Source organism: Shewanella sp. 8A, assembly GCF_023475945.1.
GTDB lineage: Bacteria > Pseudomonadota > Gammaproteobacteria > Enterobacterales > Shewanellaceae > Shewanella > Shewanella xiamenensis.
Genome location: NZ_JAMDJP010000035.1, coordinates 1 through 45,537 on the forward strand (window position 1 = coordinate 1; position 45,537 = coordinate 45,537).

Below are 45,537 nucleotides of genomic sequence, written 5' to 3' on the forward strand. Positions count from 1 at the left end.
TAGAACCTAGAACCTAGAACCTAGAACCTAGAACCTAGAACCTAGAACCTAGAACCTAGAACCTAGAACCTAGAACCTAGAACCTAGAACCTAGAACCTAGAACCTAGAACTTCAGTAGCTTGTTGCAACCGTTTTTATGTTTAAAGGGATATCGTCGATATCCCTTTTTTATTACCCTTCCCTAACGCTACATAACCAAATTAAACAATCGATTAGCCGCTAAGACACGCCAGTGCTGAAAAATCGATTAATCCATCATATCAAACCCAATAAATTCGATAAAATCGATTAGGATGATAGTTTTTATCCGTTATATTTATCGTCGTTAGGTCAGTAATATACTTCTCATCGACGGGGGAACAAGCTAATGCCCGTCACTAAATTCACCATAATCAACTAAATGGAAGCATAAAATGACTCAATCAATTATCAACAGCACCATCAAACCATTCAAAGCCACTGCTTACCACAATGGTGAGTTCGTGCCTGTAACAGAACAAGATCTGTTAGGTAAATGGTCAGTTGTATTCTTCTATCCAGCAGACTTCACTTTCGTTTGCCCAACTGAATTAGGCGACATGGCGGATCACTACGCTAAGTTACAATCAATGGGCGTTGAAGTTTACTCAGTTTCTACTGACACTCACTTCACTCACAAAGCATGGCACGATACTTCTGACACTATTAAGAAGATCAACTTCCCAATGCTGGCAGACCCTACTGGTGTGATCAGCCGTAACTTCGGTGTGATGATCGAAGAAGAAGGTTTAGCACTCCGTGGTACTTTCGTGATCAACCCAGAAGGCCAAGTGAAAGTTGCTGAAATCCATGACTTAGGTATCGGCCGTAGCGCTCAAGAACTGGTTCGTAAGATCCAAGCGGCTCAATACGTTGCGACTCACGATGGTGAAGTTTGCCCAGCTAAATGGCAACCTGGTGACGAAACCCTAGCACCATCTTTAGACCTCGTTGGCAAAATCTAATCTCGCCTAAAGGTCAACCCCGCCAATCTGACTCCCCCCTGCATGAGTCAGATTGGCACCCCTCGCGTTTTTCAATATTTTTCAATTTTTACGCTGATTTGGAGTCATCATGTTAGATGCGAATTTAAAAAATCAACTGCAAACCTATCTGCAAAACCTCAAGAGACCAGTTGAACTTGTCGTGTCAGCAGATGAAAGCAAGAAGTCTCAAGAATTAAAAAGCTTAGCCAATGACATCGTTAGCCTTTCAACGTTCGTGAGCCTTAAAGAAGCTCAAGGCCAACGCACGCCAGCGATGACAGTGGTAAACCCAGAACTCAATACTCAGATTAGCTTTGCTGGTCTGCCTATGGGTCACGAATTTACTTCACTCGTGTTAGCCCTGCTGCACACGGGTGGACACCCAATCAAACTCAGCGACGACATCATTGAGCAGATCCGTAATCTACCCGGCAAATATGAGTTTGAAACCTATGTGTCACTCACCTGCCAGAACTGCCCTGATGTGATTCAGGCGCTGAATATGATGGCCGCGATCAACCCGAACATTACCAACGTGATGATCGACGGCGCCCTGTTCCAGGATGAAGTCGCCAGCCGCAACATCATGGCCGTACCGTCTGTGTACTTAAACGGCGAAGTGTTTGCCGCAGGTCGTATCAGCATCGGTGAGATCTTAAATAAACTCGATACTGGCGCAGCCAGCCGTAAAGCCGAAGAACTCAGCCAAAAAGCCCCATACGAAGTCTTAGTCGTCGGTGGTGGCCCCGCTGGTGCTGCGGCAGCGATTTACGCCGCCCGTAAAGGTCTACGTACTGGAGTGGTGGCCGATAAATTCGGTGGCCAAGTCGCAGAAACTGTTGGTATCGAAAACTTTATATCGGTTAAAGCGACTGAAGGTCCAAAACTAGTGGCAAACCTTGAAGCCCATGTGCGTGACTACGAAGTCGATATCATGGATAACCAAAAAGCCGTTAAACTGGCGAGCGATGGCTTATTCGAACTCGAATTGGCAAGCGGCGCGAAACTGCGTAGCCGTACCATACTACTGGCAACCGGTGCCCGCTGGCGCGAAATGAACGTCCCCGGCGAGAAAGAATACCGCGGTAAAGGCGTAGCCTACTGCCCACACTGTGACGGCCCATTATTTAAAGGCAAACGTGTAGCGGTTATCGGTGGCGGTAACTCAGGTATCGAAGCGGCCATCGACTTAGCCAACATCGTTGAGCATGTCACAGTACTCGAGTTTGATAGCAAACTGCGCGCTGACGATGTATTGCAACGTAAAGCGGCCTCTATGGGTAACATCAAAATCATTACTCAGGCGATGACCACAGAAGTGACAGGCGATGGTACTCGGGTGAATGGCCTGAACTACACCGACCGTGCAACGGGTGAAAGCCACCATATCGCACTGGCAGGGATCTTCGTACAGATAGGTTTGGTGCCTAATGCCGAATGGTTAAAAGGCACTGTGGATTTGACTCCTCGCGGCGAAATCATCGTCGATGAGCGCGGCCAAACCTCAGTACCAGGCGTATTTGCCGCAGGTGACGTAACTAACTCACCTTACAAGCAAATCATCATCGCTATGGGTAGCGGTGCCAATGCCTCACTGGGTGCATTTGATTACTTAATTCGCCATAGCGATGACAGTACCGAAACCACAGACACCAAAGCGGCTTAATCTTTAATAATTAACCGCCCAATAAAATAGCCAGCTTACGCTGGCTATTTTATTGATAAGGACTCTCAAACCGAATTTGCATTAGGGTTTCTGGTGCATCGACCGCTTTAAAACCAAATTGCGCATAGAGTCCGTGGGCATCGCGAGTGGCGAGCATTATGCGTCTTAATCCTTGCAGATCAGGATGTTCCATAATTGCTGCCATAATCATCTTACTTAAACCTAAGCCGCGGTGGGATTCGAGGACAAACACATCGGCAAGGTAGGCAAAGGTGGCTTTATCGGTAATCAGTCGCGCAAAAGCAAGTTGTTGATTATCCTTATCAAATACTCCAAAACATAAACTGTTGCTAAGCGCCTTTTGCAGCAGCGCAGCAGGCATGCCCTGCGCCCAATAACTGTTGGAAATAAAACCATGGATAACATCAAAATCCATTTCCGATAGCTCACTGCTGACTCGATATTCCATTTATCGCTCCAATATAGCGTTAAATACCGCTTAATCTAGGTATGTTTTGTACTCATAAATATCATCAACACCATGCCCAGCAACACCACTTTTGCCAATGAATACATGGCTCCAGCAAAGGAGCCACCACCGTGATAGCTAAAAGCAAGATGGCGATTGATCTCAAATCGAAAAGAGTTAGCCAAGTGGCGATAAGCAAGAAAATAAAATAATGAGGCAGCTGGCCAAATGCCGATAATCAAGGTTTGCCCCTGTGCCTTTGTAGTCAAGACCGCCGAAATCCAGGGAATACAAAGGCAAACCGCATATATCCAAGCAAAACGCTTAAGTAACTGGCGAATCTTTTTGTCTGATAATGACTTCAATCTAAAATTCCTTTTCACCTCTATTTGCCCGCTATCAGCGCGGATCACATCTGCTCGATTTGCTCGACCATCAACTGTAAGGTGAAATTACCTCGATATTCGTTCACATCCAACTTATAGACGATACGCGCATGTTGAATCGTCGCATCGGGCCAAGTGTGTAAATCCACATTAAAGGCAATCGCATCTAACATCAGGGTACTACATGGGGTTTCAAGCACTAATTTAAGGTGGCGTTCTCCCACTATTCGCTGCTGGATAATCTTAAAATAACCATCGAATAATGGCTCCTCGAAGGACTGCCCCCAAGGTCCGGCATTACGCAGTAACTGGGCGATTTCGAGGGTAAGTTCCGTCGGAGTTAACTCGCCATCGGACCAAAGCTCGCCCGTCAGCTGCTCAGGCTTTAATAGTTCGCGCACTGCATCATCGTAGGCTTTGGCAAAGGTTGCAAAGCCACCGGACTTTAAGGTTAAACCTGCCGCCATTGCATGGCCGCCAAATTTACAAATCAGCCCCGGATGGCGGGAGTTAACTAACTCAAGCAGATCGCGCATATGCAAACCTTTGATGGAGCGCGCCGAGCCTTTAATTTCGCCATTACCCGCGTCGGCAAAGGCGATAACAGGTCTGTGGTATTTATCTTTAATTCGCGAGGCAAGAATACCGATAACCCCTTGGTGCCAATCCTCTTGAAAGAGGGCAATGCCCCATGGGAGCTGTTCTTCATTAAGCTTTAGATATTCAAGACTTTTCAGCGCCTCTTGCTGCATCCCCACCTCAAGCTCACGTCGCTCTTGGTTGAGGCTATCGAGTTCTGCCGCCATCCGCCTTGCATACATCATGTCTTCGCACAGCAAGGTTTCAACCCCGAGCGCCATTTCATCGAGCCTGCCGGCGGCATTGAGTCTTGGCCCCACGGCAAAACCAAAATCAGAGGCAACAATCCGAGCTGGATTGCGTTTCGCGACTTCCAGTAAAGCAGTAATGCCCACGCGGCAACGACCACTGCGTACCCGCTGTAATCCCGCCTCGACCAGAATACGATTATTGGTATCAAGGGCTACCACGTCGGCCACTGTACCAAGGGCGACAATATCCAGCAGAGTGCCAAGGTTAGGCTCGGCAATACCGCGGGCTTGATACCAGTGACGAGCGCGCAGCTCTGCCCTAAGCGCCGTCATCAGATAGAAAGCCACCCCCACACCAGCAATGGATTTACTGGCAAACTGACAACCGGGCTGATTGGGATTCACTATGGCATCGGCAGCCGGTAACTCATGGCCGGGTAAGTGATGGTCGGTGATCACCACTTGCATACCAAAGGCTTTTGCAGCAGCAACGCCCTCGATAGAAGAAATGCCATTATCGACGGTGATCAGCAATTGCGCGTGTTTGGATGCCGCTACTTCGACAATCTCAGGACTTAGGCCATAACCGTAGTCAAAGCGATTGGGGATCAGATAATCGACCTTACTCGCCCCCATCATCCGTAACGCTAACAGGCACACACTGGTTGAAGTGGCGCCGTCGGCATCAAAATCGCCAACGATCAGAATCGACTTTTCTTGCTGCATAGCATCGGCAATCAACTTCGCGGCGCTATCCAACCCCTTCATAGTATCGGGTCTTAACAGGCCTTTGAGCACCAGTTCGCATTCGTTGGGCATAACACCACGGCGAGCATAGAGCTGTCTTAACAACGGCGGAAGGTGAGCGGGTAAATGGCTATCATCAACGGTTGGACGACGGATTATTTTATGGATCAAGGGAACAAACTCTTAAACAATCATGGGGCTAAGATAACAAAAAGGTGAGCTTTAGGCTCACCTTTAATGGGATAAGTTTAGCCGAATTGCGACTATTGGCGCGCTTCTAAAGTACGTAATAAATCCGCAGGTGGTTGATATCCTGGGATCATATTGCCATCTTCTAACACGATAGCAGGCGTGCCGTTAACACCAAAGCTGGTACCTAATTCGTATTGTTCGGCGATTTTAGCATCACAGGTCGCGGCAGAGACTTTTTTACCCGCCTTGGCTTCTGTCATGGCTTTTAATGGATCCTTAGCACACCAAATAGCCTGCATTTCATCGGCATTGGCAGATGGCACACCCGCACGTGGGAAGGCTAAGTAACGTACGGTAATACCCAACTTGTTATACTCGGCCATTTGGCTATGTAACTTGCGGCAATAACCACAGCTCACATCGGTAAACACAGTTACAACGTGTTTTTCATCTTTCGCTTTATACACCAACATATGATCTTCAAGCGGTTTCATCATCGCCAAACGTGGGCCTGCAAGTGCAGCTTCAGTCAGGTTTTTCATCCCTTTATCAAGATCGTATAAATTACCGTGGAACATTTTTGAACCATCACGGCTGATATAGAGCACGCCGCGATTAGTCATAGCTTGATATAAACCTTCGATGGGCGAATCCTGCATTGAAATCACTTCAACATCTAACATTTCACTGAGTTTTTGCTTAATCGCAGCAGTGTCTGGAGTGGTCGCCGTTGCGGCGCTGGCCAGAGGCGCAACAACAAGCGCGAAAACTAAAGATAATGCTCGGGTCAACTTCATGGGGACTTCCTATTAAGTAAATCGCTACTGCGACATATGGGTCAGGTTAATAGACCCTGTATGGGGGCAAAAAGTTACAGACAAGCCAAATAGAATGCAAATTTATACTGTAACTAAATTCAACCATTCACGGTTTTGTGATCCACAAAGCCTATCCCCGTGGATGATGCTGCTGATGTAACTCTTGTAATCTCGCTCGGGCCACATGGGTATAGATTTGAGTTGTCGATAAGTCACTGTGACCTAAAAGTAATTGTACAACCCTAAGATCGGCGCCATGGTTGAGTAAATGGGTGGCGAAGGCATGACGCAATGTATGGGGTGACAATTCAGTTTCAATTCCAGCTCGGCTCGCGTAGAGCTTAATACGATGCCAAAAGGTTTGCCGCGTCATCATCTGCGAGCGCTTTGAAGGGAACACCACGTCAGATTGAACATAGCCTAAGAGTTCATGCCGCGCCGAAGTTAAATAATGTTCTACGGCGGTTATTGCTACCTCACCCATTGGCACTAAACGCTCTTTACCGCCCTTACCCACAATCCGCACTAAGCCTTGGCGCAAGCTCATCTGCTCCATGGTTAATCCCACCAGCTCGCTCACCCGCAGTCCGGTGGCATATAACAACTCCAGCATGGCTTTATCACGGCATTCAACGGGGTCGTCCACATTGGGCTCAGCCAGTAACCTATCAACCTGTGACTCGCTTAGAGAATCAGGTAAATGCCGACTTAACTTAGGCGATTCAATCAGTGCCATGGGATCGCCTGCAATCTGCTTGGTCTGCAATAAATAGGTGTAAAAACGCCGTAAACTGCTCAGCAAACGTGCACTACTAGTGCGGGCAAATTGTTGCTCGACCCGATAAGCTAAGTAAGCACGAACGTCAGCTTGACCCACATCGCACAAACCCAATCCTTGGCTTTGCAGATAGCGATCAAAATGGCGTAAATCGGTGCGATAGGCACTCAAGGTATTGTCACTTAAGCCCTTACTAGACCAAAGATCATCAAGAAATGCATCAATAAGCGGATCACACTGATAGGTTTTAGCCACGAAAACTCCATAAAAAACGGCGTATGGTAGATACGCCGTTGATATTAACTTAATTTCTCCGCGACTGGCAGTCGCCTTTATTTAGGCGGCAGTGACTGCTTTTGCACCGCCACCGCGAATCATTAAACACAGCACAATGACAACTAAGGTTGGCAATAACCACGCCATTCCCTCTTCATACAGCGGTAGGAGAGACAGGGTGGGAGACATACCACTGACCAGATCGATAAAGCTTTGCGCCGCTTCAGTCACGCCTTTACCGTCTTCACCCGTGAGGCTTTTTGCGGCAACCTTCATACCGTCAAAGATGCCAAACAGGAGTGCCACAGACAGGGTCGCACGGTGAGCAAACTGCGGACGAGGGAAATATTCAGTTAAAAAGGTTACCGCGACCAGTGCAATAGCCACAGGGTAAACCGTCATTAATACCGGAATACTGATATTAATCAGTTGTGACAGCCCAACGTTCGCAATCACAGCACAGATAGCGCTTAATATAATCACCAGAAAACGATAAGACAGCTTTGGCATTAGCTCATTGAAAAACTCAGAGCATGCACTCACTAATCCCACCGCCGTAGTTAAACAGGCTAGCGTTACCACTGCCGATAACAACACAGTGCCTAAATTGCCAAACTCACGGGTCACATAGTTAGTTAAAATTTCACCGCCATTTTTAGCACCTGCGGCAATATCACCCGCCGTGGCACCTAAAAAGAACAATGACACATAAACAAAGGCAAGACCCGCTGCGGCAATAAAGGCAGCGCGAATAAGGTACTTAGTCTGTGCGCTAGGCTGCTCGATGCCCTTTTTACGCAGCAGATCGATAATCAACATACCGAACATCAAAGATGCCAAAGTATCCATAGTGTTATAGCCTTCAAGGATACCTTTAGTCAGCGGATGGTTCTTGTAATCACCTACGGCCGCACCAACATCAGAAGCGGGTAAAAACACCACAGACAAGGCTAAACCTACTAGTAATAACAATAGGATAGGGGTTAATACTTTACCGACGCTGTCGAGTAATTTCCCGGGGAACAATGCCAGCAGCATAGTCACAGTAAAGAAGCACAAGGTATAAATTAGTTGCGACAGATTAAGCGATAAACTGCCAAGCATAATGGTTGCTGTGGTGTTATCAATAAAGGGCTTAGCACCGATTTCATAGGCCACTAGACCGGTACGCGGCGCAGCAAATGCAGGCCCGATGATGATATAAATCGCAATGGCTAATGCCGTTGCCGCAAACACAGGCAACATCGCCATAACCTTACCTTGAGCCTTAGCAACAGCAATGAGCCCGACCAAAGGTAAACCTACGGCAGTGATGAGAAACCCTAGCATTGCAAGGAGCATGTTCTCCCCAGCTAACATCCCCGCAAAGGGAGGAAAAATTAAGTTACCCGCCCCCAAAAAAAACGCGAAGGTCATAAAACCTAAGCCTAATGTATCCCCAATACTCATCTGATTGTCTTGCACGGAAAGCCCCATCTTGTCTTATTGTTTTTAATAAACTTAAGTGATTATGTGTCGATTAGCCATAGCTAAAACAAAGCCCATCCGGAGTGCAAATCTATGTTTACACAATTCCGTGGTAAATATGTGCGATATCTGCTGAGTTTATAAACAAAAATGAACTAAAAATTGGCGTCATTGCCGATTTATTCATCTAAAAACCCGTTCACCTATCCGTTAATCATAAAATTGATTAAAAATGGGGGCGAAACTAATACCAGAATTCAAAAACCAATACAACAGGTAAGATAGTTTTTATCGAAAAAAGCGTTCCAATGCTAATTAACTGCTAACAATGAGTTACCAAGGTAATAAATTAAACCGCCAATTAAGTGAACTTAGACTCAAAACAGCACAAAAATACAAAAACGCGATCTCATTGGAAGAATAGAGCGATTAGGGTATGTTGGCGTTTCAGGACGAATCTTTAAACATCAATGCGCCCGACTCATAACCATAAAAATCTTAGCGAAAGCACAACTCGCCCTTTAAAATAGCCACGATCTTAAATCGCATTCCCTTATTCATCGGATAAATGAGTTTTCATGGCTTTTACCTTTAAACAATTCCACATTGATGATCTTAATTGTGGCATGCCCGTTAGCACCGACGGCGTGATATTAGGCGCATGGGCACCGCTTGCTCAGGCAAAACACATTCTAGATATAGGGGCCGGAAGTGGATTATTGAGTTTAATGGCGGCGCAGCGAAGCCTTGGGCAGATCACCGCGGTGGAGCTTGAGGAAAAAGCCGCCGCCGCATGCCAATTCAATATGGTGCAAAGTCCTTGGGCGGACAGGCTCAGTATTATCCATAGCGATATTCAAGACTTTTGCCAGCAAACTCAGTATTACGGATATTTTGACCATATCATCTGCAACCCGCCTTACTTCGAACATGGCCCCAAGGCGAACGACCAGCATAGAGCGATGGCGCGCCATACCGATACATTAGGATTTGAGCCATTGCTAAAAGCAATCTCCCAATGCTTATCACCTGAGGGTTCTGCAAGTCTTATATTGCCGATTCAAAGTCTTATACGCTTTAAAGTCTGCCTAAATCAGTTCGCACTTTATCTCAGGCAAGAGGTACAGGTTAAAAGTGTGGAGAATAAAGCCGCCAATCGCGTTTTGCTGTTATTGACTAAAACACAGGGGAGCCAGTGCCTACAAACCATATTCACCATCCGTGGATTAGAGGGAAGTTACACGAATCAAATGGTCGAACTGACAAAGGATTTCTATCTTAAGCTATAGGCATGCTAGTTAGACGCCTGATAAACCAATGGCTACTTATCTATCCATTTATTTTTAATTTCAATCACTTTATCTAAATTTTCGGTAAATAACTGCACTAATTCAGGATCAAAATGGGAGCCACTCTGTTCATGAAGATAGGCCATCGTTTCTGCAATCGACCAAGCTTCTTTGTAAGGACGTTTGCTAGTGAGCGCATCAAACACATCAGCAAGGGCAACGATGCGCCCCTCAAGCGGGATGTCTTTTCCCTTTAGGCCATTTGGATAACCCGTACCATCCCATTTTTCGTGATGGGTAAGTGCCACTGATTTTGCTAACCGTAACAACTCAGAATCGGCTTCACCGATAATTTCAGCACCGATATGGGGGTGAGTTTTCATAATAGCAAACTCGTCTTTGGTGAGTTTAGCAGGCTTAAGCATAATGCTATCGGGAATACCAATCTTACCAATATCATGCATAGGTGCTGCATGTAATAAGTCATCCGCCTGTGCCTCACTAAGACCATAGGCCAACGCCAAGATTTGAGCATAGTGGCTCATGCGCATTACATGAGTGCCGGTTTCGTTGTCCTTATATTCGGCGGCGCGACCTAAGCGTTGAATAACTTGCAGACGTGTTCGACGTAATTCATCTGCCTGCACAAGGGAGAGATGGGTTTTAACGCGAGCCTTAACTATGGTTGGTGACACAGGTTTGACTATGTAATCAACGCCACTTACGTCAAAACCTGCCGCCTCATCATGCTCGTCGTTAAGCGCAGTCACAAAGATCACAGGAATCGGCAGGGTTTCAGGCATGCTTTTAAGTGCTTGGCATACTTCTAAACCCGTCATATCAGGCATCATGATGTCGAGTAAAATTAAAGCAGGCAGCTCAACCTTGGCAAGATGCAATGCTTCTTCACCACTTTTAGCAAAAATCAAACGATAGTCTTGATGCAATATTTGTTTCAAAACCCGCAAATTAACTGGCTCATCGTCTACCAGTAATAAGGTCTTCTTATCGTCAGTCGCAATCTGCATAGCTATTCCTTATGTGAGCTAATGACAAGCCGCAACTTAACTAATTCAGTATGGGCAATATCAAAATCAAAATTATCGAGGGCATCAACAATGGTGTTTACCATGGGTTGATGGACCGATAGATTTTCAATGGCGGTTAAATCAGCTTCTTCAAAGGAGTGGTGTTGTACTGCCGCAATTAAAGCATCAATATGCGGTAAAGCTTGGTTTGGATCAGTCTGAGGAGTAGATATCTGCACGTCTTTATAGTGAGCGAGTTGCTGCACATAACGAGTGATCTGCACTATGGTTGATTCAAGTTCATTGAATAACTGCTGTCTAGCCACTAAAACCTGTGGCTCTGAGTCAGCCATTTGCTCTAATGCCGCAAACAAGGCCATGCAACGGAATAAGCCTAAATTGCCAGAAATGCCTTTTAATCCATGACCTTGCTGGACAATCGCATCCCGATCCGATTGGTTAATTGCCTGCTCAAGCTGCCGAGACTTTTCGGGCCATTGAGCGATAAACTTTTCTAATTCTTGGATAAACTTTGCTTTACTTCCCCAGAGTTGTATCCCTCTTTGCTCATCGATGATGGCATTGAGATCGGGCTCATTTTTATCGAATGACTGTGTGGACAGTTCAAGGTTTAATACGCGGGCGATTTCGACATTTAATAAATAAAAATCAATGGGTTTATTAGCAAAACCATCCATTCCTACTTGTTTTGTCTCGAGTTTATCCTGTTCAAGCACACTCGCTGTTAACGCAATCATCGGCATGTAGGTTAACCCGGATTCAAGCTCCTGTTGGCGTCTACGCCTTGCTGCGGTTAAGCCATCCATTACTGGCATCTGTAAGTCAATTAAGGTGATATCAATATCATGCCTTTGCATTCGTAATAGAGCCTGCTCACCATCACGGGCAGTAATCACTCGATGTCCATGTCGAGTTAAATATACTGAAAGCAGATCAATATTTTGTTGAATATCATCAACTACCAGTATTGTTAATGGAGGCAGTGACACCTTGTCATAACTCGGTAGAGTCAAGTTTTCAACACTTTGAATGAGAGGAATTGTAAATCGGAAGGTACTACCCAAACCTAAGCGGCTTTCAACCTCAATATGCCCGCCCATTAACTCTACTAATTGTTTGCTGATAGTAGTACCTAAGCCAGTACCACCGTATTTACGGCTCATAGAGGCATCCGCCTGGGAAAAGGCATCAAACACTCGCTCAAGCTGCTCTGGCGACATGCCAATCCCAGTATCGATAACTTCAAATGTCACTTGATTGTCTAACGGAGAGAAAACTCTTACGGTCACTTTTCCTTCAGCTGTGAATTTAACAGCATTACCTATTAAGTTGAGCAGCACTTGGCGTATCCGCTCAGGCGACCCCATAAAGTGGGTTCCCATCGTTGGCGCGATATCCACTTCCAGTAATAAATGCTGCTTTTGGGCCTGCAACCACAAGGTTGAGATAACAGTATCGATTTCAGCCGTTAAAGAAAAAACGCGGGTTTCAAGTTCCAGCTTGCCTTTGTCGAGTTTGGCACTGTCTAAAACATCATTGAGTAAATGCAATAATGATTTGGCCGAACGATTAATGGTTGATAATTGCTTTTGTTGCTCATAATCCAAGGATGATTCTAACAAAATATCGCTAAAACCTATGATGGCATTCATTGGGGTACGGATCTCATGGCTCATATTGGCCAAGAAGGCTGAGCGAGCGGCGGCAGCTTGTTCCGCATTATTCTTCGCGGCCACCAGATCCTGCTCCATTACCTTACGTTCAGTAATATCCATGATAAAACCATCAATCCACCCGTCTGGATTTTGCTCATCAAAAATATAATTTCCATGCTCAAACAGCCAACGCACCTCACCATCGGCACGGATAATACGGTATTCCATTGAAAAGGTTGGTGGCTGTGCTTGTGCGTAAATAGTATCGACATCATCGGGATAATAAAGCGAAGAGAATAAACGTTTAGCGTTAGGAAGCTCAAAATCTGAAGCTGGGTATCCCGTGATATTAAATACCGCATCGCTGATGTAAACCATGGGCCAGCCTTGAGTATTCATACAGCGATAGGCCACCCCGGGGATATTACTGATCAACGATCTCAGCTTGGCTTCATTATTTTTCAGCTCTTGCTCCATCTCATTTCGCTGGCTGAGATCGGAAATAAAACCGACAAAGTAATGGGATTTGCCTTGCATCATATGCCCAATACCGAGGCGGACGGGCACTAAATGGCCATTTTTATGCTGCGCCAGCACCTCTCGCCCCGTACCAATAATCTGTGCCTCACGGGTTTTAACATATTGAGCGATATAACTATCATGCTGGGGGCGAATGGAGGCAGGCACAATTTTTTTGACATTGCTACCAAGTAACTCTGTCGAGGGCCACCCCAAGATACGCGTCACCGCTTGGTTTACGCTAACGATAATACCTTGACCATCGATGGTGATAATGCCATCCACTGCGGTATCCATCATAGCCAGCATTCGATCTTCATTTGATTTAGCGAGTAAAGACAGATCTTTATATTTAAAGATCACATTCACAATCAGCACTAAGCAGATAATGACGACGGTAATAATCGATACCCCGAGCGCAAGATAAAACGAAATTTCAGACGTTTGTTCGCTAAGCTCTAGTCCAGCGGGTTTAACAAAACGTGCCGCCGCCATACCCGTGTAATGCATACCAGCAATCGCCAATCCCATCACGATACTGGCAATAAAATTACTCGTAATAGTGCTCATGCTGGATGAGATAAACTGATTCAGTCCAGTACGAACCCAAAGTGCAATAATGGCTAAAATCACCGCAACGATAATCGACAGAGCAAATATTAGAGGGTCGTAACGCAATAATGGCGCCATATCCATGGCAGCCATCCCCACATAATGCATTACCCCAATACCGACACCCACTAAAACACCGCCAATCAATACTTGGGGAAACCGAATACGTGGTTGAGATAGTAGGCTAAGCGCCACCCACGAGGCTGCAATACTGGGTAACACCGATAAGGCAGTAAGACCAAACTGATAAGAAACTGGAGTGCATAAATTAAAGGCCAGCATGCCAATAAAATGCATTGACCACACGCCCCCACCGAGGACAAGACTCCCTGTGAATAACATGATTTGCTGTCGCGATTTAGATTGGGTTCGTGCAGCTTGTGTCGCAACTTGAAACGCCATAAAGGCAGAAAAAATAGCAATAAAAATAGAAATAGCGACCAATAAAGGGTCGTAATAAACATTGAGTAACAGGCTATCTTGAGATGAAGTAAAAAAAGATGATAACCAATTAAAAATCATAATATTCAAGCCCATATTAGATAAATAGAATCACGCCGAAATGTTTTGCCAATTCAACTAGGGCTAACGCTTAGGGGCCATAAAATGATGAGTATGGTCTATAAATGGCATCGATTTATTGCTTAAACGCCAAACCACGCGGATACAATCCATCAAACACTCTTAATAAACGCCAGACATTTGTTACAAAAATCACTTTTATCTTATACAAGTTTTACCAATTGTCTGCCTCAAAATGCGACAAATCACATTATCACTGCGAATTTATCTGTGGGGTTCAGAGTAAAAGAGGCCTTTCTATCAACCCCGTCACCGAAAAGCGAAGCCATTGGGATTAAGTTATTTAAGTTAACAGGCATAAGCTTTATAATGCTGGGCTATTATTCGTCGAGACGCTGCGCATGCAATTTGAAGATTTCCAGCTTGACCCTAGCTTATTAGAGTCACTTAAAGCCATGGGGCACAATACGCCCACCACCATCCAGCAAGAAACCCTGCCGCACGCCTTAGAGCAGCGGGATATTTTGGCGCGCGCCCCGACGGGTACAGGTAAAACCGCCAGTTTCTTATTGCCAGCGCTGCAACACTTAATCGACTTCCCCCGCCGTTATTCGGGCCAAGCGCGCGTGTTGATCCTCACCCCGACTCGAGAGTTGGCGAGTCAAATTCACCGCTATGCCTGCCATTTAGCCACTGACCAAGGGCTAAACATTGCCATTATCACTGGCGGTGTACCCTATGCGCCTCAAGAGGAAGCCTTAAAGGGCAATATCGATATTCTGGTCGCGACCCCAGGTCGCCTGATGGAATATTTAGACAAAGGCAAATTCAGTGCGGAATCGGTAGACATATTGATCATCGACGAAGCCGACCGTATGCTCGATATGGGCTTCTCTGCCGTGGTAAAAGCCATAGCACTCGAAGCCCAAGGCCGCAAGCAGAATATGCTGTTTTCAGCCACCCTTGAAGGCAGTGGTGTTATCCGCTTTGCCCGCGAAGTGCTTAATGATCCTATCGAAATCGATGTTGATGCACCGCGCAAAGAGAAAGCCAAGATCCACCAATGGATCCATCTCGCCGATGATAAAGACCATAAATTTGCCCTGCTTTGCCACTTGTTAAAACAGGAAGAAGTAAAACGCGCCATCGTATTCGTGAAGACTCGCGATGTAGTCTCTAGCCTCGAAGGTCAGTTACTCCAAGCTGGCATCCCTTGTGCTTTTATGCGCGGAGATATGGAACAGAAGAAACGTTTCCAAGCCTTAAGTCGTTTTACTAAGGGCGAAGTGAATGTATTGCTGGCGACCGATGTGGCTGCCCGCGGTATCGATATTGATGATATCACCCACGTGATTAACTTCGATATGCCACGTTCAGCCGATACCTACATCCACCGTATTGGTCGTACTGGCCGCGCGGGTGCCAAAGGTACGGCAATTTCTCTGGCTGAGGCCCATGATATGCGCATCGTTGGTAAGATTGAGCGCTATATTGAGCAACCCCTTAAACGCCGAATCATTGAGGAATTACGTCCTAAGCACAAAGAGGCGCGAGTTCCATCCAAGAAAAAGGCAAAAGTAAAAGCCAAAGAAGCGGCGAAAAAAACCAGCAAAAAAGAAGCGGCAAAAAAAGCTAGCAAAATTGCCCGCAAAAAACAGTCCTAGGTTTTCTAACCTTGGAATAAGCTGATACTTACTTCCGCCTAAAAGCCGCAAAATTGCGGCTTTTTTTATGCTCATTGACCTAGCAAATATTTTTGTACGGGGTGGAACCCTATATGACAAAAAACACTCTACTCCTACGCAATTGTATCCTCAGCAAACTAAACCGACGCGGTAACAGGACACAAACTCGATAGCATCATCTTTAGACACATTTTATTTACAAAAATAAATTTATTGCGCAGCCTGACTCTGATACTTTAGGCGCATTAAGCGATTTAGCACGGATGTAACAATCATATGATCAAAACCTTACTAAGGAGATTATCTCCTTTTTTTATCTTACTGCTCTTTATTGTTGGCGCTGGTTTGCTGATGAAAACCAAGGAGACACCTGAGCAGAAACCCGAAGAAATGCCGATCCCGATAGTGGATGTCACCCGGGTTGAGCAACAAACGGTTTCGCTTAACTTACCCTCCTACGGTGTTGTCACGCCCAAATATAAAACGCTACTGGTGACTGAAGTACAAGGGCGGATGCTGACGATTTCACCTCAATTTGTTGCCGGTGGCATAGTGAAAAAAGGCGACCAACTTGCCCAGATCGAACCTTCAGATTACGAAGCCGACTTAATGCAAGCCGAAGCGACATTGGCTCAAGCAACCGCAGCACTCAATGAGGAAATCGCCCGCGGCGAAGTTGCCAAAATTGAGTTTAAGGGTTACGACAAAGGATTGCCGCCTGAACTCGGTTTGCGCATCCCTCAATTGAAAAAAGAACAAGCTAACGTTAAATATGCGCAGGCGGCTTTAGCTCGCGCCCAGCGTAACTTAGAACGTACCGTTATTCGTGCGCCCTTTGATGGCATTATCAAGGCAAGAAATGTCGACTTAGGACAATACGTTACCCTAGGTACAAATCTTGGTGAACTGTATGACACCCGCATTGCAGAAATTCGCCTACCTATCTCTAACGATGATTTGGCCTATTTGGAATCCGTCGATAATCCCGATACCCAAGTCACCTTAAGCGCCTCATTGGCAGGCAAGGAAAATACCTGGATAGGCAATATTATCCGCAGCGAAGGGGTGATTGATGCCGATAACCGCATGGTTTACCTCGTCGCCGAGATAAAAGATCCTTACCTGCGAGAGCACAAAACCCAAGGCAGTTTACCACTGAAATACGGCAGTTTTGTGAACGCCGTGATTAAGGGCCGCACCGTCGATGGCATAGTCAAACTGCCTCGCCATGTGGTACGCAATGAGCATGTCGCCTTGATTAACAATAACAATATCGTCGAAATGCGCCATGTGAATGTCGTGCGTAGCGATCTTGAAAACGTATTTATCAAGGACAGCTTAAAAACCGGTGAGCGGGTTGCTATCACTCACTTTAATAACATGGCCAATGGCCAATTAGTCAAAGTGATAGGCGAAGAAACAAAACCAGTGCAGACGCCTAAGGAAGATGCTCCTGAGTCGAGTCTTGCGGCCACTGGAGTAAAATAATGGATACGCAAAAAGGGATCTTAGCTTGGTTTGCCCGCAATAGCGTGGCAGCGAACCTGTTAATGTGGGCACTGCTGATTGGCGGGATGTTTAGCACAGTGCTGATCAATAAAGAGGTATTTCCCTCTTTCAACCTGAATTTATTGAGTATTACCGTTGCTTACCCAGGTGCTGCGCCACAGGAAATCGAAGAAGGCATCAACATCAAGATTGAAGAAGCCATTCAAGATATCAACGGCATTAAAAAAGTCACCTCGGTTGCCAGTGAAGGTGTTGGTTCAATCACGGTAGAAGTGGAAGACGACTACGACGTCCAAATCGTACTCGATGAAGCCAAGTTACGACTGGATGCGATTTCCACCTTCCCGGTGAACATCGAAAAACCACAAATCTTTAAAATCGAGCCTGAAAACAACGTGATTTGGGTGTCGGTGTACGGAGATATGTCACTACACGATATGAAGGAGCTAGCCAAATCGGTGCGTGATGATTTGACCCAGCTCCCCGCCGTAACCCGTGCTAAAGTCACGGGAGTTCGCGACTATGAAATCGGTATCGAAGTCTCGGAAGATAAGCTGCGGGAATACGGCTTAACTTTCTCACAAGTCGCAACGGCGGTACAAAACTCCTCCATCGACTTACCAGGCGGCTCGATACGCGCCGAAGATGGCGACATTCTGCTGCGCACTAAAGGTCAAGCCTATACGGGCGATGATTTTGCCAATATCGTTGTCACTACCCGTGCCGACGGTAGCCGGGTGATGTTACCGCAAGTTGCCACCATTAAGGACGATTTTGAAGAGCGTCTAGAGTACACCCGTTTTAACGGCAAACCCGCCGCGATTATCGAAGTCACCAGCGTCAACGATCAAAATGCCCTCGATATTGCTCAGCAGGTAAAAGACTACGTCGAGAAACGTCGTGCAACCCTACCTGCGAATGCTCAATTGGATACTTGGGGCGACTTAACTCATTACCTCAAGGGCCGTTTAAACATGATGATGTCGAACATGTTTTATGGCGCACTGTTAGTGTTTGTGATTTTGGCGTTGTTCCTCGATCTTAAACTCGCCTTCTGGGTGATGATGGGCATCCCCGTGTGCTTCCTCGGTACAATGCTGATCATGCCGCTTGAACCTTTCTCCATGACCATCAACATGCTGACACTGTTTGCCTTTATTTTGGTCTTGGGGATAGTGGTCGATGACGCAATTGTTATAGGGGAAAGTGCTTACAGTGAGGTCGAACGCCACGGACATTCGATTGACAATGTGATCCGCGGTGCGCAAAAGGTCGCCATGCCCGCCACCTTTGGGGTATTAACCACCATAGCCGCCTTTATCCCTATGCTAATGGTCTCAGGTCCGATGGGAATTATTTGGAAATCCATCGGCATGATCGTCATCATGTGCCTGGCATTTTCACTGGTTGAATCTAAATTTATTCTCCCAGCACACTTGGCCCATATGAAGTTTAAAAAGCCAGGGGAACCTACGGGTTTCTTTGGGCGCTTTAAAGAAAAATTTAACAATCGTGTTCAACACTTTATTCACCACAGTTACCGCAACTTCCTCGAGCGCTGTATCCAGCATCGCTATAACGTAGTAGCAGTCTTTATAGGTGTGCTGATTTTGTCTGTCGCTTTAGTGGCAAGCGGGAAAGTGCGCTGGGTGTTCTTCCCTGATATTCCTTCCGACTTTATCCAAGTTCAATTAGAAATGGATGAGGGAAGCTCAGAACAAAACACCCTTAAAGTGGTACAGGAGATTGAAGAAGCCCTGTACAAAATGAACGCTAAAATGGAGAAAGATAACGGCAGCGAAGTAGTGAAACACAGCTTTATCAACATGAGCTCACGCACCTCTGCCTTTATTTTTGCCGAACTGACTAAGGGTGAAGATCGGAATGTCGACGGTGAAACCATTGCTACCGAGTGGCGTGAACAATTGCCCGAGTTATTGTCAGTCAAGAAACTCGACTTTAACGCTAGAGGTAACGGTGGCGGCGGTGGTGGCGATATTTCTTTTAGATTAACCTCAAGCGATTTAGAAGAATTATCAGCTGCGGCTCGCGATCTTAAGCAAAAGCTAGCGACCTACGAGGGAGTGTATGATATCGCCGATAACTTTTCCTCGGGCAGCCATGAGATCCGTTTAAAAATCCGCCCCGAGGCGGAAGCATTAGGTTTAACCTTATCCGATTTAGCACGCCAAGTCCGTTACGGCTTCTACGGTTATGAAGCACAACGTATTTTACGTAATAAAGAAGAAATCAAAGTCATGGTTCGCTATCCCTTAGAACAGCGTCGTACCGTTGGCTATCTGGAGAATATGTTGATCCGAACGCCGCAAGGTAAGTCGGTACCTTTCTCCACCGTTGCTGAAGTCGAAAAGGGTGAATCTTATGCGTCTATTACCCGTGTCGATGGTAAGCGAGCGATAACCATTAACGCTAATGCGAATAAAAACAAGGTTGAACCTTCTAAAGTCGTTAATGAAATCCAGAAAGATTACTTGCCGCAACTTCAGGCAAAATATCCTAAGATTCAAACGACTCTCGATGGTGGCAGTTTGGATGAACAGAATGCCATGGTCGGATTGATACAAGGTTTCTTCTTTGCGCTGTTTACCATTTATGCCTTGATGGCTGTGCCGCTTAAATCCTACAGCCAGCCACTGATCATTATGTCAGTGATCCCTTTTGGGATTATCGGCGCCCTGTTTGGGCATTTGATCCAAGGGCTTGCCATGAGTGTGTTGAGTCTTTGTGGTATCGTTGCACTTGCAGGGGTCGTGGTGAACGATTCGCTGATCTTAGTTGACTTTGTTAACCGAGCTCGTGAACAAGGTCAATCGGTGAGGCAAGCTGCGGTCGATTCAGGATGTTATCGTTTTAGGGCGATAATCTTGACCTCATTGACCACCTTTGTCGGTCTAGTACCTATTATTCTTGAGCGCAGCTTACAGGCGCAGATAGTGATCCCCATGGCGACCTCACTCGCCTTCGGTATTCTATTCTCGACTGTGGTGACCTTAATCCTAGTGCCACTTCTGTATATCATACTTGATGATGCTAAGCGCGTTGGTAGCCGCTTCTACCATTGGTGGTGGCGTCCGAAAAAAACACAGGATACTCCATTGCATATCAACGAGAGCCACAGTATCTCCTTGGATGTCATACATGAGTCAGACTATAAGCGGGATTAGTTATCGTCTGTAATCTATGTAAATCCCATAAAAAGAGAGCTTAGGCTCTCTTTTGCTTTTGCAGTGCGTCATTCTAAAACGCGTAGTGCGATCTAAGTGGCAGTTATCCCTATGGGCATTGGTTACACTCACCTTAAGTTATCGCTTAGACCCAAATAAAGTCGTTGTATGCCAAACTCACACACTGCTAGAGCCAAACCTGAACCGCTCATCGCCACTGAGACCTTAGCCAATGGCCATACTACCGCAGAAGTCTGTACCAATGAGACCTGCGCAACCGAAACCTTGGTCTACGACATTCGTAAAAGCCGTTATCTCAACATCACTGGCCGCTGTACTCTGCGTTGTGTCTTTTGTCCGAAACACAATGGCAGCAAGCAAATCCATGAATATCAATTGGCACTAACCCACCAGCCCAAACCGGAGGAAATTATCCCGCTGTTAGGCAATGTGGAAGACTTTGAGGAATATGTGTTTTGTGGCTATGGCGAGCCGACCATGAATCTTCCAACGCTGCTTGCCGTCGCCAAGGAAATTAAACGTCGTGGCGGTCGAGTTAGGGTCAATACCGATGGATTGGGTAATCTTGTGCATCGACGTAACATCCTGCCCGAACTGGCTGAATGTGTTGATGGCTTATCTATCTCACTCAATGCCGATAATGAGGCGGCCTATAACCAACATTGCCGACCTAAACTTGCAGACTCCTATGCCGCGGTAAATGCCTTTATCGCCCTCGCACCCCACTATATTGAGCGAGTGCAAGTCTCAGCGATTGAAGGATTAGATGGAGTAGATATCGACCTTTGTCGTGAGCAAGTGCTCGCAACTGGCTGCGAGTTTAAACACAGAGTACTCGGCACACTCGGCTAGCAAGCTCCTTGACTCTCCACTAGATTGAATCTCTTGCTCGGGATAACGCCATCACCGAGCAACTTGCCACTGTCGTAACATTTCATTCGTGTTAACATAGCCAAATTAACAGATCATCAACTCAAAATCGGCCCATGCTGAAGAACAAACCAAGCCTACATCCACTCGCACCATTACTTTCATTGACCCAAGGGCTGCATTGGTCTCACCAACGCCTGTTGGCTGTTGCGAGTCAGTTATCGATGCTTGTGATAGGTATGATAATTTTAACTAATTTAATCATTACCTTAGGTGAGCGTAGGTTACAGGAAGAATGGGCAACTCAAAGATATAGCGAATTACAAACGATAGGCACGCTGATCACAGATAAGGTTGCCTTTCAGCAGTTTCGCACTCAGTTGTTCGCCAAGGATGAACTACTCAATCAATATCTTAAAAATCCAACTCCTGCAGCAGAGCAAAAATTACAGGCAAGTTGGCAAGAACTCGTTGAGCATATTCCCGAACTACTAGGGATTGCCCTCTTCGACCCTCAGGGAAATTATAAATTTGCAACACCGGCTAACTTTAGTCAGGATGCACTTCCAGCGACCCTTCTTGGTTCTAGCCGTAATTTAGGTGGAAAAGAAGTGTTCACCTCACCTTTAGAGTTTGTGCCACTCAATGGCATGCTCGAACCCTATATGTATCAAATGACTTGGTTAGAAAAACCCGATCAAAGCTCTTTAGGTTATCTCGTTACCTACAATTCAATGGTACAGATGTTAGAGGCGATAAAACCGGCTTTCTCAAGCAATAAATCCCCCATGTTAGTACTGGATACCCAAGGATTACTCTATGCAGGGGTGAGTGATCTTGCTCCGTTAACCCATATTCCTGATACCTTAGGCGCGAGTTTACGCCAAAGTTATCCGGCACTATGGCGCGAAATGTCGATGAGCAACTTTGGCCAGTTTCACGGTGAAGATGCGACGTTTGTTTACCTTAAAGTTGAACTCACTAACCAACCCGAGCTGCGCCGGGAATATTTTTTACTCTCTTATATCCGTAACGACGATATTGCCTCAAAGTTTTCGCAGTGGCAGAACATCGTTATCGTCGCTTCTTTAGTTCTGACGTTACTGGCCGCTTGGGTCATTCTACTTAGCCACATGTATCGGTTACAGTATCGCTCACGCCAATACAGCATTGACGTTGCAAACTCACTGTTTAACAGTGAAATAGGCTTTATATTAGCCAATGAACAGGCGCGCATTATCAGTGCCAACCCTAAAGCGGCCGAAGCGACTCGAGTTCCCCAAGATGAACTAACCGATCGAAGTCTGCAACGTGCCTTAAATCTCGATGATCTAACGCACACGCAAATCCTCGAACAAGTGCACCGATTGGGTGAATGGTCTGGTCACTTGTCGCTCGACAATGAAACGGGTTCAACACTAAGAGTCAACGTACGACAAGCCCCGCGATTAGGGCGAGGTTTACCCCATATGTTGATCACGCTTGAAGATATCAGCGCCATTATTAACAGTCAGAACCAAGCATTCTTAAGTGAGCTGCTGTGTGATACCACGGTGGCGACCGCACTGACGGATGCCAATGGTAAGTTGATAAAAATTAACCCCGTATTTGATCAGCTCATGCAACTCAACGGCGATCTGAATCATGATTTAGCGTCATTGCTGTCTAACGATTTAGGTAATCAATGGCAACGGATCACTGCCCAAATCAGCATGCAAGGCCAATGGCAAGGCCAGATCCTTTGCTCACCCAATCTACGTCACTCCAATTGTTTACAGGCCACCCTCAAGGGACATGTCGCGACTGACGGTGAGATTGATTACATCATCTGTACCTTAGAACAAGCTATCGATGGCCAACGTGGCGCAGAACCCCGCAGTTTTGTGCCACATCGCAGCACGATTTTGCAGCACCTGTCAGATTTAGAACGCTATTTTGCTTCACTTTCGCCCCAAAGCCGTAACCACTCGAGTCTACTCGTGATGGACATTAATCCAGAGGGATTGCTGAGCCACATGAGCGATATCGATCAACTCGAAAATCGCCAGCAAGAAGTGGAAATTCAGCTATTACTTGAGATACCAACCCACTATCAAATACTCCATTGGCAACTGGGTAAGCTGTTGTTATTACTTCCAGATACCGATGCAACAGCGGCACATCACTTTGCCCTTAATACCATAGAAAAGCTTAACAGCAACGGTTTAGGTGAAGGGATCAGCATCGGCATAGCTAGCTATCAAGAAGGACAAAGTCTGGAGCAATACCTCAGCAATGCCGAGGTTGCACTCAAACGGGCAAAACAGAATAACGACCAGAATATCGGCCAGGCTTTTACTCGCCAGCCGTCTTAACGGGCGGATTAAAAGAATCTGGCAGTTGGCTTTGGGTGATTTCGATAATCGCAGAGCGGTTCATCGTGATTTTATAGCGAGCATATTCCGGCTCTTCACGGCCATCACGTAGCACTAAAATCAGATTAACCTGGTAACGACGCTCGACCGACTCATGGCTGATTTTGCCCTCAAGCTCCTTGTAAATCTTGGCTTTGCCCCGCTCTAAGTAGCGGGCAAACGGCACAAAACTAAAGTTGACTTGCTCTTGAATTGTTGAATAGCCGGCCTGAAACTCGCCTTGATTTACCCGAGTCGCAATTTTGTAATGGAGGATCTCGGCATCGACTTTGTTCTGGCTATGCCGGTGTTTTAGGATTTCATTGACCTTTTCGGGTAAATCCTGTGGCCGCATAAACTCCAACCACACCAATTGTTTAGCAATAACAGCCTGGCTAGTGGTATCCCTTAAGATACGGCTCCACCGCGGCCGACCACGCTGAATAAAGCGCCAAAGAGCATTACGCACATCGTCCTTAAAGATTTCCCTAAATCCGTATATCACCGCTAAGGTCAATACGAGGGCAATAGTAAAACCGCTAAAAACGCCCTGTGCCTCAATAATCAGCGCCGACACCACCAACATCACTAATGCCGTGGCAAGCCCCGTTGTGAACTTTTTAAGGCCGATCCCCAGCGGTTTTAACTCTTCTTTAAGTACGACCCCTTGCTGAATCAAACGCCGTAATAACAGCATCTTATTCGAAATTCGATTAGGATCTTGTTTTGTCTGTGCCGAGTTATAGTTATTGGCATCACGATAGGCTGATTCATTTCGACAAAGAGTTAGCACTCGCTCTTGAATATCGGAAAAGTCACTGGTACGGGTAGCGTGGGCTAATACTTTTAGCAGTTGCTGCTCACAAAACCAAGACAGATAGTTATCCGCATTTTCAAAATAGGATTTCCATTTAGCATCGCCTGGTTCATTACGGCGAAACTTTTTCAGCAATTGGGTTATCTGTTCACACAACTCATCGAGTGCGAGATAAAAATGCTCAACATCAGCAATCCGATTGAGTTCTTTGACATCGTTTTCAACCGCTACCGCAAATTGGTAGGCAAACAAGTTTAAGTACAGCCTAAACTCTTCCACAGTGCGGCGATTCATACTAGCAAAACGGCCTTGTACGAGCGGTAAATGCAAACCTTCGGAATAGTAAGAACGGCGGCCAACAATGGCGCTATGATAATATTCTTCTTCGTTTAAGGTGTGCGCACCTATGCCCATTTCCTTAGGTAAAAAGAAATAGAGGTCAAGCTGACGATTATCGCCCTTTTCCATCTGGTGGCTGAACTTAATCGACAGGGATTCTTCTTGTTTGACACGTATCTTAAACACAAAAACCTTAATGATTGGAGCCAAAGAGTCAGCATTAACACCATCGAAAATACAATCTAAACCGAAAGCGCGCTAAATTCACTGATTAAATTCGGCTATTGACGATTCGACAACCACAAACCGTATTACTGGGCTGAAACAATACCACGGCGTAGTCTTGGTCTGGGTCACTATCAAGCACCTCAATGCTAAGGTTATGTCTGCCTGACTCACTAAAATGTAAGCTACTAATATAAGACAGATACTTCATATGCTCTGGCCAATGTTTTTTATCGACCTCCTCAGATTCTGTCTTGGTCTTAACCGACACGTTGTAGGCCATACGATTGAGCTCCATATTTTGCACTTCGCCCTGCATCAGAATGGTGCCTGCACTGGAGCCATCGAGGTTAAAATATCGATAATTAATCTGTGCATTGCCCGCGGAGATCAGCACATCGACTAAAAGATAGTATTTACCATCTTCAACCCGTTGAGCATGACGGTCAAAAAGTTCGGAGCTGCAATTGAGGATTACCGCCTTATTTGAGACTGATTGCAGATAAATCACCCCGCAAGCCACAATCAGCGCAGTGAGAATCGTGAGATTTATCGTCCACTTTAGCCACTTAGCCACAGATCCCAATCTCCTGTAGCCACTGTGCATCAATAAACTCTTTAGGGCGTCTAAAATCACTTATCTTTAAGTTTCGAATAACGGACTGCCCGAGCTTATGGCCGCGCAAAGTAATGTTAAGCACTTGTTTATCATGTGAAAGAGAAGAATAAACCTCGGACCAATCACTCTGTCCGCAGCGGCTTAGTCCCTGACCCAATCGATCGCCTAACTCAAACAATAAGGTATTGTTCGTTTTAGAATTAGCGTAAAGGTGCAAGCGAATATGTTGTCCTGATGCCAAAGGAAGTTCTGTCGATAACAAGGGTTCAGTCGGCACACTATGATCAATTCGGCTAAGATAAAAACCCGAAATCGCCAGCATAAAACCAAAAACCAGTAGCGCACTCCACCAAGGTAGTGACTGTAATCGAGGATAATGAAAGCTTTTTAACCGCTGCCCTTGGGTATTGTGTAGCAAATAACCTTGGCCTTTGACGGTTTCAATCAGCCCTTCATACTGCGGACCAAGAAAAGAGCGGATCATAAATACTGCGCGAGCGAGTGAAGTATCTGTTAGCGGTGGGTGCTCACCATCACCAGTCTTAAGCTCATGCTTTGAGACCAGTTTACCTTGATGTTCAACCAATAAGGTCAACACCTGTAACTCAGCACGAGGAAGGTGCCAAGATTCATTCCGAGCTTGTTCGACGAGCAAACCACGCTCTTTGTCAAACCAACAGCTCCCCACTTGCATAAAGAAAACCCCAAGCCTATAAAATCATGGAATTAAGTCTATGCAAGGCTTCTAATGATTACTGTGATCCTGTTAACCCAAGGCGGCAAATAATTACATTTCGTGAGATAAGCCGCAGGTTGGGTGTATAAAATAAAAATCTGCTTTAGTTCACAGATGTAAATGGTATTTGCAAACAACAGCGTTGGCTGATAAATGCTTACAAATTTACATAAATATCACAAATAATGTGTGTCAGCACAAATTTCAATCTAAAAAAGCGAATTATTACCCAAAATTCAACCTTATAAAGCAATTAAAAATTCAACGACACCTTCTTCACTAATAAGGGAAATATCCTCTCTGGCAAATCACATTATTTATCTTTTAGCTCCCTAGAATGGCTTTCATCAACCCAGTTTTCTGATTGATAAATAAAAGCAATTACTAAAGAGGAATTTATGATGAGCATTAATCGACGCCAAGCATTAACTCGTATTATCGGTATTAGCACAGCGGCAGCGGGCGCAACATTAATGGGTACGTCAGCCTTTGCGGCGACCAATGCCGACGGTCAATATCAATTAGCACTCGGCGAAAAACTCAAATACGCACCACTAGACCCCATGGCAACCGCTAAACTCGCCTACGAGACAGGTGGTGGCTGTATGCACCAAGTATTTCACTCTGTCGTCACTATGCTAGCGCAATCTAATAGTGCCGATGCTGATAAGTTTAAAACTATCCCAACCGCGCTTGCTGGTTATGGTTTTGCAGGGGTCACAGGCCAAGGCACCTTATGTGGAAACCTCAACGCTATCGGTATGTTAGTCAATATCTTAGATGATATTAATGGTCAGAACAGCGCAGTGATTGCTAACACATTCCGTTATTATGAAAATACAACGTTACCTTTATCTTCCCCTGAATTTATTGCAGGCATAGGCTCAACCGCAGAAAAAACGGCTCTGGTTGGTAGTTCATCAAAAGCCATGAGCGTATTGTGCCACTCTTCTATTAGTAACTGGTCTAGGGCATCAGGCCTACCCTTTGCTAAAAAAGGTGAACGCTGTTATCGCCTATCAGCTTCCATGGCGTATTACCTAGTCGAACTGCTAAACCGTGCCCATCAAGGAGAGAATATCGGTGCCTTACCAGGTAGCAAACCTTCACTTGAGGCTCAGGATTGCCAAGTTTGTCATGGCAGCACTGGAACATTAGGCTCGGCAGCAAGCGTTAAAACGGATATGGAATGTACCACTTGCCACACTGGACATTTTAATTAAGGAGGCAGTGATGAAATACCCATTACTTGCGTTAACCCTAGCTTCGTTTGCCCTTGCTGGCTGTGGTAGTGACGATAACAAGTCAGAGGAAATCACACCTCCGCCACCACCTCCGCCCGTCGAAAAAACCGTGAGTATTGACGAGGCGACGCAAATTAATCTGGCTGTAAAGCAATTTGATCCCAATACCGGCACGTTGTTATTTACATTGGCTGATGCGTCACAAGCGGCAATCACTGCGGCTAAAAACTACGATATTTACTATTTTGGCTTTCCTGACAAGAATAAATCGTCGTCAAATGCTAAAGCATGGAAACGTTGGCATGTCACTCAAAGCTATCGTTGCCAAAGCAAAGGTGAATGCAGCGGTAAATTAACCGAGGTAAAAAATGGTCAGTATCAGTTTGAAATAGCAGGACTTGATTGGCAGCAACAGGACCCAAGTGGCGCCGTGGCGCAAATTAAAGTCGCGATTCAAATTTATGGTACCAAAGCCAATAATGAACTGACCTTAGTTCCAGTCGTTCCGTTGTAATCCTTTTCATCGACTCCTAATCAAATAGGCATCCACCTCTAGGTTTGGATGCCTATTTTGTTATTAGCGACTACTACACGCCCATAAATTACCACTGGGCATAAATTTAATCAGGGTATAGTCATCAATACGATTAATATCCACAATCTGCATATTAAAGCTCATGGTTCCCAGCGCGATTAATGCAGCCCTTGAGCGTTGCACATCTTCTCGAATCGGCTCAGGGAGCTCTGTTTGCAGCAGATCCATTTTGATATTCGCTTGAGCTAAATCAAATTGATAGGTCATAGTGCCAATGTCAAAATGTTTAACCTCACCAGAATAGTTGATGGACGCAAGCTCCTTATTATCAATACCATAACTATAATCTAAAGTCGCCTTTTGACCCTGCACTTGGACCGAAAGCGATAAAGAATGGCGCAATAATGACGAAGATGCATCGGAAAACGGTGGTTGGAATAACTGAGCATGACAATCTAAGTTTAAACTTTTATGGCTAACACTCTGCCCATATCCATATAGCAGCCCTCCCAATCCTAGCATAATGATTAACAGGAGTTGCCATGGTTTTAAACGGCTTAACGCAAAAATGCTGGATGCCATCTTAGCTACATATCCCCGCAAGTGTTAACCAATCAGGTTGCGATGTATCACTCATAAAATTGTCAGACATTAATTTTATCGTCTGAAACTTAAGCCCATTCTCACGGTTATCCCGTAAAATAAAGCTGATTAACTTGCGATCAATAGAAATATTCGCCGCCACAGATTGCCAAGGAAACACGGCACACGCTTCAATTTGCCCCATCATTTGTTCGACGAGGGACTTCATCTCCGTACAATAGTATTGCCCAGTGTAGAATTTAACTTCTGACGCCAAACCATTTGGCTTCTGGATCTGCTGGCTATAATTCGGTGCAATTTGCGTTGGATGGCTAATATGCGCCCCAATCCCACATAGAGCTATCAGGGTAACAAGTATGATCAATGCGAACTGTAACGGATTGATTTGATATGTTGGGGAGTCAAGTAGCTTATGATTAATCGACACTGATGAAGGATATAAAATAAACCCCTCACCCCGTACCGTATCGAGTAAAGAATATGGCTTTTTTCCTAATATAGAACGCAACCGCTTGATAACATCATCGAGAGTATCATCACACCGACGGGCACCCTTAACATAGGATGACAATAACTGCGTTAATTCAAAGCGGGAAACCACCTTACCTCGATGCTTAGCCAATACGCTCAGTACTTGATATTCATCGCTACTCAGTATCCAGCGACAGCCAGAGGCATCGACTAACAAATGTTCTTGGGCGTCAAACCAACAATCACCAATTTGCATCTCGGCTCCTAGCATTACCTAACTTGAAGCCGAGTATACAATTTGAACTTTAATAACGCAGTAATCTGAGGACATCTCCCCACATCAGATGAATAATCTGTGAATTACATCAATAAAAAATTTAATGCTAAAAACAAACGAAGATACATTATGTTTCATTTGTTTCTAGAACATTGCAGCATTGAGCCACATATGTACTAAAATACTCGCCACATATCCCAACGCAATGACAGGAGTCCAACGTAAATGTGATCCGAAGGTGTAAATCCCCCTCGCCTGACCCATTAATGCTACCCCTGCCGCACTGCCGATGGACAATAAACTGCCACCCACCCCTGCGGTTAACGTCACCAGTAACCACTGACCTAAGGCCATATCTGGATTCATAGTCAACACCGCAAACATCACCGGAATATTATCCACGACTGAAGACAACAAACCGATGGCTACGTTGGCAAAGGTCGCATCCCAATGGGAATACAAGGCCTCAGAAACGAGACTTAAATACCCCATAAAACCAAGACCACCGACGCATAACACTACCCCGTAGAAAAACAGCAATGTATCCCACTCAGCACGGGAGATCCGATTAAACACATCGAACGGCACGACACTACCTAACTGTTGAAGACGCTGTTTATCCTGACGTAACTCCGCCTTTGCCCGTTCACGAGCAACCGAGCGATCAAAGGTTTTACGCAGGTAATAACCAAAGAATTGCAAGAAGCCAAGACCTGTCATCATCCCCAGCACCGGTGGCATACCAAGGAAAGAGTGAGCACATACTGCAGTAGCAATCGTCAGTAGGAAGAGCGCCACAATACGTTTAGCGCCAGGTTTAGTGTAAACCTGCTCTTTTTCAGGCTCAGGGATATAATGCGGAATAAATATACTCATAATTGCCGCTGGCACGACAAAGTTGACTAATGCAGGAATAAATAGATGGAAAAAATCGGCAAAGTGAACTAACCCTTTTTGCCATACCATCAAGGTCGTGATATCACCAAAGGGACTAAATGCGCCGCCCGCATTGGCCGCCACCACGATATTGATACAAGCGAGGGTAATAAATTTTCGCTGTCCAGCGCCAACTTTCATGACCACAGCGCACATTAATAATGCGGTGGTTAAATTATCAGCCACGGGCGAAATAAAGAAAGCCATAAAGCCTGTCAACCAGAAAACGGTTCGTAAGCTAAAACCACGTCCCACTAACCAACCGCGAATGGCATCGAATAAATTACGTTCTTCCATGGCATTGATATAGGTCATCGCTACCAATAGGAAGAGTAATAACTCGGCATATTCCAATAAATTATGCTTAAAGGCAGCTTCAGAGACCTCTGACATACCATTTTGCACATACACAAAACCTATCATGCCCCAAATAATGCCGGCTGCGACCAATACGGGTTTGGATTTACGCAGGTGCAGCGCCTCTTCGGCCATCACCAAAATATAGGCAAGTACGAAGACGCATACGGCAATATACCCCACTGATGCAGCGGTTAAATCGAGCCGTTCTGTTCCTTCGGTCATTGCCCAAACTGCTGGTGAGAATCCGCTCAATATTGCAACACAGAATAGGCTAAATAATGCCATTCCACTGTTTCTAAACCACCGCTGTAATTTCATCTAAATTCATCTCTGCAAGGGAAATCAGTTCGCAAATTACCATAGCTCGGGTTCTGTAAATTTTGATAAAACGCAACTTTCTATGTATTTCCCGATAACCAAAGGCACTTACAACATTAATTTTTGTATAACTACAGGCGAAACTAATAAAGATTTAACTAACTTTGTTTCAAGTTAGTCTAAAAACAGCCAATAAAAAAGCACCTCTCGGTGCTTTTATGTTGATATCAATCACATTGATTAGAACGAATAGAGCAAGGTCATATTGGTTTCGGTATCGGTGCTCTTTTTATTGTCCAGCGGCTCGCTGTTATAACGCACGATAATGGCAAACTTCATTGCCAAGGCGCCAATAATATTCGCAGTGAGTGAGGTTTCCGAACGCGCATCTAATTTATCACCATAGTCGGCGACAAAACGCTGTTGGAATTTTGAGGTTTCTGTGATTTCAGTTTCGAAGTTAATCACACCGTGGGCAACCACACTGTCATTGGAATCTGTGCCCTCTAACAGAGCTTGCTCTGAATCGAGGCGTTGATAGATATAACCGGGACCGATTTCAACATCTAAGAAAGTCTTGCTGGTGTCATAGAGCCTATGACCATAACCCGTCGCGCCAGATACTGTGTAGTCATAACCGGTAAAAGGGTCAACTTCGTAGTTAGCGTTAGCAAATAGATAGCTGCGGTCAGTCATCTTATAGTTGCCTTGTGCCCCCGCTAAATAGCGCTTAGCCGTAACCTCGCCAGTATCCTCTTTATATAAACCTTCTAAAAGATATTGGTTTTCCCAATCACCTAATTCGTGTTTGAAGTTTAAGCGACCTTTGTAAGATGAGGTATCTGTGTTGCCTGTGGTTAAGGTTGCACCTAGCTCGGCTTCGCCCGCGAATGTTTTATCGCCTTTAACAAAATCGGCTCCCGCATTCGCCATAAATGGCGCCGTCATCAATAGTGCAGCGGTCAGTACTTTCTTCATGTTTATCCGTTCCTGTTCCGTTTAATCCCCTAAAAATCTGCGTAATACTAACATTTACGATTGAAAAATAAAAATTCATCGATTTTTTGCATAAAAAAGCCCGCTAATCAGCGGGCTTTGAAAAGTGATTTAAGGCTTACAGGTTGATCTTAGGATCTAAGGCACCTGATTGATACGCTTTGTACATTGCTTGTAAAGACAAAGGCTTAATCTTAGAAGCTTGACCCGCACAACCAAAGGCTTCGTAGCGAACCGTACAGATGTCTGCCATCGCTTCCATAGAGGCTTTCAGGAACTTACGTGGGTCGAACTCGCTTGGGTGTTCGGCCAAGTATTTACGTACCGCACCAGTAGACGCTAAGCGCAGGTCGGTATCGATGTTCACTTTACGCACGCCGTGTTTGATACCTTCAACGATTTCTTCTAATGGCACACCGTAAGTTTCAGGAATTTGACCACCGTATTGGTTGATGATCTTAAGCCATTCTTGCGGCACTGAAGAAGAGCCATGCATCACTAAGTGAGTGTTAGGAATGCGGGCATGGATTTCTTTGATGCGGTCGATACGCAGCACATCACCCGTTGGTTTACGGCTGAACTTGTATGCACCGTGGCTAGTACCAATTGCTATCGCTAGCGCGTCAACATGGGTATCAGCTACGAAGCGTGCCGCTTCTTCTGGGCTGGTTAGCAGTTGGTCGTGGCTTAATACGCCTTCAGCGCCCACACCGTCTTCTTCACCGGCAGTACCGGTTTCTAAGCTGCCTAAACAACCGATTTCGCCCTCAACAGACACACCACACGCGTGGGCGAATGCTACGGTTCTGCGAGTTACATCAACGTTGTACTCGTAAGACGCTGGGGTTTTACCGTCGGCCATTAATGAGCCGTCCATCATTACTGATGACATACCTAATTGGATAGAACGCTGACAGATATCAGGGTCAGTACCATGGTCTTGGTGAATACAGACTGGGATATCGGGATACTGCTCAAGAGCAGCCGTCATCAGATATTTTAAGAATTGTGGACGCGCATATTTACGCGCACCCGCAGAGGCTTGCACGATAACAGGGCTGTCGGTGGCTTCTGCGGCCTGCATGATGGCGCGCATTTGCTCAAGGTTGTTTACGTTGAACGCTGGCACGCCGTATCCATGTTCTGCCGCGTGATCGAGTAGTTGTCGTAGGGAAATTAACGCCATTTTTTTAACTCCAATAATAGGGTGACTTCACATTAACGCTGGGTCACCGAGGTCGCTATCGTTTGGATGGATTTTTATGCTCAATCGCTCTAGTGATGTGTAAATCCCTTTAGAGAAGGAGCGGTTTTTTTATAATTTTTTATCATTTTTTGTGCTGTCGCGGCGCAGTGCCGCGACAGCGCAATACCTAACTCAATGTTAGGCACCGCGTTTTTTCAACATAGCTACAGCGGGTAACTCTTTGCCTTCGAGGAACTCGAGGAAAGCACCACCACCAGTAGAGATGTAAGAGACTTTATCGGCGATACCGTATTTATCGACCGCCGCTAAGGTGTCACCACCGCCAGCGATAGAGAAGGCTTTAGAATCAGCGATTGCTTGCGCGATACGCTTAGTGCCTTCACCGAATTGGTCGAATTCGAACACACCCACTGGGCCGTTCCATACGATAGTACCAGCAGACTCAATGATTTTCGCTAACGCTTCGGCGCTGTCGGGGCCAATGTCGAAAATCATGTCGCTATCGCCAACATCACTCACTGCTTTTAAGGTCGCAGCAGCCGTTGGGCTAAACTCACCCGCCACAACCACATCGGTAGGTACGGGAATATCACCACCGCGACTTTGGGCGTTCGCCACTAAGCGCTTAGCTTCATCAATTAAATCCGCTTCGTATAAGGATTTACCCACGTTGTGGCCCGCCGCAGCGATAAAGGTGTTGGCGATACCACCGCCAACCACTAATTGATCCACAATGCCGGATAAACTTTCTAATACGGTCAGCTTAGTTGACACTTTAGAGCCACCAACGATGGCCACTAATGGGCGCGCGGGGTTGTCTAAGGCTTTGCCTAACGCTTCTAATTCTTGTGCTAATAATGGACCAGCACAAGCGATGGGCGCGTATAAACCAACGCCATTGGTTGAGGCTTCTGCGCGGTGAGCTGTGCCAAAAGCATCCATCACATACACATCACATAACGCTGCCATTTTCTTTGACAAGGCTTCGTCGTTTTTCTTCTCGCCTTTGTTAAAGCGAACGTTTTCAAACACAACCACTTCGCCTACCGCAACTTCAACGCCGTCTAAATAGTCGGTCGCTAAACGGACGGTGCAAGACAGGGCTTTGGCCAAGTAATCGACTACAGGTTGCATGGAGAATTCACTGTTGTACTCACCTTCAGTTGGACGACCTAAGTGAGACATCACCATTACCGCCGCGCCTTTGGCAAGGGCTAACTCGATAGTGGGGAGTGAGGCACGCAGACGTGCATCACTGGTGACGACGCCGTTGCTGACAGGCACATTGAGATCTTCACGAATAAGCACTCGCTTACCTTGGAGATCTAAATCTGACATATTGATAATTGCCATGGTAACGCTTCCTTTTATAATCAAAAAACAAACTGGTTTTTCATCAATCGGTTAGTGTAGATGGCGATTCGGCACTCGACATCCCGTCGAATTGGCCACTACGCTTTAACCCATTGGTATCAATTCTTATCTTCGGCTTTGTTTAGCTGCAATCATCGCCAAACTGGTATCTAACATGCGATTGGCAAAGCCCCACTCGTTATCGCACCACAGCAACAATTTAACCAACTGCCCTGCGCTCACCCGAGTCTGGGTGCCATCAACAATACTGGAGCGCGGATCATGGTTAAAATCACAGGATACCAGCGGCTCGTCAGTATAGCCTAAGATGCCGTTAAATCGTCCATTGGCGGCCAATTCTAACACTTGATTGACGGTCGCAATATCCACTGTTTTATCTAATGTTACCGAAAGATCGATAGCGGTTACGTTGATCGTGGGAACGCGCACCGAAATCGCCTCAAATTTGTCCTTCATGTGCGGCAAAATCCGCTCAATACCGCGGGCAAGTTTGGTATCGACGGGAATAATCGATTGCCCAGCCGCTCGGGTGCGGCGTAAGTCATCATGATAGGCATCAATCACTTGCTGATCGTTCATCGCCGAATGAATGGTGGTAATCGCGCCGCTTTTCACACCAAAGTGTTTATCGAGTACATCAATCACAGGCACGATACAGTTGGTGGTACAAGAAGCATTGGAGACCACGGTATGCTCGGCGCGCAGTAAGTCTTGGTTCACACCGTAAACGATAGTGCCGTCAACATCGGCCGATGAAGGATGACTGATTAAGACTTGTTTGGCACCCGCGTGGACATGGGCTTCGCAGCTTTGGCGATCTAAAATGGCACCTGTCGCTTCATAGACAATATCGATGTCCATCTCGCGCCAAGGTAGCTTGGCTGGATCAGGTTCATGGAGAATTTTGATGGCGTCATCGCCAATCAGCATCTGATCATCGACTAATTTGACTCTGGGCTGAAATCGACCGTGGGTAGTATCGTACTGGGTCAAATGGACAATGGCTTCAGGCTTAGCCAACTCATTGATTGCGACAATTTGGATTTGCTGGCGTTTTCCGGACTCATATAAAGCGCGAAGGATTGAGCGGCCAATACGACCATAACCATTGATTGCGACTCGGATCATTGAGGTCTTTATTTCCTCTTAACAATACTGCATATACAAAAACGGCCTGCAAACGATTGCAGGCCGCATTATACAGATTAACCTTTCAAAAGTTTAACCTTTTGTCAGTAATCCCATCACCTAAACAATTAGCCTAGTGATTTTGCAGCGTTCAGCACATTTTCAACGGTGAAACCGAAGTGCTTCAGCAGCACGTTGCCTGGCGCAGACTCACCAAAGGTAGTCATGCCCACAACAGTGCCTTCAAAACCAACATACTTGTACCAGAAGTCAGTATGGGCCGCTTCGATAGCGATACGTTTAGTCACCGCTTTTGGCAGTACAGATTCTTTGTAAGCAGCATCTTGCTTATCAAACTCAGTGTTTGATGGCATAGAAACCACGCGAACTTGTTTGCCTTGTTCAGTCAGCGCAGCCGCAGCTTCTACCGCTAATTGCACTTCACTACCGGTTGCAATCAGGATGTACTCAGGCGTACCCGCGCAGTCTTGCAGTACGTAAGCGCCTTTTGCCACATTGGCTAATTGCTCAGCAGTACGTGCTTGAGCCTTCAGGTTCTGACGGCTAAATACCAGCGATGTTGGAGCATGGCGACGTTCGATAGCCGCTTTCCACGCTACTGCAGTTTCAGCCGCGTCACATGGGCGCCATACCGCCATGTTTGGCGTCATACGCAGGTTAGCTAATTGCTCAACGGGTTGGTGCGTTGGACCGTCTTCACCTTGACCGATAGAGTCATGGGTATAAACGAAGATGTTTTGAATTCCCATCAGTGCAGACATACGTACAGCGTTGCGTGCGTATTCCATGAACATCATAAAAGTCGCACCGTAGTTGATGAAACCACCGTGCAGAGACACACCGTTCATGATGCCGCTCATACCGAACTCACGCACACCGTAGTACACGTAGTTACCCGCTGGATCTTCTTGAATACCTTTAGAACCTGCCCACAGGGTCAGGTTAGAACCTGCTAAGTCAGCACTGCCGCCCAACAGTTCTGGCAGCATAGCGCCAAAGGCTGCAATCGCGTTTTGTGACGCTTTACGGCTCGCAATGCCTTCGCCTTTGGCTTGGCATTCTTGGATAAAGGCTTGTGCTTTGGCTTCGAAATCAGCTGGTAATTCACCTTTCAGAACGCGGCGCTCATATTCAGCAGCTAATTCTGGGTAAGCAGCAGCGTAAGCGGCAAACTTGTCGTTCCATGCAGCTTCACGCTCAGCACCCACTTCTTTCGCATCCCAACCAGCGTATACGTCGGCAGGAATTTCGAATGGCGCATGTGGCCAACCTAAGAATTCACGGGCTGCAGCGATTTCTGCATCACCTAATGGTGCGCCGTGGCAATCGTGGCTGCCAGATTTGTTTGGCGAACCAAAACCGATAATGGTTTTGCAGCAGATCATGGTTGGTTTGTTGGTCACAGCTTTTGCCGCTTCGATAGCTGCGCGAATGGCATCGCTGTCGTGACCATCGACGTTAGCAATTACGTGCCAGCCGTATGATTCGAAACGTTTTGGCGTGTCATCGGTAAACCAGCCTTCAACATGGCCGTCGATAGAGATGCCGTTGTCATCCCAAAATGCGATCAGTTTGCCTAGGCCTAAGGTACCTGCCAGAGAACACGCTTCGTGGGAAATACCTTCCATCAAGCAGCCATCGCCGAGGAAGCAGTAAGTGTAGTGGTCAACAATCTCATGACCTTCACGGTTAAACTGTGCCGCTAAGGTTTTTTCTGCAATCGCCATACCCACAGCGTTGCTGATCCCCGCACCTAATGGACCCGTGGTGGTTTCAACACCTGGGGTGTAACCATATTCTGGGTGACCTGGGGTTTTAGAATGTAACTGACGGAATTGCTTCAGTTCATCCATTGGCAGATCGTAGCCAGTGAGGTGTAATAAAGAGTAGATCAGCATAGAGCCGTGACCGTTAGAGAGGATAAAGCGGTCTCTATCTACCCATTTCGGATTGTTCGGGTTGTGCTTAAGGAAATCATTCCACAGCACTTCAGCAATATCTGCCATGCCCATTGGGGCGCCTGGGTGGCCTGAGTTTGCTTTTTGAACTGCATCCATACTTAACGCACGGATTGCGTTGGCGAGTACTTTACGGGAAGACATGCTCTCTCCTGCTTAATTTGTGGGGTCTAGCGGGCAATTTGGACGCATATTTTCCCCTACATAGCGAAGCGACGCAAACGAAAATTCATCACAATCTCGCCTTACCATCGCCAATAGAACTTTTTGCGATAAAAAATGGCTTAAGGATGAACTATTCAAGCCAATGATTCGTAGTTTAAGTCGCTATGACAATACTCTGTACAATTTCCCCCAAAGCTCGTCTCGGTGGAAAAGAGGAAATGCCGCCGCGTATCCTTAACGGAATTAGATGGATTTTAAACACTTTTAATTAATTATTTTCAATCAGTTAAATGACTAACATGCTTTTTAGTTCAAATTTTAAAGCTGAGATTTACCTCACTAAGTACAGAAATATTTAGCTTTGGGGGTGTCATGGCGATGAAATTCCACTAAAATAGCCGTCTAGATGTAGATGCTTCTACACGTTTGATTGCTAACAACGAGATTTTCCTACTATGGCAAAGCACTTGTTTACTTCTGAGTCGGTCTCAGAAGGTCATCCCGATAAAATTGCAGATCAGATTTCTGATGCTGTGCTAGACGCGATTCTGGCCCAAGATCCCAAAGCACGTGTCGCGTGCGAAACGTATGTCAAAACTGGCATGGTATTAGTAGGTGGCGAAGTGACCACCTCTGCCTGGGTTGATATTGAAGAGCTGACCCGTAAAACGGTTCGTGAAATTGGTTATATCCATTCTGATATGGGCTTCGATGCCGATTCTTGCGCCGTATTAAACGCGATTGGTAAACAGTCTCCAGACATCAACCAAGGTGTTGACCGCGCGGATCCAAAAGAGCAAGGTGCCGGCGACCAAGGGTTAATGTTTGGTTATGCCAGCAACGAAACTGACATTCTGATGCCAGCGCCTATTACTTTTGCACACGCATTAGTGAAGCGTCAATCTGAAGTGCGTAAAAACGGCACTCTGCCATGGTTACGCCCAGATGCGAAAAGCCAAGTCACCTTCGCTTACGAAGACAACAAGATTGTTGGTATCGATGCGATCGTACTGTCTACCCAACACAGCCCTGATATCGCCCAAGCGGATTTGATTGAAGGCGTGATGGAAACCATCATCAAACCAGTTCTGCCAGCACAATGGCTGAGCAAGGACACTAAATACTTCATCAACCCAACTGGCCGTTTCGTGATCGGTGGTCCTATGGGTGACTGTGGTTTAACCGGTCGTAAGATCATCGTGGATACCTACGGTGGTATGGCGCGTCACGGTGGTGGTGCATTCTCTGGTAAAGACCCATCAAAAGTTGACCGTAGTGCTGCTTACGCTGCCCGTTACGTTGCGAAAAACATCGTAGCAGCGGGTCTGGCAGACCGTTGTGAGATCCAAGTGTCTTACGCTATCGGTGTAGCTGAACCGACTTCTATCAGTGTTGAGACTTTCGGTACGGGTAAAGTATCTGAAGAAGTCTTAATCAAGTTAGTCCGTCAACACTTCGACCTGCGTCCATACGGCCTGACTGAGATGTTGAACTTAGCTCGTCCAATTTACCAAGCGACAGCCGCTTATGGTCACTTTGGCCGCAGCGAATTCCCATGGGAAGCGACGGATAAAGCTGACGCACTGCGCGCCGATGCAGGTCTGTAATCTACATTAAGCTCATGCTTTTACAAGAAAAAACCGCCTAATGGCGGTTTTTTTATGCTTAGGATGTATTGCCTAACCCCATTACTCTCAACAAAATGGCTTTCACTGTAGGCAAAAGACAGAGACTCAATGAAGCCGTTAATCGCACAACTCCAATTCTGCTCTTGGGCGACCAAGGTAGGCCATCACGAGCCCATGGCCAACACCTTAGGCAGCCTAGACATAGCCACTTGCCTTGAAAGGGAGCCCGGCCGTTTTTTCGAACCGCCCTACACTGAACCCTATGAAAGCTTATGTGTTAGCGACCATCAACAAGCCAACAGATTAAAGCCCCAAGTATCTAGTGAAATCGTCGCTCAAATAGCGAAAACCGCCTATCTGGAAACGTGGAAAATAATGACCGTTGCCGAGATTTGCGCACTAGTCGCAGATGATGCCGATACCTTAGCCACCTTATTGTTAGCCGAAGTCACGCTCTGTGACTTCACAAAAGAACGTTTTGCCTGGTACTTGCAGGGACGGCTTCCTTTTGGCTATCAAGGAAATTACCCGACGGGGGAATGGTTAATTCTGTGATCCGGATTAACAGTGGTCAAAATGGGCGTTTTGCATACACAGCAGATTTATCTGCGCAGCGGATAACAGTGCACACTCTTGTTCGCCAATTATCCTTGCACCTTGAACGACCTCAGGCGTTAAACATACTATAGCCGCACTGTAAGCATTGGTGCGGCCGCAATCGAGCCAACAATCTTCAATCTGTAACCAATAATGGGGGCGACTATCTTCGCAATCGACTTCAAATCCTTGGGCCTCACATTGCTGCAAGGCACACTCGGATAATAATACGCGCAGGTTGTCCCACGCCGATAAACTAGTCTGGGCATAGTTAGCCAACAAGATATTGACCAAGGATTTACTCACCATTTATCTCCAACCAAAAGGCTTTAGCATCGGGTCCTGGCATTGCCTTGGCATATAACCAACCTTGCACATAAGCAACACCAGCTTCTTTTACAAACTCGGCTTCAACACGGGTTTCAACCCCCTCAGCTGTCAAGCTAAAACCTAAACTACTACAAAGCTTGCAAATTTGCAGATATAAAGTACGACCTTTAGGCTCACTGGCATTGGCGAGAATACTGCGATCTAGCTTAATACCATCGACATTGATTCGACTCAGTAGACTTAAACTCGAAAACCCAGTACCAAAATCATCCAACCAAAAACGGAAACCACACTGCTTAAGCTGTTTGATACTGCTATCAATGCGGCTTATATCCAACATGAATGCCGATTCTAACATCTCAATTTCGACCTGATGAGCAACACTACCTAATCTATCATTCATAATCGCTAATAATTGACTATCGGTGATGTTATTTGGGTCAATATTGATACTGACCTTAGGAAAAAAGCCCTCTAATGCCCAACGAGCAAGATCTTCTGCAACGGTATTAATTACAAAACGATCAATAATGTGGGAATAGCCCGCACGTTGAAACGCATCAATAAAATAAGGGCCTTTTAAGGCCCCATACTCATCCCGAAGACGAATTAGCGCCTCAAATCCAACCACTTTACCATCAATTAAAGCAATCTTAGGTTGATAGTGAAGCTGCAATTCACCGGCTAACACCTCTTTGATGGTTTTCTCTAAATTAATTTCAGCCTTTAAAGACTCTGACTGTTTTTTTAGATAATGTGTTTCATTCATCAGCTCAATATCTGCTTGAAATTGAATCCTTTTCATAAGTTCTCGATCGAACTCATAGTGTTCACTCATTAAAGAAAATCGCTGTACAAATGGTAGATAAATCAACACACCGATAGCTATCAAAAAACATTGAAATAACACAGCACTAAAATGCCCACTCGCCATATAAGCATTAATAAATGGAGGTGTTATCCAAGGAAAGCTATGAGCATCAAATTCTAGAATACCTATACTGATGGCGCTATAGGCCAATATAAAATTCACTATGGGCGAGAGTATAAATGGCAATAATAATCTAGGGTTAAAAATAATAGGTAAACCATAAATCAATATTTCATTGATATTGAAAAATGCAAAGGGCGTTGCAATCTTAGCAATATGGCGTGTTGCACTGTCTTTAGAACTAATGAAAATAGCAATAATGAGCGATAAAGTCGCCCCGCTGCCACCGTAAAGAATAAACAAATCCATAAATTGACTAGCGGTTAGATTAGGTACAACCTCAGTCAAGCCATTATCGACACCAATTAATAGTAGGTATGCATTATCACCGTGCACACCGAAGCTCCAGAGCACATGGGTTAATAAAATACGGATAAACAATTGGATCCCAATACTAGCGGTTTGCAAAGTATCAATTAGTGGCGAAAAAAACCAACTAAGTAAGGCAGATGCTTCGGTAACAAGCATCAATATAACCATAAAACAAATAACTACTGGCAAAAAAATATTCAGATGCTGTTTTAAGTATCGACTCAATGCTTTTCCTTTTACTAAGTCTAGCCATCGCCAAGTAACCAATATGCGCAATAGATATGCCGTTAAAATCGGTAATAAAACCACTCGAGGATCACCTAAAACCACATAAACATAATCAATGCTAAGTACTTCCTCTGTGGTTGGCACATGCAAAGCCAGTAAGATGCTAAAGGAGATTGAGCACACAACAATCGCAGAAAGCTGAAGATATTTGGCAAAATGGAAGGAAAGAGAAATAAGCGCAAGCAACGGAAATATCTTTGCAAGCTGCACTGAAAAAAATGTTAAGCCATAAAAAAATGCCGTTGTTTGCCATTCCGGGATCCAACTACTTAATAACGCTATAACCAGTGATAGTAGTGAGTTAACAAGAATAAATGGCAGTAACGCGATAAAGGACTCACGTACAGAGATAAGAAAACTTCTGTCCAGAAAATTTCGAAGTTCAAACATGATATCAGGGTTATTATTGCCAACTATTTAATAGAACATAGTCGATCAATCTTTTAGGACACAATCAACCTAAAAAATACTGATTTTTGAAAGCAGAACAACGTAACATATGGCGGGAAAACGAGTTAACGATGAGCGAGTGCATATGAGCGAATATCAACACTCATAATATAATAATCCCTATCAGAAAAAGTAAAAAAATCTGCAACTTGCATTTTAGCTTTACGAGTATGCGCCGCCAAAGAACGCTCATTTTCATCAGCTATAAACGTCACCAGATAAGTAAAACTAGGCGCAACTTCTCGGTAAATGCGAGTAACAAGTGCCTCAAAAACGCCTTGGCCACGATATGCTTTATCAACCCAGATAGGGCCGTATTGACAGCTGTTTTGCACCGTTAATTGAGGACCATCGCCATTGATTCGATTCAATCTTTTCAACAAATTGCGATAAATTGGCCAGGTCTCAAAAAACGACCAACGTCCCGCAATCACATAACCTATAATGCGTCCGTTAATTTCAGCGACCACAATCCAATGCTTATCAATTAGCTGAGTTAATTCATTACGATTAAATGCTTGCCCTTCCAAATTGACACCATTAGACATTAACTCATCATTGAGATGCTGGCGCTCTAACGCGGCCAATATATCAACATCTTGTTTAGTTGCTAATCGCGTTTGCATCAGAGGTATGTCCAAGTTGAGCTTATCGCTAGATTTTAAGCGCGTCAGTATACTTAAATAAATACTAAAGACTTTATCTTTTAGGAAAAAATTTGCTAATAACGCTATTGTTTCCCACACTTATTGAATTGTAGGTCATTCACTCGCCATTTTATGCTGCCAGAGACTATCAATCCCCAAATCAGTGTGCTTGACAACGATCTACTTCAAGTCAATTTAGGTCGTTGGATGCAACAATGCGAATTAATAAAAAGTTACTACAGCGCTACCCACGTGTTTGTATTACAGATAACGCAATCGGGTTTTGAAGTGATCGTCAGTTCTGTCAGCGAAACGCCGCTTTTTACTTCTGGCACGCTTTTTCCAAATAACTTCCCGCTCTTTGAAGCATTAAAAAATAGCAACATAGACGGAGATTATCTCAATTTAAGCCGCTTTATGCTCGATGAACTTCCAAGAGATTTTGACGGAATTCAATACATTCTGTCCCGCCCTATTGCATGGCCAGATGGCAGTCAATTTGGTTCACTATGCGTGTTAAACCCCCATATGGCCGATCCTTTAAGCAACAGCGCCATGCTTGAACCTTTCCAAATCCTGCTTCAGCAGGAATTATCCCTGTTATGTCAAAACCATAGAATCGAATCGCTATCAATGCGCGATCAAGAGACCGGCATGCTCAACCATTACGGCTTTATGATGATGGCTCCTAGGCAACTCAATCTTGGACGACGCTTTGGCGCCCATGCGGGGATTCTTTTCTTCGAATTGATTGAAGCTGACACGCCGGAAAAACGCTTAGAAGAGAAACATCACAGGCTCCTCGGTAATTTGGTTCAAGATACCATTCGCACCGCCGATGTTGCAGCCCATTTCAGCGCGACTCAGTTTGTGGTGTTAGCCTTTGTCGATAGCGAACGCGATATATTGCACATTATAAAGCGGGTCGAAAAACAATTAGAACAGCAAAATCATCACCTTAAACTCGATTCCAGTTACAGTTTCTTTACCCCTGAATCGACGGCTAAGTTAGCGCCCATGATGGAAGATGCTCGCTGTAAACTAAAATCTATGTTGCAAGAGCCAACACAATCGAGCAGTAATCAGGCAAAAGGGATCAATGCCGAGCTTTATAACAACCCCGCTGCAGACTCGGCCGAGTTGTAAAAGTCGCAAACGCTATTATTTTGGCAACTCATCCTGACGCTTCGCCCATTGGATAAATAACACCACAGGATAAGGTGACATCAACACTAAGCCTAAGCCAATTAAGCTTGCGATCAATAACATCCCACTGATTTCTAGACTCCATTGAGTCAACATATAAAACCCAAGTCCACAAACTAACATCAAAACCCCTAACCAATGTAAAAACTTCAACAAATTCATAGTGCTTTTAATACTATCTTGCATATAAACCTCTTTTTATCTCTCGCTAAACTTGTACACTATTGCCATGAATATCGAAAAAGGAACTGAGACAATGTTAAAACAAACATTTCTATTAAGCGCATTACTTTTTGGCTTAACGGCTTGTCAGAGTACTGACGTCGCCCATCAAGACACTGTGTCATTACAGGGAAGCTGGCATATTGAAGCAGTCCAAGGACAACCGACTGTTGATTACAGCCCAGCTCAAATCACCTTCGATGCAGAAGGTAAGCTTTCTGGCAATAACAGCTGCAATAACTTTTTTGGCCAATATAACCAGCAAGGGCAAGAGCTGAAAATCATCCCTGGTGGCAGCACCATGAAAGCCTGTGTCGATTCATTGATGCAGCAAGAGCATAAAGTCATGCAAGCACTACCACTGGTCGCTAAGGCCAAATTAGTGCAAGGACGTCTGACATTACTCAGCAGCGACGATAAACCTGTTTTAGTGTTAACCCAACTGAAATAAAAGTGTATCGATAATAAAAAACCGCCTATTGGCTAATGCCGTTCACTTAAGAGTGAACGGCATTTTTCTTTGGTCTAACCGGAAACTTGTTTTTGCTCATTTTAAGGACTCGTGGATATGCCCTTTCCCGTTTACCATCCAGC

At 45.4% G+C, this 45,537-nt stretch carries 37 protein-coding genes; 14 read left to right on the forward strand and 23 right to left on the reverse strand.

The features are described 5' to 3' along the window. The first annotated feature begins 414 nt into the window (after positions 1 to 414). Positions 415 to 984: an alkyl hydroperoxide reductase subunit C gene (gene ahpC, locus M0413_RS19265; protein WP_011621596.1), complete on the forward strand. Its 570-nt coding sequence runs from the start codon at positions 415 to 417 to the stop codon at positions 982 to 984. 109 nt (positions 985 to 1,093) lie between these two features. Next, complete coding sequence (gene ahpF, locus M0413_RS19270; RefSeq protein WP_172589503.1) at positions 1,094 to 2,671, forward strand: alkyl hydroperoxide reductase subunit F; 1,578 nt, start codon at positions 1,094 to 1,096, stop codon at positions 2,669 to 2,671. Between the two features lie 49 nt (positions 2,672 to 2,720). On the opposite strand, the gene M0413_RS19275 is transcribed toward ahpF, so the two are convergent. The 6 genes from M0413_RS19275 to brnQ all read right to left on the reverse strand — a co-directional run bounded on the left by M0413_RS19275 (position 2,721) and on the right by brnQ (position 8,643). Continuing rightward, positions 2,721 to 3,140 (reverse strand): GNAT family N-acetyltransferase, encoded by a 420-nt coding sequence (locus M0413_RS19275; RefSeq protein ID WP_249555328.1) that lies wholly within the window; start codon positions 3,138 to 3,140, stop codon positions 2,721 to 2,723. A gap of 35 nt (positions 3,141 to 3,175) precedes the next feature. Beyond that, positions 3,176 to 3,505, reverse strand: coding sequence for a hypothetical protein (locus tag M0413_RS19280; protein ID WP_037430836.1), 330 nt, complete (start codon positions 3,503 to 3,505; stop codon positions 3,176 to 3,178). 44 nt (positions 3,506 to 3,549) lie between these two features. Further along, a complete protein-coding gene (gene recJ, locus M0413_RS19285) occupies positions 3,550 to 5,274 on the reverse strand; it encodes a single-stranded-DNA-specific exonuclease RecJ (RefSeq protein ID WP_249555330.1) in 1,725 nt (574 codons plus the stop codon). A gap of 92 nt (positions 5,275 to 5,366) precedes the next feature. Continuing rightward, entirely contained in the window at positions 5,367 to 6,092 is a 726-nt protein-coding gene (gene dsbC, locus M0413_RS19290) for a bifunctional protein-disulfide isomerase/oxidoreductase DsbC (protein ID WP_037414691.1), read from the reverse strand. 151 nt (positions 6,093 to 6,243) lie between these two features. Further along, entirely contained in the window at positions 6,244 to 7,146 is a 903-nt protein-coding gene (gene xerD, locus M0413_RS19295; RefSeq protein ID WP_037430831.1) for a site-specific tyrosine recombinase XerD, read from the reverse strand. An 81-nt stretch (positions 7,147 to 7,227) separates the two neighbouring features. After that, positions 7,228 to 8,643 carry a branched-chain amino acid transport system II carrier protein gene (gene brnQ / locus M0413_RS19300; RefSeq protein WP_069453432.1) on the reverse strand — a complete coding sequence of 472 codons (1,416 nt, stop codon included), beginning with the start codon at positions 8,641 to 8,643 and terminating at the stop codon, positions 7,228 to 7,230. A gap of 569 nt (positions 8,644 to 9,212) precedes the next feature. Here brnQ and M0413_RS19305 point away from each other — a divergent pair. After that, positions 9,213 to 9,923 (forward strand): tRNA1(Val) (adenine(37)-N6)-methyltransferase, encoded by a 711-nt coding sequence (locus M0413_RS19305; RefSeq protein WP_249555332.1) that lies wholly within the window; start codon positions 9,213 to 9,215, stop codon positions 9,921 to 9,923. A gap of 32 nt (positions 9,924 to 9,955) precedes the next feature. On the opposite strand, the gene M0413_RS19310 is transcribed toward M0413_RS19305, so the two are convergent. Further along, a complete protein-coding gene (locus M0413_RS19310; RefSeq protein WP_249555334.1) occupies positions 9,956 to 10,951 on the reverse strand; it encodes a response regulator in 996 nt (331 codons plus the stop codon). Positions 10,952 to 10,953: 2 nt separating this feature from the next. Beyond that, positions 10,954 to 14,295 carry an MHYT domain-containing protein gene (locus M0413_RS19315; protein ID WP_413739936.1) on the reverse strand — a complete coding sequence of 1,114 codons (3,342 nt, stop codon included), beginning with the start codon at positions 14,293 to 14,295 and terminating at the stop codon, positions 10,954 to 10,956. A gap of 386 nt (positions 14,296 to 14,681) precedes the next feature. On the opposite strand from M0413_RS19315, the gene srmB reads away from it, so the two are divergent. From srmB to M0413_RS19340, 5 genes are all read left to right on the forward strand, one after another. Then, on the forward strand, positions 14,682 to 15,944 hold the full coding sequence (gene srmB / locus M0413_RS19320) for an ATP-dependent RNA helicase SrmB (RefSeq protein ID WP_037414703.1): 1,263 nt from the start codon (positions 14,682 to 14,684) through the stop codon (positions 15,942 to 15,944). Between the two features lie 297 nt (positions 15,945 to 16,241). Then, on the forward strand, positions 16,242 to 17,453 hold the full coding sequence (locus M0413_RS19325; RefSeq protein WP_249555338.1) for an efflux RND transporter periplasmic adaptor subunit: 1,212 nt from the start codon (positions 16,242 to 16,244) through the stop codon (positions 17,451 to 17,453). Next, positions 17,453 to 20,659 (forward strand): efflux RND transporter permease subunit, encoded by a 3,207-nt coding sequence (locus tag M0413_RS19330; RefSeq protein WP_249555340.1) that lies wholly within the window; start codon positions 17,453 to 17,455, stop codon positions 20,657 to 20,659. The genes M0413_RS19325 and M0413_RS19330 overlap by 1 nt, the downstream gene beginning before the upstream one ends. Before the next feature lie 168 nt (positions 20,660 to 20,827). Then, positions 20,828 to 21,532: a TatD family nuclease-associated radical SAM protein gene (locus M0413_RS19335; RefSeq protein ID WP_037414706.1), complete on the forward strand. Its 705-nt coding sequence runs from the start codon at positions 20,828 to 20,830 to the stop codon at positions 21,530 to 21,532. A gap of 134 nt (positions 21,533 to 21,666) precedes the next feature. After that, positions 21,667 to 23,904: a PAS domain-containing protein gene (locus tag M0413_RS19340; RefSeq protein ID WP_188869829.1), complete on the forward strand. Its 2,238-nt coding sequence runs from the start codon at positions 21,667 to 21,669 to the stop codon at positions 23,902 to 23,904. Here M0413_RS19340 and M0413_RS19345 read toward each other — a convergent pair. From M0413_RS19345 to M0413_RS19355, 3 genes are all read right to left on the reverse strand, one after another. Then, positions 23,885 to 25,285: a hypothetical protein gene (locus M0413_RS19345; protein ID WP_037414753.1), complete on the reverse strand. Its 1,401-nt coding sequence runs from the start codon at positions 25,283 to 25,285 to the stop codon at positions 23,885 to 23,887. The genes M0413_RS19340 and M0413_RS19345 overlap by 20 nt on opposite strands. 85 nt (positions 25,286 to 25,370) lie before the next feature. Then, the gene (locus M0413_RS19350; RefSeq protein WP_037414709.1) at positions 25,371 to 25,901 is read right to left on the reverse strand and encodes a hypothetical protein; all 531 of its coding nucleotides are present in this window, start codon (positions 25,899 to 25,901) and stop codon (positions 25,371 to 25,373) included. Further along, on the reverse strand, positions 25,894 to 26,637 hold the full coding sequence (locus M0413_RS19355) for a winged helix-turn-helix domain-containing protein (protein WP_069453440.1): 744 nt from the start codon (positions 26,635 to 26,637) through the stop codon (positions 25,894 to 25,896). The genes M0413_RS19350 and M0413_RS19355 overlap by 8 nt, the downstream gene beginning before the upstream one ends. Before the next feature lie 443 nt (positions 26,638 to 27,080). On the opposite strand from M0413_RS19355, the gene M0413_RS19360 reads away from it, so the two are divergent. Together M0413_RS19360 and M0413_RS19365 are read left to right on the forward strand one after the other, a co-directional pair. After that, positions 27,081 to 27,902 carry a cytochrome c3 family protein gene (locus tag M0413_RS19360; protein ID WP_037414755.1) on the forward strand — a complete coding sequence of 274 codons (822 nt, stop codon included), beginning with the start codon at positions 27,081 to 27,083 and terminating at the stop codon, positions 27,900 to 27,902. A 10-nt stretch (positions 27,903 to 27,912) separates the two neighbouring features. After that, the gene (locus M0413_RS19365; protein WP_088586078.1) at positions 27,913 to 28,437 is read left to right on the forward strand and encodes a hypothetical protein; all 525 of its coding nucleotides are present in this window, start codon (positions 27,913 to 27,915) and stop codon (positions 28,435 to 28,437) included. A gap of 63 nt (positions 28,438 to 28,500) precedes the next feature. Here the strand turns inward: M0413_RS19365 and M0413_RS19370 are convergent, their stop codons facing one another. From M0413_RS19370 to tkt, 8 genes are all read right to left on the reverse strand, one after another. After that, the gene (locus M0413_RS19370) at positions 28,501 to 29,040 is read right to left on the reverse strand and encodes a hypothetical protein (RefSeq protein WP_249555342.1); all 540 of its coding nucleotides are present in this window, start codon (positions 29,038 to 29,040) and stop codon (positions 28,501 to 28,503) included. A gap of 1 nt (position 29,041) precedes the next feature. Further along, the gene (locus M0413_RS19375) at positions 29,042 to 29,788 is read right to left on the reverse strand and encodes a winged helix-turn-helix domain-containing protein (RefSeq protein WP_047539842.1); all 747 of its coding nucleotides are present in this window, start codon (positions 29,786 to 29,788) and stop codon (positions 29,042 to 29,044) included. 165 nt (positions 29,789 to 29,953) lie between these two features. Next, a complete protein-coding gene (nhaD, locus tag M0413_RS19380) occupies positions 29,954 to 31,423 on the reverse strand; it encodes a sodium:proton antiporter NhaD (protein WP_047539845.1) in 1,470 nt (489 codons plus the stop codon). 240 nt (positions 31,424 to 31,663) lie between these two features. Next, the gene (locus M0413_RS19385) at positions 31,664 to 32,401 is read right to left on the reverse strand and encodes a DUF481 domain-containing protein (RefSeq protein WP_037414718.1); all 738 of its coding nucleotides are present in this window, start codon (positions 32,399 to 32,401) and stop codon (positions 31,664 to 31,666) included. A gap of 136 nt (positions 32,402 to 32,537) precedes the next feature. Beyond that, positions 32,538 to 33,605 carry a class II fructose-bisphosphate aldolase gene (gene fba, locus M0413_RS19390; RefSeq protein ID WP_011071213.1) on the reverse strand — a complete coding sequence of 356 codons (1,068 nt, stop codon included), beginning with the start codon at positions 33,603 to 33,605 and terminating at the stop codon, positions 32,538 to 32,540. 198 nt (positions 33,606 to 33,803) lie between these two features. Beyond that, positions 33,804 to 34,979, reverse strand: coding sequence for a phosphoglycerate kinase (locus M0413_RS19395; protein ID WP_055647403.1), 1,176 nt, complete (start codon positions 34,977 to 34,979; stop codon positions 33,804 to 33,806). A 126-nt stretch (positions 34,980 to 35,105) separates the two neighbouring features. After that, complete coding sequence (epd, locus tag M0413_RS19400) at positions 35,106 to 36,128, reverse strand: erythrose-4-phosphate dehydrogenase (protein WP_249555344.1); 1,023 nt, start codon at positions 36,126 to 36,128, stop codon at positions 35,106 to 35,108. Between the two features lie 128 nt (positions 36,129 to 36,256). Then, positions 36,257 to 38,251, reverse strand: coding sequence for a transketolase (gene tkt / locus M0413_RS19405; protein ID WP_055647401.1), 1,995 nt, complete (start codon positions 38,249 to 38,251; stop codon positions 36,257 to 36,259). 476 nt (positions 38,252 to 38,727) lie between these two features. Between tkt and metK the strand changes: the two genes are divergently transcribed. Further along, the gene (metK, locus tag M0413_RS19410; protein WP_055647400.1) at positions 38,728 to 39,879 is read left to right on the forward strand and encodes a methionine adenosyltransferase; all 1,152 of its coding nucleotides are present in this window, start codon (positions 38,728 to 38,730) and stop codon (positions 39,877 to 39,879) included. A 129-nt stretch (positions 39,880 to 40,008) separates the two neighbouring features. Further along, positions 40,009 to 40,455 carry a hypothetical protein gene (locus M0413_RS19415; protein WP_055647399.1) on the forward strand — a complete coding sequence of 149 codons (447 nt, stop codon included), beginning with the start codon at positions 40,009 to 40,011 and terminating at the stop codon, positions 40,453 to 40,455. A gap of 6 nt (positions 40,456 to 40,461) precedes the next feature. Here the strand turns inward: M0413_RS19415 and M0413_RS19420 are convergent, their stop codons facing one another. The 3 genes from M0413_RS19420 to M0413_RS19430 all read right to left on the reverse strand — a co-directional run bounded on the left by M0413_RS19420 (position 40,462) and on the right by M0413_RS19430 (position 43,494). Continuing rightward, positions 40,462 to 40,806: a hypothetical protein gene (locus M0413_RS19420; protein ID WP_069453443.1), complete on the reverse strand. Its 345-nt coding sequence runs from the start codon at positions 40,804 to 40,806 to the stop codon at positions 40,462 to 40,464. Further along, on the reverse strand, positions 40,796 to 42,808 hold the full coding sequence (locus M0413_RS19425) for an EAL domain-containing protein (RefSeq protein ID WP_249555346.1): 2,013 nt from the start codon (positions 42,806 to 42,808) through the stop codon (positions 40,796 to 40,798). Before M0413_RS19425 ends, M0413_RS19420 begins: the two co-directional genes overlap by 11 nt. A gap of 125 nt (positions 42,809 to 42,933) precedes the next feature. Beyond that, positions 42,934 to 43,494 (reverse strand): GNAT family N-acetyltransferase, encoded by a 561-nt coding sequence (locus tag M0413_RS19430; RefSeq protein ID WP_186293762.1) that lies wholly within the window; start codon positions 43,492 to 43,494, stop codon positions 42,934 to 42,936. Between the two features lie 153 nt (positions 43,495 to 43,647). Here M0413_RS19430 and M0413_RS19435 point away from each other — a divergent pair, with 153 nt between their 5' ends. After that, entirely contained in the window at positions 43,648 to 44,661 is a 1,014-nt protein-coding gene (locus M0413_RS19435; protein ID WP_249555348.1) for a GGDEF domain-containing protein, read from the forward strand. Positions 44,662 to 44,676: 15 nt separating this feature from the next. Here the strand turns inward: M0413_RS19435 and M0413_RS19440 are convergent, their stop codons facing one another. Next, a complete protein-coding gene (locus M0413_RS19440; RefSeq protein ID WP_037414628.1) occupies positions 44,677 to 44,907 on the reverse strand; it encodes a hypothetical protein in 231 nt (76 codons plus the stop codon). Positions 44,908 to 44,977: 70 nt separating this feature from the next. On the opposite strand from M0413_RS19440, the gene M0413_RS19445 reads away from it, so the two are divergent. Beyond that, complete coding sequence (locus M0413_RS19445; RefSeq protein ID WP_047539874.1) at positions 44,978 to 45,394, forward strand: META domain-containing protein; 417 nt, start codon at positions 44,978 to 44,980, stop codon at positions 45,392 to 45,394. Positions 45,395 to 45,537 lie beyond the last annotated feature (143 nt).

Excerpts from the sequence above, each read along its gene's own strand:
- ahpC (WP_011621596.1), top strand. The coding sequence starts at position 415 with ATGACTCAATCAATTATCAACAGCACCATCAAACCATTCAAAGCCACT.
- ahpF (WP_172589503.1), top strand. The coding sequence starts at position 1,094 with ATGTTAGATGCGAATTTAAAAAATCAACTGCAAACCTATCTGCAAAAC.
- M0413_RS19275 (WP_249555328.1), bottom strand. The coding sequence starts at position 3,140 with ATGGAATATCGAGTCAGCAGTGAGCTATCGGAAATGGATTTTGATGTT.
- dsbC (WP_037414691.1), bottom strand. The coding sequence starts at position 6,092 with ATGAAGTTGACCCGAGCATTATCTTTAGTTTTCGCGCTTGTTGTTGCG.
- brnQ (WP_069453432.1), bottom strand. The coding sequence starts at position 8,643 with ATGGGGCTTTCCGTGCAAGACAATCAGATGAGTATTGGGGATACATTA.
- M0413_RS19305 (WP_249555332.1), top strand. The coding sequence starts at position 9,213 with ATGGCTTTTACCTTTAAACAATTCCACATTGATGATCTTAATTGTGGC.
- M0413_RS19310 (WP_249555334.1), bottom strand. The coding sequence starts at position 10,951 with ATGCAGATTGCGACTGACGATAAGAAGACCTTATTACTGGTAGACGAT.
- M0413_RS19315 (WP_413739936.1), bottom strand. The coding sequence starts at position 14,295 with ATGGGCTTGAATATTATGATTTTTAATTGGTTATCATCTTTTTTTACT.
- srmB (WP_037414703.1), top strand. The coding sequence starts at position 14,682 with ATGCAATTTGAAGATTTCCAGCTTGACCCTAGCTTATTAGAGTCACTT.
- M0413_RS19325 (WP_249555338.1), top strand. The coding sequence starts at position 16,242 with ATGATCAAAACCTTACTAAGGAGATTATCTCCTTTTTTTATCTTACTG.
- M0413_RS19330 (WP_249555340.1), top strand. The coding sequence starts at position 17,453 with ATGGATACGCAAAAAGGGATCTTAGCTTGGTTTGCCCGCAATAGCGTG.
- M0413_RS19335 (WP_037414706.1), top strand. The coding sequence starts at position 20,828 with ATGCCAAACTCACACACTGCTAGAGCCAAACCTGAACCGCTCATCGCC.
- M0413_RS19340 (WP_188869829.1), top strand. The coding sequence starts at position 21,667 with ATGCTGAAGAACAAACCAAGCCTACATCCACTCGCACCATTACTTTCA.
- M0413_RS19355 (WP_069453440.1), bottom strand. The coding sequence starts at position 26,637 with ATGCAAGTGGGGAGCTGTTGGTTTGACAAAGAGCGTGGTTTGCTCGTC.
- M0413_RS19360 (WP_037414755.1), top strand. The coding sequence starts at position 27,081 with ATGAGCATTAATCGACGCCAAGCATTAACTCGTATTATCGGTATTAGC.
- M0413_RS19365 (WP_088586078.1), top strand. The coding sequence starts at position 27,913 with ATGAAATACCCATTACTTGCGTTAACCCTAGCTTCGTTTGCCCTTGCT.
- M0413_RS19370 (WP_249555342.1), bottom strand. The coding sequence starts at position 29,040 with ATGGCATCCAGCATTTTTGCGTTAAGCCGTTTAAAACCATGGCAACTC.
- M0413_RS19375 (WP_047539842.1), bottom strand. The coding sequence starts at position 29,788 with ATGCAAATTGGTGATTGTTGGTTTGACGCCCAAGAACATTTGTTAGTC.
- nhaD (WP_047539845.1), bottom strand. The coding sequence starts at position 31,423 with ATGAAATTACAGCGGTGGTTTAGAAACAGTGGAATGGCATTATTTAGC.
- M0413_RS19385 (WP_037414718.1), bottom strand. The coding sequence starts at position 32,401 with ATGAAGAAAGTACTGACCGCTGCACTATTGATGACGGCGCCATTTATG.
- fba (WP_011071213.1), bottom strand. The coding sequence starts at position 33,605 with ATGGCGTTAATTTCCCTACGACAACTACTCGATCACGCGGCAGAACAT.
- M0413_RS19395 (WP_055647403.1), bottom strand. The coding sequence starts at position 34,979 with ATGGCAATTATCAATATGTCAGATTTAGATCTCCAAGGTAAGCGAGTG.
- epd (WP_249555344.1), bottom strand. The coding sequence starts at position 36,128 with ATGATCCGAGTCGCAATCAATGGTTATGGTCGTATTGGCCGCTCAATC.
- tkt (WP_055647401.1), bottom strand. The coding sequence starts at position 38,251 with ATGTCTTCCCGTAAAGTACTCGCCAACGCAATCCGTGCGTTAAGTATG.
- metK (WP_055647400.1), top strand. The coding sequence starts at position 38,728 with ATGGCAAAGCACTTGTTTACTTCTGAGTCGGTCTCAGAAGGTCATCCC.
- M0413_RS19415 (WP_055647399.1), top strand. The coding sequence starts at position 40,009 with ATGAAGCCGTTAATCGCACAACTCCAATTCTGCTCTTGGGCGACCAAG.
- M0413_RS19420 (WP_069453443.1), bottom strand. The coding sequence starts at position 40,806 with ATGGTGAGTAAATCCTTGGTCAATATCTTGTTGGCTAACTATGCCCAG.
- M0413_RS19425 (WP_249555346.1), bottom strand. The coding sequence starts at position 42,808 with ATGTTTGAACTTCGAAATTTTCTGGACAGAAGTTTTCTTATCTCTGTA.
- M0413_RS19430 (WP_186293762.1), bottom strand. The coding sequence starts at position 43,494 with ATGCAAACGCGATTAGCAACTAAACAAGATGTTGATATATTGGCCGCG.
- M0413_RS19435 (WP_249555348.1), top strand. The coding sequence starts at position 43,648 with ATGCTGCCAGAGACTATCAATCCCCAAATCAGTGTGCTTGACAACGAT.
- M0413_RS19440 (WP_037414628.1), bottom strand. The coding sequence starts at position 44,907 with ATGCAAGATAGTATTAAAAGCACTATGAATTTGTTGAAGTTTTTACAT.
- M0413_RS19445 (WP_047539874.1), top strand. The coding sequence starts at position 44,978 with ATGTTAAAACAAACATTTCTATTAAGCGCATTACTTTTTGGCTTAACG.